We start from the raw sequence: 57168 nt of genomic DNA, 5'->3' as shown, positions 1-57168 counted from the left end.
TATTTTACACTATTTCGCCTGATGTTCAATCCTTTTGCATTAAATTATGAAAACTTTTTTATAATCCTGCGAAAAAATTATTGATGTTAAAATTTTAACAAGTTTCAGCATATTTTAACAGTTTTCTAATTTTTATTTTTTCTTATGTAACTAGGATAATAAGCTCAAATTTGTTATAATAATAGTAAGAGGTGGGGATAATGGACAATTTTTTTGACATGATAACATTACCAAGCATCATTACTTTTTTGCGGTTTGGTTTAGATTTATTTTTAGTTTGGATTTTATTCTATTATTTGATCAGCATTGTACGTAAAAATTTGCGTACGTTACAGATATTTAAAGGGATTCTTATTATTTTAATCGTTAAATTATTAACGACAGCCTTGAATTTAAAAACATTAGGTTATTTAGTCGATACGGTGTTGATGTGGGGGGCGGTAGCGTTGTTCATTATCTTCCAGCCGGAAATTCGTGCAACGTTGGAAAAAATCGGGAAAGCTAATCTTTCGGCACCGGTTCGCAGTACCATGGATACGGCTAAGAAGCATTATATCCTAGATGAGGTGACAAGAGCGCTGCAGTTCTTTTCAACTAACCGAGTTGGGGCATTGATTTCTTTTGAATTAAATCAATCTTTAGAGGATTATATTACTGCCGGAACGCAGATTCATGCCGATATCAGTTACGAGTTAATTCTTACGATCTTCTATGAAGGTACCGCACTGCATGATGGCGGAATGATTATTCAAGGAGATAAAATTGCTTGTGCCAGTGCTTTTTTTGAACCGACAACCCGAGAATTAAGTCCGATTTATGGGGCTCGTCACCGTGCCGCTTTGGGGTTAAGTGAAGTCAGTGATGCGCTAACGATTATTGTTTCTGAAGAAACTGGAAATGTATCTTTTGCAAAAAACGGAGAGCTAATTCGTATCCCATTAGTTGAACTTTGGGATCGTTTGGCTAAGGAATTAGGTTGGGAAGATACAATAAAGGAGGGAAAATAACATGGCAGATGAGAAAAAAGATAAAAAAACATCCGAAGGCTCAACTGACTTTTTCCTAAACTTTATGAAAAAACGTCGCGAACAGGAACCTAAAAAAGAAGAATCTCAAGAAAAAGAAAAACGTGCACCTTTAAAAAATACGGTGTTGGATAGTGTCTATGCGATTATTGATGCAATCAATCATGTGATTGAAGGCATTTTGATGGACGATCGAAAATCAAAGTGGCTTTCTTTAGTCATGGCAGCCATTTTGTTTATCACGGTGAATGGATCTTCGATCACCGCAACAACGGAGCGCACAGTCGAAGATGTTCCCGTAAGTATCGTAAATCTCGATGAAAATTATGCAGTCACCGGAATGCCGGATAAAGTAACGCTGAAGCTGACGGGGAATGTAGTGAATTTACAGTCGGCGGTTTATAAAGGGGATTATTCTGCATATATTGATTTTAATGGCTATAGTGAAGGAACATACACCATGGATATTAAAGTCAAGGGACTTTCAGGCGGAATTACGGCAGTGGTATCTCCGGGCAGTGCCAGTGTCACTTTATCTCCAAAAGAATCGCGTGTCTTTGCATTAAGCTATAAATATATTAATGAAGATCAAAAAGATGCGAAATATGTTTTAGAGCCGCCGGTATTATCAAAATCAGAAGTAACTGTGACAGCGGGAAGAGAAACTTTAGATGCGATTAAATATGTGCAGGCGGTCATCGATGTTAAACAGGTGAATGCGTCGTTTACTCAAAAAGCGACAGTAAAAGCATTTGATGAGTATAATAATGAATTGACCGTTGATGTAGAGCCGGCAACAGTCGATGTGAGTGTCAGTGTGACTTCTTCAAGTCAGCAGGTACCGGTGAAAGTGAATCGAGTAGGAACGATGGATGACAGTTTAGCGATTGCTTCTATTACGCCTTCCGTCACGACAGCTATGATCTACGGGGCAAAGGAAAATTTGGAAAATGTCAAAGCAATCTATGCTTCCGTCGATGTTTCACAGATTTACGAGAATAAGGAAGTCTATGGCATACCGATCGAATTGCCGTCAGGGGTGAATAGTGCTTCTATTGATACGATCAATGTCAGCATTGTCGTAGAAAATCGAATCAGCAAAACGATTAATGACGCTGAAATCAAAGTACTAAACAACACAGCGAATCGAAAAGTGGATTTCAACAGTGTGATTACGGTAAGTGTTTCCGGTGCCGCTTCAAAGATTTATGCTTTGGATAGTTCGGTAATTCAGGCTACGATTGATATTAATGGATTGGAACCGGGAGAATATGAAATTCCAGTCACGTTGAAATCAACCGATTCTCTGTTGGATATCACACTGTTAAGTGAAGAAAAAGTAAAAGTGAAAATAGAGTAGTGAAGACTACTCTATTTAATTTCACATATTTCCACACATTATTGCAATAATGTGCTTATATGTTTTTAATAAAGTATAAATGAGGTGAGAATATGAAATACCGTATCAATATTATAGATGATGAAAAACAATTAAATGATTTAGTGAGAACCTATTTGGAAAAAGAAGGGTTTTATGTCTATTCTTTTTATACTTATGATGAAGCTTTATTGCATATTGAAGATGATGTGCATTTATGGATCGTGGATATCATGTTGGATAAAGAAAGCGGATTTGAGCTGTTGAACCAAATTAAAGCAGTAAAACCGGATATGCCGATTGTCTTTATGTCGGCAAGAGATCAGGAATTAGATCGAATCATCGGTCTGGAAAAAGGGTGTGATGAATATATTACCAAACCATTTGCCCCTAAAGAAATGGTGCTGCGAGTACATAATATTTTAAAACGTGTTTATAAGAATAATCCGTTCTTAATTTCTATTGACGGCTATCTAATCGATGAGGTAAAGCGTAAGGTGCTAAAAGATGACGAGGAGATTGATCTTACGACAAAAGAATATGATTTGCTGCTGTTCTTTTTAAAGAATCGTTCATTGGCAATTTCTCGTGAGCAGATTTTATCAAAAGTATGGGAAGAATTCTATTTTGGCAGTGACCGTGTGGTAGATGATACATTGAGAAGATTAAGAAAGAAGATGCCAAACTTAAATATTAAAACTATTTACGGCTTTGGATATCGTTTAGATTAATGAGCAAACGTTTAAGCTTGCTTCAGCAGCTGGGCTTATTGGTCATGGGAATCTTACTGCTGATCATCTTTGTGGTATCACCTTTGATCAATCGCAATCTAAATAATTTAATCAGCAGTCAGATGTTTGAAACAATTCAAGCGAATCAGCTGGATTATTTAAAAGACTATTATAACCCTTATGATAAAGGGAAAGAGAAGCAAGTCTATCATATTACCCGAAGAATCGTGAATGATGCGATCCAATGGGAAGCGATTCCGCCGTTAACAGTAATGACAACGCGCGATATGGTACAGGAACTGTTTTCTAAAAATGTAGCAGAACAGAGCGAAACCATTGAAAATTACATTGCCGAATACCGGGGACAAAAGATTTATTATACGATTACAAAATTAGCAGATGATGGCAGTTATATTATTTCTTTTGTTTATAATGACTATTCGACAGAACTGCTGAACTCCATTAAAAATGAATTGGTTTATGTGCAATATATCGTCTTATTTATCGTTGCATTAATTATGACCATCTGGGTATTTACCTTTATCAAGCCGCTGCAAAAAATAAAAAATTATATTGAAACGATAAAACGCGGTGAAAAAGGAACGCTGGATATCGAAAGAAATGATGAGATTGGTCAAGTATCGATGGCTTTGGTGGATATGAAAAATGAATTGGATCAGCAAGAAAAGTTGAAAGAAGAGTTTATGCATAATATTTCGCATGATTTAAAAACACCGATTGCAGTCATTAAAAGCTATGCGGAAAGTATGAAAGATGATATTTATCCTTATGGAACTAAAGAATCCTCATTGGACGTTATTTTAGAAAACACAGAACGATTAGAAAACAAGGTGCAGTCTTTCCTTTATTTGAATCGATTAGATTATATAAATCAAGATGAACTGATCTTAGAAGATGTGAATATGAATGAGCTGATCAGTAAGATTAAATCGCAATTAGATGTCAGTGATGAAATCATTACGGTAATTGAAAACACGGAAGCGTTAATCTTTAAAGGACAAGAAGAACACTGGCGCAATGTGTTGGAGAATATTATTGAAAATGCCAAACGCTATTATCATCATCAAATTATCATTACGATTGATGAATCCGGTATTTCGATTTTTAACGACGGACCGACAATAAGCACAAAACTGCAAAAAGAAATATTTAAGCCTTATTCAAAAGGGGAAAAAGGCAACTTTGGACTGGGATTATCGATCGTAAAAAAAGTAGTGGATATGTATGGCTATACAATTCAAGTGGAAAATATGGAAAATGGAGTTACTTTTAAAATTAAAAATAGATAATGATTTGAATTATCTATTTTTTTTATGAATTTGTTTTAAAGAAATGACATCTTTGGTATAATAAGACAATGAATGGAGTGTTAATTATGTCATTGGAAAGAATAAAGGAACTAACAAAATTATTAAACCAATATGGTTATGAATACTATGTTTTAGATAATCCTACTATCAGCGATCAAGAATATGATCGATTAATGCAGGAATTAATGGCATTGGAAGAAAAATATCCGGAGTATTTATCACCGTCATCGCCAACACAGCGAGTAGGGGGCGTGGTCTTAGATGCTTTTAAAAAAATAACGCATACAAAAAGTATGTTGTCACTAGGTAATGTTTTTTCAAAAGAAGAATTGATTAATTTTGATCAACGTATTCAGGAATCTCTTCAAAAGCCGGTGGAATATGCTTGCGAACTTAAAATAGATGGACTAGCTGTTTCTTTAGTTTATAAGTTAGGTGAATTAGATTATGGAGCGACACGAGGTGATGGAACGACCGGTGAGGATATTACCCATAACGTCAAAACGGTGAAATCCATTCCTTTAACGATTCCTTATAAGGGAGACTTGGAAGTACGTGGTGAAATCTTCATGCCTAAAAAATCATTTAATGAGTTAAATGAATTACGTAAAAAAGATGGAGTAGAACTCTTTGCTAATCCTCGTAATGCTGCCGCTGGGAGCGTACGTCAGTTAGATTCTGCCATTGCCGCACAGCGCAAATTAGATGCGTTTTTATATATGGTGCCGGATGCTTTGGATTATGACTGTATCACGCATTATGATTCTTTGCAGTGGATTGCTTCATTAGGCTTCAAAACGAATCCACATACGCGCGTGTGTCAAACCATCGAGGAAGTTTGGGCATACATCGAAGAGTACAGTGCAAAACGCAGTGAACTGCCTTATGAAATTGATGGAATTGTCATCAAGGTAAATGATATCGAACTGCAAAATCAGTTAGGCTATACAGTAAAGGTTCCTAAATGGGCAACCGCTTATAAATTTCCCGCAGAAGAAGTGATAACCAAACTTAAAGATATTGTATTTACAGTAGGAAGAACAGGACAAATCACACCGAATGCGGTTTTAGAACCGGTTCGTGTAGCCGGAAGTCTTGTTCAGCGTGCTTCTTTACATAATGAGGATAACGTTGTATCAAAAGATATTCGTATCGGCGATTATGTGGTGGTCAGAAAAGCCGGAGATGTTATTCCGGAAGTGGTACGTCCGGTGATTGAACGCCGTGATGGCAGTGAAAAGAAATTTGAAATGACAAAAGTCTGCCCAAAATGTGGAGAACCTGTTTCTCGCGAAGAAGATCAGGCTGCTTATTTCTGCCACAATCCGCATTGTGATTCAAAGAAGATTGAAAAGATCATTCATTTTGTTAGTCGAGATGCAATGAATATCGATGGACTGGGTGAAAAGATTGTGGAACAGTTCTATAATCAAGGGTTTATTAAAAATATTGAAGAAATCTATTATTTAAAAAACCATGTCAATGAAATTATCGAGTTAGACGGATTCGGTCAAAAATCAATGGATAATCTTATTGAAGCCATTGAAAAAAGCAAACAAAACTCATTAGAAAAACTGCTGTTTGGTTTAGGGATTCGCGGTGTTGGTGCGAAAATGGCAGAAGTGTTAGCCGCTCGTTTTAAGACAATGGAAGCATTGATGGAAGCAAAATATGTAGAACTCATCAACATCAACGATGTCGGTGAAACGATCTGTGAGGCAATCTTAGACTATTTCAGAGAAGATGAAAATAAGGCCTTGATCCGTCAGTTGAAAGAACTGGGATTAAATATGACCTATTTAAAGGAAACAAATTTCAGAGACGATACACCATTCTCTAATAAAACGGTAGTTGTAACGGGAACGCTGGAAAAGTACAATCGAAATGAGATCAAAGAACTGCTTAAACAGTTGGGCGCTAATGTCACGAATAGTATTTCTAAAAAAACAGATTACTTAGTTTGTGGTAAAGATGCCGGGAGCAAATTAGAAAAAGCTGAAAAAATTGGAGTACAAGTGATTACAGAAGAAGAATTTGAAAGGATGGTGTCAGAATGAAGAAAAGTATAATCTGTTTATTAGTGCTTAGTTTTTGCTTAACAGGGTGTAAGAAGGTAAAAGATACCATCGATAAAGAAACATCGGCGGAAAGTGCTGTTGCCAATTCATTTGACAATACCTATTATAATACGATCAATACGAATGGCAGTGCGATTCGTGAGACGATTTATAATGACCTTTCCAGTAACCAAAATGATTATAATACGATTGGGAGAGGACTTCAGATCCTTTCCCTGGATTATTTTTCCAATAAAGATCATTATTTAAAAGAGGGAAGTCATATTTCGGCAGATGATTACAGCAATCTATTGGGACGAAGTGAATATTCCATTCAGATTCCTAAAGGAGAAACCGTCGATGGTGTCAGTGATCCGGCAATCTTTGAATCGCTTGTCCAACAAGAATACGTTAAAAAGAATGGCGATCAATATACATTATCGGGAATTTCCATTGCAATCGCGATATCCCCAGATGCTGAAGTGAACGGTGTGACAAAAGAGTTTACACAAGAAAACCTCATTCGTTACTCCAAAGAAGCAATAGCAAAGACGTACAACTACTTTGCCAGTCAATATGAAGATTTAGCGAATGTTCCTATTTTAGTCAGTGTCTATCAGTTGGCCAAAGCAACGGATGCAACGAGCGGAAAATTTATATTAAGCAGTTATTGTCAAGGCGGTGTTGGTGATATTAAAACTGTGGATATGGAAACCGTTGTATTTACCAGCGATCGCGCCAAAGAAATAGATAATGCACTGTCTAGCCAATTTGTATTATTTAAAGAAAAAATAAAAAATGCAGCGATTGATGCAACTGGAGTAGTTGGCTATGCGACTTACTTAAATGGAAAAATTATCAGTATGCGTATTGAATTCAGATTAAATACTAAGACGTTTACGGAAACAAACGCCTTGATGAACGTAGCGGCCAGTGAAATGGACAGCTGTTTTACAACGGAATTTGATATTACCGGTATTGTCTATGCGCAAAATCAATTACAGGGTTTTATCTTGAAAAAAGCCGGCGACAAAGCATACAGTCATACAATTTATTAGAGAGGATTTTAAATATGAACGAAACAGAAGAAATGTTGAAGGCATTAGGATTAAAAACAATGTTTGCAATCAGTGATGAAGAAATGCCGGCATTAGTAAAAGAATATGAAGTATTTATGAACCATGTAGAGGTACTGGATAAAATTGATACAACGGATGTCGATATCTTGGCGTTTCCTTATGAAATTGAAACTTCTTTTTTAAGAGAAGATTTGCCAAATCATGTGATCAGTATTGAGGATGCTTTGAAAAATGCACCTAGTGTGGAAGATCATCAAATCAAAATGCCAAAGGTGGTGGGATAATGTACGGACTGACAATTACACAGCTGCATGACATGCTGAAAAATAAAGAAATCGATATTAAAACTTATTATGAGCAGCTTTTTAGTGACACTAATGAGGTTCAACAGCGTTTAAATGCATTTGTTACTATAACTAAAGAAGAAGCACTGGCAAAACTGGATCACTTTCAGTTTGATGAAAACAATTGGTTAAGCGGCATTCCTTTTGTCGCTAAAGACAATTACTCAACAAAAGGAATTAAGACAACAGCATCAAGTCGTATGTTAGAACATTATGTGCCGATCTATAATGCACATGTTATTGATAAGTTAGCAAAAAAAGACTGTATCATGATTGGTAAGTCAAGCATGGATGAACTGGCAATGGGAGGGACGAACAAATCTGCCCTAACCGGACCGGTCGGTAATCCTTATGATGCAACTCGTATCGCCGGTGGATCGTCTGGTGGAAGTGCCGCAATCGTGGGAAGCGGATTAGTTCCGTTTGCTTTAGGCAGCGATACAGGAGATTCCATCCGTAAGCCGGCAGGATATTGCGGTGTCATCGGTTTCAAGCCGACATGGGGAAGAATTTCCCGCTATGGCGTTATTCCGTATGCCTCTAGTTTAGATCATGTAGGTGCATTCACACGCAGTGTAGAAGATATGGCAATTGTTATTGAAGCAATGAGTGGAAGAGATGAGCGTGACATGACTTCTTCAAATCGTCCGGTAGAAGCTTACTACGATCACTTAACGAGTGATATTCAAGATAAAAAAATTGCGGTGATTCAAAATATTTACGATCAAATATCAAATAGTGAAATTAAGGAAAATTTTGATCACATCATCGATCTTTATAAAAAAATGGGATGCACGGTTGATTTTGTAGAGTATGACGAAACGTTATTGAAAGCGATGCTGCCAACATATACAATCATCGCTAACTCAGAAGCAACAAGCAACCATGCCTGCCTGGACGGAGTAAAATATGGAACAAGAGTCGATGCGGCTACTCCGGATGAAGTGATGATTGCTTCACGCACCAATGGTTTTGGAGCACATATTAAACGTCGCTTTATTTTAGGAAATTTAGCACTGGCTACCCAAAACCAAGAAAAGATGTTTAGAAAAGCACAAAGAGTACGACGACTGATTGTTGAAGAACTAAATAAAATTTATGAAAATTACGATGTAATTTTAGGACCTACAGCAGGACATGTCGCTGCGAAGATCGAAGAGGAAGAAACGGATCGTCTGACTGATGAATATTTGATCTTAGAAAACCATTTGGTATTAGGTAACTTTGCAGGAACCCCTAGTTTGACTTTGCCATGTGGATTTGTTGACGAAATGCCGATTGGAATCAATATTATGGGTAAATTATTTGAAGAACAAACGGTGCTTAATGCTGCTTATGCACTGGAAAAAGAATTAGGATTAAAAAATAAATATGCAAAGGGGGAAGCATAATGAATTTTGAAGTCATCATTGGATTAGAAGTCCATTGCGAATTAACTACACAATCAAAGATGTTTTCTGCTTCACCTGTTACCTTCGGACAAGCACCAAATACAAAAGTAAATGAAGTGGATTTAGGAATGACCGGAACAATGCCGGTCTTAAATAAAACAGGCGTTGAATATGCAGTTCGTGTTTGTCATGCTTTGAATATGGAAATCGATGAATTGCTTCGATTTGACCGTAAAAATTATTATTATTCTGATTTACCGAAAGGATTTCAAATTACACAGGATCGTTTTCCGATCGGACGTAACGGAACAATGGAAATCGAAGTTGACGGTAAAAAGAAAACAATTGAGATCGAACGTTTACATATGGAAGAAGATACTGCAAAACAGCTGCATTTCGATGACCATACACTGATCGATTACAATCGTTCCGGGATTCCTTTGATCGAAATTGTCACAAAACCTAATATTCGCAGTGGTAAAGAAGCCGCCGCTTATTTAGAAAAACTGCGCTCTATTTTCCTTTATACAAAAGTTAGTGATGCCAAAATGGAAGAAGGTTCGATGCGTTGTGATGTCAATGTTTCTATTCGTCCGTTTGGAAGTGATAAATTCGGAACCCGTACGGAAATTAAAAACTTGAATTCAATTTCCAATGTTCAAAAAGCAATCGAATTTGAAGTCAGCCGACAAGAAAAAATCTTGCTTCAAGGCGGAAAAGTTTTGCAAGAGACACGCCGTTATGATGAAGGATTAAAAGAAACCGTCTTGATGCGTTCAAAAGGGGATGCTGTAGATTATAAGTATTATCCGGAACCTAATATTCTGCCAATTCGTTTGGATCATCAATGGGTATTGGATATTAAAGAAGCTTTACCGGAAATGCCGGAGGAACGTATCAAACGTTATGTTGAAAAATATCAACTGCCTAAAAATGACGCTAAAATCTTAGTGGCAACAAAAGAAATTTCTGATTATTATGATGAAGCGATCCGATATACTAAGGAATATAAATTAGTCTGCAACTGGCTGTTGGGAGAAACGATGGCCTATTTAAACAAATCCAATACGACAATTGAAGCGATTAAAATGATTCCTAAATGCTTAGCGGAAATGGTGAATTGTGTTGTTGATGAGACGATTTCCAGCAAACAGGCAAAGAAAGTATTTGACTTAATGATGGAAACAGGTAAAGACCCAGAGACGATCATAGAAGAAAATCACATGAAACAGATTTCTTCTGTAGATGAAATCAGAAAGATTGTTTGCGATGTACTCGATAAAAATCCACAGTCGATTGAAGACTATAAGAATGGAAAAGATCGTGCCGTAGGATTCTTAGTTGGCCAGATTATGAAAGTGACCGGCGGGCAAGCAAACCCGGGTATAACGAATAAGGTATTGATCGAAGAATTAAAGTCGAGATAATAACTTTTCTATACTTATTGATAAATTTTTGATACAATAGCGTTAAGAGGGTGAAAAAATGAGTGATAGTAATAAAAAACAACTTCGACATGCCAGATCAGAAGATTCAAAACATGTAGATGACAATACATCAGCACCAAGAAGAAGACGTGCGAAAGAAAGTAAAGGGAAACGCAAATTTAAGCCGATTTATATTATTCCTATCGTGTTTGTCGTTTGCTGTTTAGGATTTGCTTATTATATGTTTAGTTCTTTGAATACGAAAGGGCCGGTTTACGGTCAGCGCTGCTCAAGCGGTATGACATTGGATCTTTCTAAGATGACTGAAGCACAAGAGAAGATCAGTCAGACAGAGGGGATTTCTTCGGTTAAAATCAGTTCGGATTGTCTGATCATTAAAATGGAATTCAAATTTGCAGAAGACGTTGCATTGGAAGATGCTAAACAAATGGTTATTGATGCAACTCATGTCTTTGATGAAACTATGGGGTATCCTAAAAATTCAGAAGAAGATGCTTATTCTAAAATGTTATCGGTGGATGGTGACAGACGCCAGTATGATTTAGAAATCGTTTTATATGGGGGACAAGAAGGATTCCCTGCTTATGGAACGAAGCAATATCGAAATAACGAGATTACCTTTACAGATGCCAACGCTAAAGATCAAGCTTTAGCCGATAGTGTTGTAGCAGGACAAAATAACGAATAAACGAGCGTTGCTCGTTTTTTTAAAGGGAGAATAAATGAAAAAGAATGATTATTTTGAAGCCGAGTGTGTCGATTTAACACATGAGGGACAAGGTGTAGTAAAAGTAGAGGGGATTCCTTATTTTGTTAAAGGAATGCTGATCGGAGAAACCGGAAAACTTAAAGTGATTAAACAACTTAAAAATTATGGAATTGCCCGTTTGATTGAATTGAACTCTGTTTCTAAAGATCGAGTGAAGCCACGCTGTCCAGTTTATAAGCAATGTGGGGGCTGTCATCTTCAGCATCTATCGAAAGAAGCCCAGCAGCGTTTTAAACAAAAACGTGTACAAGATGTAATGCAGCGAATCGGAAAAGTAGACTGTGAGGTGGCGGAAACACTTGTTCAAGACGATCCCTGGTTTTATCGCAATAAAGTTCAAATGCCGATCGGTTTTGTCAATGGACAATTAGAAACAGGTTTTTACAAACAACATTCTAATGACATCATTCCAACGAAAGAATGTTTTATTCAAAACCATGCTTCAAACCGATTAGTCAATCGTGTAAAAGAATTAATGGTGGAATATAAAATCGAACCTTACGATAAACTAACAGGAAAAGGCATGGTACGTCATATTCTAACCAAATACGGATTTAAAACCGATCAGCTGATGCTCGTCTTGATTACTAACAAGGAACAGTTCAGATATAAACAGGTATTTATCGATGTGCTGACAAAAGAATTTCCTAATTTAAAAACGATTATTCAAAATATTAATATGCGCCGTGATAATGTTATTCTTGGTGAAAAAGAAAAGGTTTGGTTTGGCAAAGGATATATTCAAGATGTATTAAATGGATTAACCTTTAACATTTCGTCGAAATCGTTCTATCAAATCAATCCGCCGCAGGTTGAGATGCTTTATAATAAAGCGATTGAATTAGCGGATATTCAACCAACAGATACAGTGATTGATGCTTATTGTGGGATCGGAACTATTTCGCTATGCATGGCAAAAGCTACCAAAAAAGTCATCGGTGTTGAAATCGTTGAACAAGCGATTGCTGATGCAAAAAAGAATGCGGAAATCAATCATATCGATAATGTCGAGTTTTTGGTCGCCGATGCTGCTGAATACATGACAAAATTAGCGAGAGAAAATGTCCATATCGATGTTGTGATGGTTGACCCGCCAAGAAAAGGGTGTTCTACAACGTTTCTGGATGCCGTAGTTAAATTAGATCCACGTAAATTAGTCTATATTTCATGTGATCCTTCTACTCAGGCACGGGACATTGCTTATCTAAGTCAATTTGGATATCAAGTTATAGGACCTTGTCAGCCGGTAGATTTATTCGCACAAACTTATGGTATCGAAAATATTGTTCAGCTTGCAAAAAATAAAGTGAAATAAATGCTTGTATAAGAGAATGCACTTCAAAAGCTTAGTGTGAAAACTAACTTTTAAGGTGCATTTTTTGCGATTTAATTTTTAAATCAAAGCAGGTCTAAGTATTCCCAAGAGTTCAAGACCAAAGTGAATTTCTGATTTAATGAAGTCATGTAAACATTTTGAATCATTTCAATAGGTATAGTGTTGTCTTAGTTTTATGTTATCATCTCCAAGTTAGTTTATTGTCGATGTCACTCTATTAAATGATAATTCATTTCACAATATATTGACGTTTATCGATATGTATGTTATTCTTATATCGAAGAATATAGATATGAGGAGATAGATATGCAAATAGATTACGAAGAAGAAGCAAGATTGTTCAAAGCGTTTTGTGATCCTAACCGATTGCTCATTTTAGATATATTAAGGTCAGGAGAACACTGTGCATGTAAACTTCTTGAAATCATGGATTTAAGTCAATCCACTTTATCGCATCATATGAAAATACTGGCTGATGCGGGAATAGTAAATGTTAGAAAAGATGGGAAGTGGTCTCACTATTCTATTTCAAAAAAAGGGATAGAGAGGGCGGTGGACTGTTTAAAGCAATTAAATCCAACAGTAAGTAAAGAGTAATAAAACCGTCTTAAAGACGGTTAATATTATGGTAAATACATCGAAATATATCGATATAAGGAGGTACTATGAATTCGATTTGGTTATTTATTCAAGATCAAATTTTAGGAATGCACTGGCTGAATGCATGGATTGGACAGGTATTAAATGCAATCGGATTGCCGATTGAGGATAAGGCAGGCGGCATGCTGCAGTTTTTCATTTATGATACAATCAAGATTTTCATTCTTTTAGGTGTTTTGATTTTTATTATTTCTTATGTACAAAGTTATTTTCCGCCAGAACGAAGCAGAAAAATTCTCGGCAGATTTCATGGAATTGGGGCAAATCTATTAGGAGCCTTGTTAGGAACTGTCACTCCCTTTTGCAGTTGTTCATCGATTCCTTTATTTATGGGTTTTACAAGTGCCGGATTACCGTTAGGCGTTACTTTCTCATTTTTAATTTCATCACCGATGGTGGATCTTGGATCGTTGGTTTTATTGATGAGTATTTTTGGCTATAAGATAGCAGTGGCTTACGTTGTAGTAGGGCTTGTTATTGCTGTTTTAGGTGGAACATTGATTGAAAAAATGAAAATGGAAGATCAGGTCGCGGATTTTATTAAGCAAGCTAAAAATGTAGAAATAGATTCCGTGTCTCTCACAGTTAAAGAGAGATGTGAATTTGCTAAAAAGCAAGTAGTGGAAACCGTTAAGAAGGTCGCAGTTTATATTTTGGTAGGAGTGGGGATTGGTGCCGTTATTCATAATCTGATTCCGGAGCATTGGGTTCAATCATTATTAGGCGGACATAACGTCTTTGCTGTACCACTGGCAACCTTGGTAGGCACCCCAATGTATGCAGATATCTTTGGAACCATTCCGGTAGCTGAGAGTCTGCTTATAAAAGGAGCGGGATTAGGCACAATCTTAGCTTTCATGATGGCGGTGACAACTTTATCTTTACCGTCTATGATTATGTTGTCAAAAGCAGTAAAACGTAAGCTGATGGTCACTTTTATCGTAATTGTTGTGACAGGAATCGTAATTGTTGGTTATTTATTTAATATCTTTTCATTTTTATTGATATAAACAGGAGGAAGAGTAATGAAATTATTTAAGGGCAAGAAAACGAAAAATACATGTTGCAACAGAGCGCTTAATCAAGAGACGTTACAAAAAGCAACACTAAAACAGAGTACAGGATCAAGAATTAAAATTTTAGGATCGGGCTGTGCTAAATGTGTTGCTTTGGAAAAAAGAGTGATCGAGGGGTTGATGCAATTAGGGATACATGAGCGTGTTGATCACATTACAGATTTTGCTGAAATCGCAAGTTATGGTGTAATGACGACTCCGGCTCTGGTCATTGATGAAAAAATAGTTGTCTATGGCAAAGTGCCGACAAGTGATGAAATCCACGTATTACTTAAAAAAGCGGGGTATTAAGATGAAAAAGAAAATAGCGTTTGTTTGTGTTCATAATGCATGCCGCTCGCAAATCGCTGAAGCTTTAGGAAATAAATTCTTATCTGAAAAGTATGCATTTTATTCTTGTGGCACAAAAATAAAATCAGAAATCAATCCAGATGCTATCAGATTGATGAAAGAAATCTATGCTATTGATATGGAAAAGACACACTATTGTAAATTGATGGAGGAAATTCCCGATGCAGATATTATTATCTCTATGGGCTGTCAAGTTGAATGCCCCTATATAGGAAGAGAATTTGATGAGAATTGGCAGCTTGAAGACCCAACAGGGAAAGGCGATATAGTTTTCAGAGAAACGATCCGGAAAATAGAAGATAAAATAAAGTTACTACATTATTAACAGATTTGTCGAATGATAAAGAAACGTCGTTTTTAGGGCGTTCTTTTTTTGTTAGGATAATGGTATAATAAACTTGTAGAAAGAAGAAATTGCTGTAGTGTAAGAATAAAACAAAAGGAGATACGCTATGAAAATGCCTGACACAAATATTGATCCAATCTATTTTGCGCCTTGCGGCATGAACTGTTTAGTCTGTTATAAACATTGTTATCATAAGAAACCTTGTGATGGATGTTTGAAAAGCGATCAAGGAAAACCGGAACATTGCCGAAAATGCAGAATTAAAGATTGTACAAAAGCTAAGAAAATTACCTATTGCTTTGAATGTTCGGAGTTTCCGTGTATTCAAATTAAAAATCTTGAAAAAAGTTATAATAAACGTTATCATGCAAGCTTGATAAAAAACAGCTATGTCGTAAAAGAAAAAGGGCTTCGTGAATTTATGCGTTTACAAAAAAAGAAATATACGTGTCAATATTGCGGAGGGATTATTTCCCTGCATGATGCAGAATGCAGTGAGTGCCAAACTAAAACAATAATGGGTGAAGAATAAGAGGCTGTAGACATTAGCGTTAAATCATATTAAGAGTACAGCAGGATGTTAGGAAGATTTAAAATTGCGGCTTGACAATATATTGATAAACAACAACACTTCAACATAAAGACTGCCACTGCTTTTTAGTAAAAGAGAAAATATTCATTTGTATAATCCTATATTAGACATTAGGTCAACTGCTGATTATCAAACAGAAAAACAAGAGTGGAACATAAAAACTTAATCCCGGCTTAGACTAGGATTAAGTGTAATTATCAATAGATTATTAGAGTTATGTTTTTATAATTCAGCCATATAATCTGCCTGCTGATCCTGCCAATATTGACGGTCTTCCGCTGTGATTTGGCGGATAACCTTGCAAGGATTTCCGGCCGCAATGACCATGGGAGGAATACTTTTAGTCACGACCGAACCAGAACCGATAATGGTGCCCTCACCAATTGTTACACCGGGATTGATGGTCACACTGCCGGCAATCCACACATCATTTTCAATTGTAACCGGAAGTGCATATTCTAAACCGGATTTTCTGACATCTAAATCAATCGGGTGAGAGGCTGTATAAATGGATACTCTTGGACCGATCATCACATTGTGTCCTAAAGTAATTGTGTTTAAATCTAAAAAAATACAATCAAAATTAATGAAACAATTATCTCCAACTGAAATATTTGAACCGTGACTGCAATAAAAAGGAGCTTTAACATATATATGTTTACCGGCGGTACCAAATAATTCGCGAATGATCTGTTCACGTTTTTCATTTTCATCCGGCGCCGTCTGATTAAATAAATAGCTTAAACGACGCCCGTGACGTTTCATTTGGGCAATCTCTTCTCCCTCTGATTTATATAATTTTCCTGCTAATAATCGCTCTTTATTGTTTGCCATATATTTTCCTTTCTTTTGATGGATATTATAATTTTACATTATCTTTTCTTAGAATACTCATTTTGAAAGTGGTTTGTCAAGAGGAGGCAATTTTTAAGTGTTTAGATCGTGGATGCATTATGACTGTCTATTTTATTATATTAATATAGCTCGTTAACACTCCTACAATAAAAACTAAGAAAGGGTATGATTGATTCGCTAGAAAAGATTCAGTGGTAGGATTTAAAAATAGAAAAATATGAAATTACTGATACTTTTATGGGATGAAGATTTGGAAAAAGCTTAAAAAGCAGTGTGTATTACTCATTGAATAAATGCGGAAGGGAAGGTAGTGTTTTACATTATCTTTTTTTATTTATATAATGAAATAAAGGATAAAAGAGAAATGTTAAAAGGATTTGACAAGATGACTAATCGATTTGATAGTCATAAACAGATCCATATGTATATAATACAAGCAGAAAGGGGCGCTATTATGACGTTTGGGGATAAATTAATTGAATTGAGAAAAAGCAAAGGGTTATCGCAAGAAAAGGTTGCGGAGCAATTGTCAGTGACAAGACAGACGATTTCGAATTGGGAGACTAATCAGGCAATGCCGACTATTGATAAAGCAAAAGATCTTTCTAAATTGTTTCATATCAGTTTAGATGAGTTATTAGACAATGATGTTTCTTCAATCATAATGGATCGAATGAGCAATGTTGAAAAATTGGCAAGTATGCTTATAAAAATCATTAAGGGATTTGGTGTGGCATTAATCGTGTTGCTGATTATTTGTATTTTAACCATTATTTTTTCTTACACCAGTTTTAAAAATGCCAATAGTAAACTGATTCAACCTGATAAAGAAGAAATTGTTGATGTAGGAGGAATTTAATATGAAGGAAATCAAAAAATGGAGCATTTATCTTATTGGTCCGATTATCTGTTTTTATATATTGCCAATGCTCATTCGAGATACTGGATCGGCGATGTTTGTCTTATTGGGAGTTATCCCGGTTTTATGTTTCGTTAATGGTTTGTATTATGGGTTAAAAGAAAACAAAGTGCTCGTTTATTCGCTTCTTGTAGGTCTTTTGTTTTTGCCGACCATCTTTTTGTTTTATAATTCGTCAGCGACTGTCTATACTGTCATTTTCACCTTTTTATCTTTTCTAGGGGGGATGTCCGGGAAGGGAATCTTATGGCTGAAAAAATGAGTGAAAAAGAAAAGATGATCAGTGGGATGGAGTATTCACCTCTTGATCCACGGCTGATTTTTGAGAGAGATAAGACCAGCCGAATTTTAAAACGCTATAATCAAAGTACGTTTCATGAAATGAATATGCGTCACCGCTTATTGAAAAAACTGCTTCATACGAAGGGTAATTTTTGGATCAAGCCGCCATTTTACTGTGATTATGGCTATAATATTTATTTAGGCAAAGAGGTAATGCTGAATTATGGCTGTGTCTTGTTAGATGTCTGTCCTATTTCAATAGGGGATCATACATTGATTGGTCCTTATACACAAATTTATACGGCGTGTCACTCTTTAGATCCGCTCAAAAGAAAGCAGTCCATCGAATATGGAAAACCGGTTGTCATCGGACAAAATGTTTGGATCGGCGGCGGCTGTATTATTTTGCCTGGAGTGACGATCGGGGATAACAGTGTCATTGGTGCAGGAAGTGTTGTAACAAAAGATATCGAGGCAAATGTGATTGCGGTTGGTAACCCCTGTAAAGTAATAAAAAAGAACGAAGATAACTCGATTCGTTCTTATGAATAGGTTTTGCAAGTCTCAATGAAGGCTTGCATTTTTTTATCAATCGTTTTATTTTTATGGACACAGATTGAAAACTTTCTTTCTAAGATGATATTGCTGACGTTGATGATTTGCAGCATGCCTTGCTGTAATTCGTTTTCTACCAACTTCACCGGAACAAGGGCGATGCCATGATCATTTAATACTGCCTGTTTAACTGCCTCCCAACTGTGACATTGCCAAGTAGGGGTTAGGGTAAAGTTTTGATCCTTTAAACAACTTTCCAGCTGTTCGCGTGTACCGCTGCCTTCTTCACGGTCGATGAGATCTAAATTCTTTAAATCTTCCAAGGTGAAATGATTTCTTCCTTTTAATCCTTCGTAACGGGTGGAAGCAACAAAAATCAGCTGATCATTAATGACAGGTTCTACTAAAATATCAGGATGATCGATCATTCCTTCAATCAACGCAATATCTAGTTTATTATTTAAGATCATCTCTTCAATGATGTGACTGTTATCTACATAGACTTGCAGCTGTAAACCGGGATTATCCAGTTTTAATGTTTTAAGCATCGGGGCAAAAATTGTTCCGCCGATCGTCAAAGTTGCTCCGATACGCAGGGGAAATTGATTAATGTCAGAAAAAATATGATCAATTTCATCGAAAGATTCAAGAATTTGATTTGCTTTTTCAAGTAAAATGTTTCCTTCATCACTGATCAACAATGTTTTAGAATAACGTTCAAACAATTTAACCCCATAGAAGTTTTCAATTTCCTGAATTTTTTGAGAGATTGTCGGCTGCGAAATATAAAGTGCTTTTGCGGCTTTGGACATTGATTTTGTTTCGGCGACTGTCTTAAAGATAAATAAATGTCTTCGAGTTATCATAAATTCCTCCTGTGTTATTGAAAAAATCAATAGATGTTATTTGTTTTTGCTATTACTATAATAACACAGATAGTGATATAATTGTAAATGTAAATATGAATTTATGCTAGGAGGAAAAATAATGGGATATAAAGTCGTTTTTGAACAAGCGAATGCTATCTTGGCTGAGTTATCAAAAGAGTATGACATCTATGCGCCTAAGAGATTTAGTAAACAAGGAAGATATTCAGATACGGATATTATTCGTTATGACTTAATTAACAAAGTAGAGGATATCGTATTCGATGAAAAGTCGGATTACCCTGCCAAAGAAGTGATTACCCCAATCACTCAGTCACTATTCTATTTCACTGAAGATGAATATCGTGAAAGCAAAACCAAGAATAAACCAATTCTAATTTTTATGCGTCCTTGTGATATCAATGCGATGGAACATCAAAATCAGATTTATTTAAAAAACGGGGGCTTTGAAGATTTTTACTACAAACGTGTTCAAGACAGAGTGAAAATCGTTTTAATGGAATGTACTAGCGGTTGGGATACATGCTTTTGTGTCAGCATGAATGCCAATAAAAGTGAACATTACAGCTTAGCTGTACGTCATCAAGAAGGAGAATTGATGATTGAAGTGAAAGATGAAGCGTTTGCACCTTATTTTGCTGATGCACAAGAAGAACCATTTCATGTGGAATTCATTGAAAAGAATCAAATTGAAGTGACTATTCCAAAAATCAAGGATAAAGCTACATTAAATGCATTAAAAAAACATCCGATGTGGCAGGAATTCAATAAACGCTGTATTTCTTGTGGAGCATGTACGATTGCCTGTTCAACATGTACTTGCTTTACAACAACAGATATCATTTATAATGAAAATGCGAATGTAGGAGAAAGAAAAAGAACTTCTGCATCATGCCAAATCGAGGGATTTAGTGATATGGCTGGAGGACATTCTTTCCGTCCGACAACCGGAGATCGTATGCGTTATAAGATCTTACATAAATTCCATGATTATAAAGCACGTTTTAAAGATTATCATATGTGTGTAGGCTGCGGACGTTGTACATCAAGATGTCCGGAATGCATTTCTGTGACTGCAACAGTTAAAAAGATGGCAGATGCCATTGAAGAAATTGAAGCAAAAGGAGAGGAATAATGAATAATCCAGTTAAACCAGTACCTTGTAAAATTATTGATGTAAAAAAAGAAAGTGCTTTAGAATATACATTCAGAGTTGAAAGTGACATTAAACCGGATCATGGACAATTCTTACAATTATCTATTCCAAAAATCGGAGAAGCGCCTATTTCGGTGTCTGCTCATGGAGACGGATGGATGGACTTTACAATTCGTTCTGTTGGAAAAGTGACAGATGAAATTTTCAACAAGGGAGCAGGAGATACTTTATTCTTGCGTGGCCCTTACGGGAAAGGGTGGCCTTTAGAAAAAGAATTTAAAGGAAAACATCTAGTTGTGATTACCGGAGGAACCGGTTTGGCACCTGTCAGAAGTATGCTGAATACATGCTTTGAAAATGATGGATATGTCAAAAGTTTAAGCCTTATTTCAGGATTTAAAAATGAAGAAGGAATCATCTTTAAAGAAGAACTTAAAAAATGGAAAGAAAAATTTACAACTTATTATACATTAGATAAAGATCAAATAGATGGATGGAATGTCGGATTTGTAACAGATTTAGTAAAAGAAATTCCTTTTGATAGTTTTGATGGCAATTATGCAGTGGTTATCGTAGGACCGCCAATGATGATGAAATTCACTGCAGAAAAAGCAATGAGCTTAGGCGTGCCAACAGAAAAAATCTGGGTATCTTTCGAAAGAAAAATGTCTTGTGCGATTGGAAAATGCGGACATTGCCGTATCGATGAAACATATGTTTGTTTAGACGGACCGGTATTTAATTACACGACAGCGAAAGACTTATTGGATTAGGAGGACGAACGATGAATCACGATATTGATATAAAAAAATTAAGAATCAATTGTTTCAGACAATCAAAAGTACCCGGTGAATTCATGCTGCAAATGCGTGTTCCCGGATCAATGATCGAAGCAAAATATCTTCAGGTTGTTCAAGATATCGCCAGTAAATGGGGAAATGGGACTTTCCATATCGGGATGCGCCAGACTTTGAATATGCCGGGAATCAAATATGAAAATATTGAAGAAGTAAATAAATACATTCGTGGATATATCCATGATATTGAAATTGAAATGTGTGATGTAGATATGGAAGATACAGATGCCGGATATCCAACGATCGGGGCACGTAATATTATGAGCTGTATTGGAAATTCGCATTGTATCAAAGCAAATGCCAACACATATAAATTGGCAAGAAAAATTGAAAAAATCGTTTTCCCAAGCCATTATCATATTAAAGTGGCTGTCTCAGGATGTCCGAATGACTGTGGTAAAGGACACTTCAATGACTTTGGAATTATGGGTGTGGCAAAAATGGAATATCATCCAGAAAGATGCATCGGCTGCGGCGCGTGTGTCAAAGCCTGTGAACATCATGCAACACGTGTGTTGTCTTTAAATAAAGATGGTAAAGTGGATAAAGATACTTGCTGTTGTGTTGGATGTGGTGAGTGTACAATCGCTTGTCCGACAAGTGCATGGACACGTAAAGAAACAAAATTCTACCGTGTGACTTTAGGTGGACGTACCGGTAAACAATTCCCACGTATGGGGAAACTGTTTTTAAACTGGATCACAGAAGATGCTTTATTGCAGGTATTTGGGAACTGGCATAAGTTCTCCGCTTGGGTAATGGATAATAAGCCTGAATATATTCATGGCGGACATTTAATTGATATCTCAGGATATGCCAAATTCAAAGAAATCATCTTAGATGGTGTAGAATTAAATCCAGAATGTTTAGTAGCTGAAGAATTATATTGGACAGAAAGTGAACAGCGCGCAAATATTCACTTGAAACCAATCGAACAACATAAAAAAGCAGGACCACAAAATTAAAACCACGATCTTCGTGGTTTTTTATCGGTTATGCAATTAGCGGTCATTGGTGTAAGTCATAAACAACTCTCTTTAGAAGAACGAGGGGTGTTTAGCTTTACAGATACTAAACAATTAGAATTTTCAGGCTTACTGCTTAATGAAGGGATTGAACAGTGTGTTATTTTATCTACTTGCAATCGCAGCGAAGTCTATGTCATGTACGAACAAAATATTGATTTTTTAAAGTCACTTTATCTTACTTATTTTAATCAGCCACAATCACCCTGTTATTTTAAAAAGGGAGAAGATGCTTTGCGACATCTTTTAAAAGTAACGTGTGGTTTAGAATCGATGTTAGTGAGAGAGGATCAAATCTTAGGTCAGGTGAAGCGAGCCTTAGAATTTTCCAAAAGCATGCAGTTAGGCGGAAAAGAAATTTATTTTCTTTTTCAGGAAACGATAAATTTCGTTAAGAAAATAAAGACAAAATATGTTCAGCCCTCTTTGTCACTGACTCATTTAGCAATAACGGAATTGAGTGAACGCATAGAACTCAAGGATAAAAAGATTTTGATCTGTGGGGCAGGAGAAATTTCCCGATCTTTCGTTCCATATTTATATAAGGAGAATACGCTTATTTTTGCCAATCGTACAAAAGCAAACTTAAATGATCTTTTAGAAACGTTTCCCAATATCCAAATCATTCCTTTTGAAAATCGAAAAGAAATTTTATCAAACATTGATATTTTGATCAGTGCAACATCAAGTCCCCATATTATTTTTGAAGCAAAGGATTTAGATTCCTTTCCTATCTGCGCTGTGGATTTAGCTTTGCCTAAAGATATTGATAAAAAGACTGTCGTACCTTGTATTGATTTAGAAAGCCTCGAAGAACGAATTCATATAAACAATCAATTACGTACTCAAGATGAACAAAAAATATTAGATGCGATTGAAGATATGATCACCCATTTAAGCGATAAACTGGATAGTATTAAAAATGATTATATGATACAATCTTTACAGAAAAAAAGTTTGGAAGTAGCAGATCAAACCTATCAGCTTTTAGCTCGAAAGTTATCGCTCTCAAAGAAGGATGAATATGTTTTAGAAAAAACCTTGCGAGCGGCTTTTATGCAGGTGATGAAAGAACCGATTCATTTTATAAAAAACGGACAGATTGATGATATCGCTATTATCCATAAATTATTCGATATAAAAGAGGATATTAAATGAAAATAACAATTGGAAGCCGAGGGTCGGCATTGGCATTAAAACAGACGGAATTAGTGATCGAACAGTTAAAAACTGCTTATCCGGAATATGACTATGAAATTAAAGTCATTCATACAAAAGGCGATAAAATCTTGGATGTTGCATTGGATAAAATGAATGATAAAGGAATCTTTGTGAAAGAGATCGAAAAAGAATTGTTAGAGGGGACGATTGATCTGGCGGTACATAGCTTAAAAGATATGCCTAGTTCACAGCCCGATGGGTTAACCTATACGAAAACTTTGGCGGCAAGCGATCATCGCGACTGTTTGGTTTTAAAAACAGCGAATTCATTAGATGATTTAGCACATGGAGCAGTCATTGCAACGGGCAGTAAACGCCGACGTTATCAATTGAAACAACTGCGTCCGGATTTAAAATTTGTTGATATTCGCGGAAACATCAATACACGTCTGAAAAAACTTCAAGAACAGGAGATTGATGGGTTAGTACTGGCAAGTGCAGGACTATTGCGTTTGCAATTAGAAGATAAGATCAGTCAATATTTAGATGAAGCGATGATGGTACCTGCCTGTGGTCAGGGAATTCTGGCTATTCAGGTAAAAGAAAACAGTCCTTTGATTAAGATGATTAATGCGATTAGTGATGAAGCGGCAAACCAACGATTGAAGTGGGAACGTTTGTTTTTAAGTGAAGTCGATGGAAGCTGTCATATTCCTGTCGGGGGTTACGCTAACGTAGTGGGGGAAGACCTTCATTTTCTTGCTTTATTGGGAAATGAAGAAGGAACCGTTTTATTAAAAGAAGAGATTGTTTGCAAAGAGGCAGAAGCGGAAAGTAAAATTCGCGCTTTAGCAAAGCAAATGAAGGAGAAAATCTAATGGCAGGTAAAGTTTATTTGGTAGGGGGAGGACCGGGTGCCCTCGATCTCTACACAATCAAGGCAATGACATGCATTCAGGAAGCTGACTGCTTGATATATGACCGTTTGATTGATCCGCAGATTTTAACTTATACAAAAAAAGAATGTGAGTGTATCTATGTGGGAAAAGCGGCCAATCAACACACTTTACCCCAGGACCAAATTAATCAGCTTTTAGTTGAAAAAGCACAGCAATATCAAACTGTGGTCCGTTTAAAAGGTGGAGATGTCTATGTATTTGGTCGCGGCGGAGAAGAAGCCCTTGTTTTACATGAGAATGGGATTGGTTTTGAGGTTGTCCCCGGGCTTTCTTCTTCGATTGCCGGGTTATGCTATGCGGGGATTCCGATTACGCACCGGGGGCTTGCATCAGGTTTTGAAGTCGTCACAGCTCACCATAAAAACGATACTGAATATGAATGGAATTATAATGAATTTTTGAACGATCATAAAACCTATGTGTTTATGATGGGATTATCTGAATTAGAGCGAATTACAGAGGGGTTAATGCATGCCGGAAAAGCACCGACAACACCAATGGCTTTGATTTCCAATGCCACCTTGCCAAATCAAAAAGCTTGCTATGGTCAGTTAGATACAATCGTTGATTTATTTAAGCAAAGTGATCTGACTTCACCGATGCTGATCGTGATGGGAAAAACTATAGAACTTCATGACCGTTTGGATTTCTTTCATCAAGGCGTGCTGTCAAAAAAACGCGTTCTGGTGACAACGTTTTCTAAAGAAACGCAACAGTTATCCCAATATTTTAAATCAGAAGGGGCAGAAGTGACCCAAGTACAGGTCGGAGAGATTCGATTATTGGATTTTGATATTAATTTTAGCTGGGAGCATAAACTGATTGTATTTACCAGCCGTAATGGGATTCGGGGATTCTTTGGCGGACTGTATCAAAAAGGCATGGATTTACGTCAGTTGGCTTTAGTTAGGTTTGCTTGCATTGGACAAAAATGCGCTCAGGAACTTGCTACATATGGATTTATAAGTGATATCCTATGTGATCAGGCTAACAGCGAAGATTTTAATCCGCTATTAAAAGCAAAAATTAAAGAAGAAGAAACCATGTTAGTTGTCTGTGGCAAAGGAAGCTGTGCCATCGAAACGATTCATGAAGAGGATCAATATCTGATTGTTTATGAAAATAAAGAAACTGATTTAGAAATTTCAAATGAAATGTATGATATTGCTTGTTTCAGCAGTGCATCGGCAGTACAACGAACAGCTAAATTCAACATTCAGTTTAAAACTGCGGTATCAATAGGAAAAATGACAACGAAAGCTATACGCACATTGTATCCAATGGCACAAGTGATTGAAGCAGAGGCAGCGAGTTATGAAGGCATGATTGAAGCAGTAAAGGAGAATAAACATGTTTTATAGAGGAAGAAGACTAAGAGAAAATAAAACATCGAGAGCGCTGATGAGAGAGCATCATTTGCGCCTTGATCAATTGATTTACCCGATCTTTGTTGTTTCGGGTGAAAATATTAAAGAAGAAATTTCATCTTTGGAAGGGGTGTATCGCTACTCCGTGGATCGTTTACCTGAGATCGTTGAAGAAATGCAAAGCAATGGTCTTAATTCCTGTATCTTATTTGGGATACCGGAACATAAAGATGTTTTAGCGAGTGATGCGTATGATGATCAAGGAATTATCCAACAGGCGGTTCGTCAAATAAAACGCATTGCTCCCGATATGTTTGTAATTGGCGATGTATGTATGTGTGAATATACAGACCATGGACATTGTGGTATTTTAAATGAAGCAGGACAAGTCTTGAATGATGAAACATTGGCCTATTTAGCTAAAATCAGTGTCAGCTACGCAAAAAACGGTATGGATATGGTGGCTCCCAGTGCAATGATGGATGGGCAGATTCTCGCTATTCGCAATGCTTTGGACGAACATGGTTTCAAACATATTCCGATCATGGGATATAGTGCAAAATACGCTTCAAATTACTATGGACCGTTCAGAGAAGCGGCAAACAGTGCACCTTCTTTTGGCAATCGTGCCGGTTATCAGATGGACGTTGCCAATTCAAAAGAAGCAATGCGGGAAATTGCGGCTGATATTGAAGAAGGTGCGGATATTATTATGGTAAAGCCGGCACTTGCGTTTTTAGATGTTGTTAAAGAAGCACAGTTAACCTATGATATGCCTATTTGCGCTTATAATGTCAGCGGTGAATATGCAATGCTGAAATCCGCTGTTAAGCTAGGGCTGATGAAAGAAGACGTTATTGAAGAATCCTTGTTAGCGATCAAAAGAGCAGGAGCAGATATGATTATCACATATTTTGCTTTAGAATTAGCTAAAAAATGGAAGGGTGAACCACATGTCTAATCGTGAATTGTTTAACGAAGCCTGTCGGTATATTCCGGGAGGGGTCAATTCTCCTGTTCGTGCATTCAAATCTGTTGACGGTATTCCTGTTTTTGCCAAAAAGGGGAACGGCAGTCATTTGATTGATGAAGAAGAAAAAGAATATATTGATTATATTTGTTCATGGGGACCTTTGATCTTGGGACACGGGCATCCCATCATAAAAAAAGCAATCATAGAAGCTAGTGAATATGGCACAAGCTTTGGATTACCTACGCATTTAGAGGTGGAAATGGCTAAATTAGTTGTAGAAAGCTATCCGGGAATTGATCAGGTAAGAATGGTGAACTCCGGTACTGAAGCTACAATGAGTGCCTTACGTGTCGCTCGTGGATACACAAATCGAAATAAAATTATCAAATTTGAAGGAAATTATCATGGACATAGCGACGGTTTATTGGTTAAGGCAGGGTCGGGAGCATTAACCTTCAATATGCCGACGAGTCCGGGAATTCCCGAAGAAATCATTTCCCAGACGCTTGTTTGTACGTATAACGATCTTGCATCGGTGGAACAATGTATTGCTGAATATCCTCAAGACATTGCCGCGATTATCCTTGAACCCATTGCGGCTAATATGGGAATCGTACCGGCAAACGCAGAGTTTCTAAAAGGATTAAGAGAATTATGCAATCAACATCAGATTGTTTTAATTTTCGATGAAGTGATTACCGGGTTCAGAGTCTCTTATCATAGCTGTCCTGAATATTTAGGAATCATTCCGGATATGGTTTGTTTTGGAAAAATTATTGGCGGTGGATTGCCGGTAGGGGCTTATGGCGGAAGAAAAGAAATTATGGAAATGGTCTCACCAAGCGGCCCTGTTTATCAGGCGGGAACGTTATCAGGGAATCCGCTGGCAATGCGTGTCGGTCTTGCGCAATTAACGTATTTAAAAGATCATCCGGAAGTATATGAACATCTTGAAAATTCTGCCCGATATTTAGAAAATGGGATTCAAAAAATTCTAAACAAACTGAATTTACCTTATCAGCTGCATCGACAAAAAAGTCTGCTGACCTTATTTTTTACCTCTCAGCCGATTCAAGGATATGCCGATGTTCAAACATGTGATACTAAGATGTATGCCCTGTTTTTTAAAGAAATGTTATCTCAAGGAATTTTAATTGCACCTAGTCAATTCGAGGCATGGTTTTTGAGTGATGCCCATACTCAACAAGATTTAGATAAGACTTTAGATGCTGTTTACTCTGCTCTGGTAAAATGTCATGATTCCTTATCTGATTGATTTTAAAGATAAACAGATTGTTGTTGTTGGAGGAGGAGAGGTGGCATATCGTAAAATTCGAGATTTTTCAACTGAAAAAGCGAACATTAAAGTGATTGCTCCTAATATCATAGAAAAAATCTGGAGTTTGCCATGCGTTTGCCATGTTCGTAAATATCAGTCAAAGGATTTAAAAGGGGCATTTCTTGTCTATGCGGCAACCGATGATCGAGAGTTAAATGAACAGATCATGAAAGAGGCGAATGCCAGACAAATACTTTGTGCCAGTGCGACGTTGAGTCATGCTAGTCTGAGAAGTATGAAAAAAGCAGAAACAGAAGAACTGGTCTTAGGGGTTTCAACGAAACACACCTATCCTGCCTTTGTCGAATGGGTCACAGATAAAATAAAAATATTTGATGAGCCATTAGCTTTTCTTTGTCGAATAAGAAAATATATTTTAGAAAATAACTTAGTTTGTAAAGAACTGCGTGCTTCCTTTTTTAAAAATTTACTCTTGTTTAATAAGAGTGAATTAGAAAATATTGATCTGTTACTCAGACTGCCAAATAGTCGTTTGCTTATTTTTACGGGCGTTTTAGAAAAAGAAAGTATAGAATTTGCTAAAGCCTGTCAGGCGATGGCTTTATCTTATCGTGATGAGCAATATGCCACAAAAATTAAAACATTATTAATGTTGAAACGAGAGTGGCAGATTCAGCCCATGGTACTATCCTATGGCAGAATTTATGAAAGAATCAGTGAAAGTGTTCTGCCGCATCCAATCGCCGATCCTTTGTTTACGGACGATCATCTTCTTTCTTTGATTTACAAGGAATATAAAAAATCGCGCTTGTTCATCATTCATCCTAGGGGTAATTCCGATTTAAAGAAACGCCTCAGTACATTTGGTGAGGTCATTGAATTTCAGGTGTCTATTGACTTATCTGCTTATGATGAAATTATTCCGTTTATTTTATCAGAGGGGTATCATTATAAACATGATATTGAAGGATTGCACGCAGATCAGCAATATGTATCGCCGGTTTTACTTAAACAAGCTGTCATACAGACGTTACTGGCTAAAGAAATTCAACAGCGTTTTTTATAATAGGGGCACTATCGAAGTGCTCTTTTTCTATACATTTTCAACTATTTTGTTTATACTTAGAGAAGAAAGTGAGGGGATTTGTTTGAAAAACAAGATTGAAACTTATTTTCAGGCATGGGTAAATAATGAAATCAGCTGCATGGATCAGCTTTTTAATGATGAAACCTATTATAGTGAATGCTATGGTCCAAAATATCATGGCATTAATGAATTAAAAAGGTGGTTCAAAGACTGGCATCAGCATGGAGATGTTTTGGAATGGAAGATTAAAGATATGTGGCAGTTAGGACATAAATGGATGGTTGAATGGCATTTCAAGTGTATTTATGATGAGAAAGCAGATGAATTTGATGGGGTTAGTTTAATCTGTTTTGATGAGAATAATAAAATTATCTCTTTAAAAGAATTTGAATCTAAATCTCAGCATTATTCTCCATATTGTAAAAAATGAAAGTAAAAACTGGATTATATAAACATCCTATAGATTCTCATTTGATGAAGCCTTTAACTATTGACTGCCAAAATTGTAGCGGCATATGCTGTGTGGCATTATATTTTTCTAAAATAGATGGATTTCCTCAAGATAAAAAAGCAGGTGTGCCCTGCATTCACTTATGTCCAAATGGACTCTGTGCGATCCATTCTGATCTGGCAAAAAGAAATTTAACCGGCTGTACGCATTATGATTGTTTTGGTGCCGGACAAATTATCACCCAGTCGCTTTATGCGGGTACATTATGGTGGGAGCACCCTGATTTAAAAGAACAGTTGTTCTCTGATTTTATGAAAGTATTTCAACTTCAGCAAATGCGTTGGTATTTACTGCAATGTACTTGTTTAAATCAGGTTGAGGATTTATTGCCGGATATTGTGCAAATACTTTCTGAAATCGAATCCGCTTATATGGATTTAGATCATTTGAAGCATTGTTCGCAGGCAAATCTGCATGAACGCACTAATATTATTTTGAAAGAGGTAAGCCGACGTTTTGGTTCTCAGTGGTCAGACCGGCCTAAGAAACCGATGTTTTCTAAAAAGTTTGATCATCGGTTGTTTGATAAAACAGATTTCAGTATGGCTCTGTTGATTGGCAGTGATTTTAGGAAAAGCCAGTTGATACGGGTTAACTTCTTAGGAGCAGATCTTCGTCAGGTTAACTTTAGCGGAGCGGATCTTTACGAATGTCTCTTTTTAACGCAAGGACAGATCAATGCCGCTATCGGTGATGCTCAAACCCGTTTGCCGCCTTATTTAAAAAAACCGGCTTCTTGGAAATAAAAAAACGGTGTACATAGAAATGTACACCATTTTTTTAACTGTTTCCACCTATAACGGTAACATTGAATTTTATGGTTGCCGTTCCTGCTGCGGCAATGGTCGGAATCGTATAAGAGATGACCTGACCGGCGACTGTAGGAGTCGCTTTTGTCCCGTTGACACTAAAAGAATCTGCGACATAAGTTGCACCGGCAGCGATGGTATCGCTAAAAACAATGCTGGAAATATCACTTAATGAAACATTAGTAATCGTAATCGTATATGCCAGAGTATCTCCGATTTTTGCAGTTAATTTATCAACGGCTTTTAAGATGGTGGGAGGTAATAAAAGCAGAGTGCTGACAGCATTACTGTTAATTGTTTGTCCTCCGTACACTATATTTGCTGTATTTTGTATTGAATTGATGATTGCCATGCGTAACCTCCTTTCTACATTCTATCTTATGAAAACTAGTGAACACTGTTTATAGCGTTTATCTTGAATTCTAAAAGAATTGAATTTGTACTTACAATCGTGCTAAGATGAATTAAGACAGGAGGCCGTTATGAGTCCGATTCAACAGTACATCGCAGAATTTGAGCAAGATCAGCAGGAAATAATGAAGGAAATTTATAAGATCATCAAAGAAAACGTTCCGGCAGATACGGTAGAAAAAATAAGCTGGGGGATGCCAACCTTTTATTTGCATGGAAATCTTGTTCATTTTGCAATGAATAAGCATCATCTGGGTTTTTATCCGGGAGAGAGTGGCGTCATCTATTATTTAAAACAGTTTGATCATTCTTTTAAGCACTCAAAAGGGGCAATTCAATTTCCTTTGGATAAACCCTTGCCTAAAGATTTAATTGTGCAAATCGTAAAATATCGTGTAAAAGAAAACTTACATAGTTAAAAGTGCCCTCATTTCAACGGGTGCTTTTTTTGCAGATAGAACTTTATTCCTTCATACCAGAACACACAGAATGCACCGATGAATAAAGAAAGAAGCAGCTGTGACAAAGATAATGGCACTAATTTAAAAAACAGATGGAGCGGTGTATAAAGGATAATCCCAAGCATCAAGAGGGTGAGACAAAGAGATAGGCAGATAATACGATCTTGAAATAAACTTTTGATCGAATGGATGACTAAACTCTGATTGGAACTGTTCACTAAAACAAGAAAGATATTCGCAAAAATAATAATGGTCATCCCCATTGTACGCGCTAAAAAAGGATCTCCTTTGTCAATATAATAAAGATAATAGGTACCAAATGAAGCAATAAACATCATCAGTCCCTGTAAGATACTTTTTAATAGGAGTGCATGGCTTAAAAGCGGCGTATTTGCTTTTCGGGGAGCACGTTTCATAATCGTCTCTTCTTTAGGAAGCCGTTCTAATACAATCGAACAAGTGGGATCGATGATCAATTCCATTAATACAATATGGATTGGAAGTAAAAGCAAGGCATCCGGCGATATTTTTAATAAGGGTCCAAGCAATGAAGATAAGGCAATAGGAATATGAATAGTAAAAATATAATTAACGGCTTTTTTAATATTGTCATAGATACGACGGCCGTCTTCTACCGTATCTAATATTGTGGCAAAATTGTCATCCAGCAAAATGAGGTCGGCGGCTTCGCGAGAAACTTCACTTCCGCGTTTTCCCATTGCGATACCGATATCCGCACTTTTCAAAGCAGGAGCATCGTTGACTCCATCTCCGGTCATGGCAACGATTTCTCCATTTGCTTTAAGGGCTTGAACAATTCGCATTTTATGATTGGGGATAACGCGTGAGAATATATTAACATTGGCGACGGCTTTTTGCAGTTCTTCATCCAAGAGCTGATCAATCTGTTCACCGGTGATGATTCTGCTATTTTGATCCATGCCAATTTGATCGGCGATTCCTCTTGCGGTAATCCCATTATCTCCCGTAATCATGATCATTTGAATTCCCGCTTGATATCAACGCTGAATTTCTTTTGAAATCAATGGGCGCGGAGGATCAATGAAAGCAATCAATCCTAAAAAATTGAGCTTACAGTCTTCAATCTGTTTGGGTATTTGCGATACGCTTTCTAGTTGCTGCTGTCCTACGGCTAACACACGCAAACCACGCGAAGACAAGGCTTCAATTTTTTGATAAATTTCCTTTTTTTGCAATGAATCCAAACAAGAGATCGATAAAATGCTTTCGGGAGACCCTTTGGCGGCAATGAACAGTCTGTTTTCTCTTTGCCAAATATGCCCCATCATTTTTGTTTCGTTAGTAAAGGGGTATTCATCAATTAATTCCCCTTTAAACAGGGCATCTTTAGTAAGCCCATGAAGCTGACAATAATCCAAAACCGCAATTTCCATTGGATCATAGGTCATTTTTTCACAAGCGGCTCCAAGTGTCTCTAAAAACTCTTGAGTTAAGTTATAAAAAGGACAGATTTCTTCTACTGCCATTTGATTTTGTGTCAGTGTCCCGGTTTTATCGACACATAAAACAGACACTGCTCCTAATGTTTCTACAGAAGGCAAACGTTTGACTAACGAATGCTTTTTAGCTAAACGCCATGCCCCCATGGATAAAAAAACAGTCAGGACAACCGGAAACTCTTCCGGGATCAACGCCATGGCTAAGGTAATGCCTGAAAGAAAACTTTTAATTAAACGATCCATGAAGGCGTATTCCGATACATTCAGCCATGTCAGCAGACATACAAGTAAAAACGAACCTAAAGCGATCCAAGTACAGCTTTTGATCAGCTGTTTTGTTTGTTTTTGCAATGGGGTAGGGTCAACAGCGGTCTCTAAGATTGTTTTACCTATCTTTCCATATTCGGTTAGGCTGCCAATCTTTTCAACTTGAACGTAGCCACTGCCTTGTGTAACCATTGTTCCAGCATAGCAGTAATCTTTACGCCAATAAGTGTCGTCTTTTTGGTTTTTGTCAACGGTTTTCCAGACAGGTTCTGCTTCACCTGTCAGAGTAGATTCATTGATACATAAATCATGACCGCTTAAAAGGATGCCATCGGCGGGAATTAATGTCCCTTCATAAAGAATCATGACATCTCCGGGAACTAAATCAACACTTTCAATAGAATATTCCTGATTGTCACGAATGACTTGAATGTGCGGACTGGATAAGTCTTTCAGAGCTTTCAAAGTCTGATCGGTTTTCCATTCTTGTAAAAGATCGATGCTGATCATTGCTAAAACAAAAACCAACATGACACTTCCGTCACGAGGTTCTCCTAAGATAAAATAAATCGTAGCTGTCACCAGCAATAATAAAAACATGGGTTCACAAAGAACACCTGCAAGTTTTTTTAAAAAGCTTGGGTTAGAGGCGGATATCAATTCATTTTTACCAAATAATTGTTGAAGCTCTTTTGCCTCTTTTGAAGTTAATCCTAATTTTCCTGTACTTTTTGTCATATAAGTTACCTCCCATGTACAAGATAGCTCTATATGGCACTCACATTCTTTTGATCATTCCGCTAAATAAAAAGCATTTGCGGAACATACGTCTGTCCCGCAAATGCTCATAAGAGATTTGCTGCTATCTTCGATAGCCCGGCTACCGTTAAACGGCGCTTGATCAGTTTGTACTGTAGGGATGATGCAGTGCAAATAGATAATACTTAATATAATCTATGCTATCTTATTAAATTGGTGACCGGGATATGTCAGGAAATACAAATATTATAAAGGGTTGTCATCATCGTAAACAACAATACCAGATTAAAAGCAGCTTTCACCATCTGGCTAGAAAGCCGATGATTGAGTTTAGAGCCAAGCAAACCTCCGATAATTCCACCGGGGATCATGTATAACAGCATGCTTAAATCATAGCTGAGTAAATCGTGATTTAAAAAGACATTAAATATCTTGGAAGCCTGCGAAAATAAAATAAGTATTAGAGAATTGATGGACGCATCTTTGGCCGGCAATGCAAAAAACAAAGTCAGTGCCATGATATTGATAGGACCACCGCCGATTCCTAGGAGTGTGGATATAAAGCCTAAACTTAATCCGATGAAAAGAATAAAACCACGATGTTTCATATGAAATTGAAATTTTTTATTAAAATAATTAATATAAAGAAGAACGATGCTAAGCAAAATCAATAATAAAATGTTTTGCAGCTGTTTGACTTGCTGAGGGTAATGGGCATACTCAATGGTTTTTGTCAACAATGAATCGCCAAGCATAGCCCCAACGATCGATCCGATAATTAAGAGCGGGGTCATACTTTGGTCAAAAACTGTTTTTGCTTGATAATGCCGCATGGTAGAAGCCACAGCCATTGATAAAACGGTAAAAGAGGAAAGAAGATTAATGGTTGTAATATCATAGTGTCCGATGGCATCTAAGATCGGTTTAATAATGACGCCGCCCCCTAAACCGGATATTGCACCGATGATTGAAGCCGTTAAAGCAATGAATAAATAAAGCACTCTGACCATCTCCTTATTAATATAAGTGTTTACGAAGTTGAGTGATTTATGCGTAGGAGAAGACAAATTGATATAAAACAATTTTAATGAAAAGGAATTTATTGTATGATGAAACAGACAGAATGACCTGTTAATATGAATTAAGGAGAAAGACATGACAGAAAAAGAAAAAGCAAAATTAGGAATGTTGTATGATGCGAACTATGATGAAGAACTCATTAGAGAATCTATTGTATGCCGAGATCTTTGCCATGAATATAACCAGTTAAAACCCTCTATGTTTGAAGAAAGAGAGGCGTTGATTCGCAGAATACTTAAGCAAGCAGGAGAGAACCTTGTGATTCATTCTCCCTTTAAATGTGATTATGGCTATAATATTACAGTAGGAAAAAACTTCTATGCTAACTATTACTGTACGATTTTAGATGGGGCAGAAGTTACTTTTGGTGATAATGTATTTATTGCTCCATTTTGTGGCTTTTATACAGCCGGACATCCGTTTAATATTGAAGAACGCAATAAAGGCTTAGAATATGCTTATCCGATTAAGGTTGGAAATAATGTTTGGATTGGAGCTAACGTGACTGTACTGCCGGGAGTGACGATTGGTGATGATGTTGTGATTGGCGCTGGCAGTGTAGTAAATAAAGATATTCCCAGCGGTGTATTGGCAGCAGGAAATCCTTGTAAAGTTATTCGTTCTATAACAGAAGAAGATCGCAACAAATATAAATAGAGACAGATAACTATCATCTGTTTCTTTTTTTATTAGGAGACATTACCCTCTTTCAACCCAAACAAATTTCCATTATTTTTGTTGAAACGTTGGGGGAATACGGTAGATTTTATAACGATGAACAGACTTATATGCTATAATAAAACTATAGAAAAGATAAGAAAGGGAGGGATCGTTATGCTGTGTCCGTATTGTCAGCAGCCGCTTTTAAAAGGGCATATACAAACACGCGGCGAAGCAATTAAATGGCTGAGAGAAGAAAAAGAAAAGCCAATCATAGAGAGCCGTTGGAAAATAGGAGAAGGGGAAATTGCTTTAGGTCACTACCGTTTTATCGGAGGCGATGATGTGGAAGCTTATTGCTGTCCCGCTTGTCATAAAATAATCATTGATTATAAGTGAAAAGGAGGTTAGCCATGTTACAGAGTTGCTACGAATTTGATTTACCTAAAGGATATGTGGATCAAGATGAAACCCTTCATTGTCATGGAAAGATGCGCTTAGCGACAGCGAAAGATGAAATAGATGCCATGAATCATCCAAAAGTGAGAGCAAATCCAAGCTATATGCCGATTATAGTTCTTTCAAAAGTAATAATCCAATTAGGAACATTGGATCATATTTCACCGGAAATTATTGAAAAATTATTTGTTTCTGATTTAAACTTTTTACAACATCTCTATACTACGATTAATGATAACGAAAATCCGGTCATTCATGTGACTTGCCCGCATTGCGGGCAAGCATTTACAGAGACGATCGTTTTTACAAAAGACGCTTAAACAGAGGAATCATCTCTGTTTTTATTTTAAGAGAGACGCTAATCCATCTCGCTCTAGGATAACTACTTTTTTATAAGAGAGTAAAACCCAACCGTTTTCTTGAAACTCATTTAAAATTTTAGTGACGGTTACTCGATTTAGTCCAACGCACTCGGCAATTTCTTCATGACTGTAACACAATTCATTTTGTCGAATGGCTTTATCTTTGTTGGCAAAACGGGTTTGTTCTAAAAGGAAGATGGCGACTTTTTGGTAGCGATCATAAAAATAAGAACGATCCAACAATGAGGAAAGATGCTGACAGGTTTCAGACAGAAGCTGAAATAGCCGTCTGGTTAATTCGGGGGACAAAGCAAGATATGGAAGCATGGCATCAAGTGAACAGGAAATCAATTCGACATCACTGACAGCACTTACGGAAACTGGACGAGTGGCTTCTTGGATGAAAGATGAATCACCAAAGATACGTCCTTTTTCGATGATTTCAATCGTCATTTCCCGTCCGTCTTTAAACAGCGAATAGACTCGGACACGACCATTTGTAATCAAATAAAGATCAGTCGCTTGATCTTCCTGCATATAGATAATGGAATTTTTACGGTAATAACGTTTTTGTCCTGCCTGTTCAAAATAAGTAAATAATGTCTCGGGGATTTTAATTTTTTTCATATTTCTCCTCTTTTCTCCCCACATTGTAGCATAGGCTACATTCTTAGAAAAGAAAGTATGCTATTTTTTTCTTCGAGGTGAGATAATGAAAGAAAAAATGACAGCATTTGGAATGATTATTTTAGGGAATTTACTGTTAGCTTTTGCACTAAGTACATTGGTTATTGAAAATAATATTATTGCCGGTGGGGTGACAGGTATCGGAATCGTATTTAATCATTTTACAGCTATTGATATAGCCGTTGTCGTCGCTATTATGAATGTTATTTTATTTGCGATTGGTTTTTTGTTTGTGGGAAAAGCTTTTGTTATGAAAACCCTTATTTCAAGCATCGTTTTCCCAATCTTTTTAAACTTTTTTGAAAATACCGCAATATTGCATCATTATTGTAAGGATACATTATTAGCGAGTGTGCTAGGGGGAAGTATCATGGGGATTGGAGTCGGTTTAGTTCTAAAAGCTGGGGCTTCAACCGGGGGATTAGACGTGATTTCAGTAATTTTAAACAATAAATTTAAGATTCCGGTTTTTATTACTTTAAATCTGTTTGATCTGATGGTCTTGTCTTCTCAAATCAGTTTTTCCGATACTATGAAGATTCTCTATGGTATTGTCGTTATCATTATGACAACGTATATGGTAGACAAAACATTGACAAGTGGAAAAAACATGGTCCAAGTTTCTATAATCAGCGAGCGTTATGAAGAAATCAAACAAGCCATTTTAACTCAAATAGATGCGGGAGTTACTTTGCTGCATAGTGAAAACGGTTATTTGAGTTCTCAGACAAAAATGGTTGTCAGTGTTATTTCTACAAAGAAATTAGAAAAGCTAAAGTCTGTAGTTTTACAATTAGATCAAAAAGCATTTATTACCGTTTCATCTGTTCATGAAGTATCCGGAAGAGGGTTTACACAGGCGCGATTCGATTAAAACTGCAAGGTTGTCGTGTTTTTCCATTAGATACATTTCCTTTTTTTATTATTTGAGGTATAATAGTATCATTCGTATGGGTAAATAATAATACCATTACAATCTGGGGGTGGAAAGATGGCGAAAATAAAAAGACAGGACTGGTATTCGATACCGAACTTACTTAGTTATCTTCGTATTATTCTGGTTCCCCTTTTTGTTTGGGTCTATTATCAAGCAGAAACAATCAATGATTATTATTATGCTGCGGGAATTATCGTTGTATCAGGGCTGACCGATTTCTTTGATGGGAAAATTGCCCGCCGTTTTAATATGATTACCGAATTAGGGAAATTCATTGATCCGGTTGCCGATAAACTGACACAATGCGCTTTGGTTTTTTGTTTTGCGACGCGCTACTCTTTAATGTGGGTCTTAGTGGCTATCTTTATGGTCAAAGAAAGTTTTATGGCAATTGCCGGAATGCTGATGCTGCGCCAGCATAAAAAGCTGGATGGTGCTATGTGGTATGGCAAAGTTTCAACTTTTGTTTTTTATGTTGTGATGATTATTTTATTGCTTTGGCCTATGATTCCTATCTCTTATGCTAATATACTTATTGTTGTCTGCAGTGTATTTTTAACATATTCATTCATAATGTACGCTGTTTTATACTATAAAATGTGGAAAGGAACAGTATAATGAAATTAACAGATATTCAATGGATCGATTCCTATTGTATGGGAAAACGCGGAACAACCAAGGCATTCAAAGAAGAATGGGGCTGGATGCGCTATTTTGTAGAAGGGAAACCTTTTGCCATCATTGGCTTTAACGATAATCAGGAAATTTTGTTGACCGTAAGAACAGACACAGCTTATAGTGAGATGCTCCAACAGGAATATCAAGCTATCGTGCCGGGATATTACTGCAATAAATTGATTTATACGACAGTATGGTTTGATGTTGATGAAATCCCGGAAAAGGATCGACATCAAAGTGGGGAGGACATATATCCGAACCGTCAGCTAATGCAGGAAATGATTGACAAATCTTATCTGATACAAGTCAGCAAGCTCTCTAAAAAGAAACAGCAGATGCTGCTTGAACAATAAAAAGGATTTTTTCAAATCCTTTTTTAGTTTATCTCAAAATAGTGGGATAAATAAACATAAAGTGATAACAGCAAGACAATACTTCCGGCTCCGATCAAGAGCCATTGGATCGCTATATAATCAGCAACAGGACCAAAAATTACCATTCCTAGCGGTAATGCACAGGAAGTGGAAATCTGCATCAAACTAAAGATGCGTCCATGCATAGAGGCATCGACCTTTTCTTGAATAGTCACAGTGATTGGCGCATTATAGCATGGGGAGGTAATCCCAATGGTCATGTTTAAAAGCAGATAAAGCAGAAAGTAGGGAGCTAAGCCTAATCCGATCATAATCATTCCGTACAATCCGCCGGCTAAAAGTGTTGTATTCATTTTCTTTTTAAATCCGCCCCATGTCGTGAACAATAAACCGCCAATGACCATTCCTAAACTGTATGTCATTTCACTGGCTGTCAAACGCCATACCTGAGGACCGAAAGTACGATTAACCATGAGCGGCGTTAAGAAAGCAGAAGGACTGATTAAAAATAAAATCAAAATCTGAAACATCAGCAAACGTTTGATAAAGCGATTTTCTTTTAAATAAGTAAATCCTTCCTTTATTTCCTTGAGATAAGAATTATCAATCTTGTCTTTTCTTTGATAACTCTGAAGCTTGATTGTTAAAGTAATTCCGATACCCACGATAGCGGTGATAATATCAATAAATAAAGTAGCTTCCAAAGAAAGAATCGATAAAACAGCGCCACTCACCGCCGGTGATACAAACATCATCAATGAAGAAAGGGTACTGTTGATTCCGTTTATTCGCATCAACTGTTCATTCGGAACAATTTGCGGAATAATCGCATTGACTGCGGGAGTTTGAATACCGGTGCCAAAGGAACGGACAATCAGTACAATAAACAACAGCCAGAGATTTTTATAACCGCTTAGAAAAGACACAGCTAAGATTAATGTCATGATCGCAATCATTAAATCCGAGAGGATAATCATTTTTTTACGATCATAACGATCAATCCAGACTCCTGCAAAAAGAGAAATGATGACTTGTGGAAGAAAACCACAAACAGTAGCAATCGTCAGCATACTTCCAGAGGAAGTAGAAATTGTAATATACCAGATGATACTATATTGAACAATGGAAGAACCCAGTAAGGAAATTGTTTGGGCAGTAAGAAAACGTATAATATTCTTTTTCCAATTTTTTAAATGATTCATTTTATAACCTCGTTTCTATTCTATATAAAAAGCAGAAAAGAATCTCCTTTCTGCAAATTTGATCAGGGAATAGAAATATATGGGCTAAAAGAATATTTATATACATCATGAAAAGAGTGTAGATTCTACACTTTTTTTATTTCTGATGATGAAAAGCAGATAAATATCTTTTAAGCTCTGTACAATGTTTCATCTTCCCCTTTGTACAGAGCCATACGTCTTCTCATTTTATCTGTTAATATAAAACTCATATATATCACTCCTATAGATATAGGAATCTTAGCATCATCTTTTCATCTTGTCAATTTATTAAACCGTTTTGCCAATAATTTTAGCGATATCACGCACTTGTTTGATAACCGCTTCAAATTTCTCCGGCTTTAATGATTGTGGTCCGTCACATAAGGCTTTCTCCGGATTGTTGTGAACCTCTATCATTAATCCATCGGCTCCCGCTGCCACTGCCGCTCTTGCCATCGGTTCGACTAACCACCATTTTCCTCCGGCATGACTTGGATCGATAATGATTGGTAAATGAGTCAATTTCTTTACGACCGGTATCGCTTGTAAGTCTAACGTATTTCTTGTATACGATTCAAAGGTTCGGATTCCTCGTTCACATAAAATGACATTCGGATTCCCTGCTGCCATAATATATTCTGCGGACATGATCCATTCTTCAAATGTTGCCGATAACCCTCTCTTTAATAAGATCGGTCTTTTGGTCTTTCCTAACTGCTTCAATAAATCAAAGTTCTGCATGTTTCTTGCTCCGATTTGGATCAAGTCTACTTTTTCATCGAATTCCTCTAAATGATCAGCGGACATTAATTCCGATACAATCGGCATGCCGACTTCTTTTCCGGCTTTATATAAGATATCCAATCCGCTGGATCCCATCCCTTGGAACGCATAAGGGCTGGTACGAGGTTTAAAAGCACCGCCACGAAGCATATTGGCACCGGCGGCTTTGGCGGCTCTGGCAATTTCAATCACTTGTTCCTCAGATTCAATTGAACAAGGACCGGCAATAACCGCTAAATGGTCCCCTCCGACTTTGACACCTGAGACATCAATGATAGAATCATCTGGATGGAATGCACGGTTTGCTTTCTTATAAGGTTCAGAGACTTTCATGACTCTTTCTACAGCTTCATCCACTTCTAAGCTTCTTGGATCAATTTGTGTCGTGTCACCCACCAGACCGATGATTGTGGTTTCTACTCCTTGTGATAAGTAGGGATCTAATCCTTTAGAACGAACTAAACTTTGAATCCTTTCGATATCCTCTTGTTTTGTTTTTTGTTTTAATACAATAATCATATATTTTCTCCTTTCGTTTTCACATATATAAAAAAACTCTCATCCTGTAAAAGGACGAGAGCGATGCTTCGTGTTACCACCTTTATTTATAAATACCTCACGATATTTACCTTATCAAGTACGCTAAATCACTTAGTTCATACTCTAACACGATAACGGGTGTACCCGGCTGCGCCTACTTGTTTCAGCGTTCTACTCCAAGATGTATTCAATAGTTCTTTTGCCTTCTTTTACACCACCCAAGAAGTCTCTATGCCTAAAAGAAATATTTACTCTTTCTCTTCACTGTATTTATATATGTCTATGTGTATAATATAATGTTGAGCAGGGAAAATGTCAATGATTTACAAAAAACTTTTTGAATTCTTTACTAACTACCTTAATTGCGTTAATATATAGGTTATATGATGATCGGTAAGGAGGAATCGGCATGTTTAACACTGTAGAAGAAGTGTATACGTTCATTGATAGTCAAAAAGATCGTGTTTATGCGTTAGATAACTTTAAGCAATATATGGAAAAAATAGGGAATCCTCAACTTCAGATTCCTTGTATTCATATTGGCGGAACAAACGGAAAAGGAAGTACTACGAACTATATTCGCAGTGTCCTTCAGGAACAAGGCTATACTGTTGGGACGTTTACGTCTCCTTTCTTAGAGAAACCGCAGGATCAGATCCGCATCAATGATCGATTTATTGAAGATCATTTCATCGTCACTTTAGCGAATCGCTATATGGATGACTGGATGAAGGCGGAAATCTCTAAATTTGAGATCGAAGTGTTTATTGCGATAACTTATTTTATCGAAAATCATATTGATTATGCGATTTATGAAGTGGGATTAGGTGGAGAACTGGATGCGACAAATATTGTAACCCCGCTCGTTGCCGTCAACACAAATATCGGTTTAGATCATATTGCCTTTTTAGGTAATACTTATGAAGAGATTGCCCGTACTAAAGCGGGGATTGTCAAACCGGGAATCGATTATATAACCGGCGAACAAAAAGAAGAGTGTCTAAATATTTTTAAATCGATTTGTCAAAAGAATCATTCTCAGTTGATTCAGGTAAGAAATGTCAAATCAATCAAGCAAGATCCTTTTGTTTCATTTAAGTTTGATCGTCTTTCTATTCAGTTAAGTACACTGGCTTCTTATCAAGTTAAAAACGCGGCTTTAGCCTTAGAGGTATTGTTTTATTTAAGGACGCGCAAAGGAGTGCGAATCAGTGATGAGGCGATGGTCAGAGGAATGAAAAAAGCAGCATGGAAGGGACGATTTGAAGTCATGCGTGAGAATCCATTAGTTATTATTGATGGAGCACATAACAATGATGGGATTCAGGCTTTCGTTGATGCTGCGAAACAATTCAAAGACATCAAAGTTATTTTTACTGCTTTAAAAGATAAATCGACTCATGAAATGATGACGCTTCTTTTAACTTTGACTGATGATATCGTGGTTACTGAATTTGAGTTTTATCGCAGTCAGACCGCAAAGAAGCTGGCAGAAGATTTTCCTGTTCAAGTGGATGAAGATTGGCAGCATGCCGTTGATGAAGGCTTAAACCATCAAGGCACTTTGCTCATTACCGGATCTTTATATTTCATTACTCGCGTAAGAAAATATTTATTAGAGAAAGGGGAGTCTACTGGTTCATAAGAACCTAGATTGAAAAGAATGTACGGTATGCAAATATCGGAATTAACGCCTGTGGAGTAGCAACACGTTGAAGCAGGAATCGACACATTTTTTCAAAGTAGCAAAAAATGTATGTTTGTACAAATTATTGTGTTTATTATTTTATTGATTATTGGATTTTTTGTATTTAAAACCGATCCGTTTAAAGCGGATACTAAAAAAATCAGCTTAGCAGCCATCTTCGTTGTATTGGCTGTTGTGTTGAAGCGTTTTTCACTGATGATTCCATTGTTTGGTTTCCCAAGTCTGCAAATTGGCTTTGAAACTCTGCCTTTGGTGATTGGCGGTATGCTTTTAGGCCCCAGTTATGCTTTTTTAATCGGACTGGCAGTTGATGTGATTGGTCTGGTCATTGCTCCAAACGGTTTTCCGTTTTTAGGCTTTACACTAAATTCTGTTTTAAGACCATTGATTCCGGCAATTTGGATGAAGCATCAGCGTTATTTTAGTGAAAAGCAAATTGTCTATGGACTATACATCGGAATGCTGTTATTATCGGTCGGAGCCTCTGTTTATGTTTGTACGCTCAACAGTATTACCGTATCAAAAGAGATCATAACAATAACTTCATCGATCAAAATCGGAACCGTACTCCTTTGTGTGGGCGTCAGTTTCCTGATGATATTAATATGTCAATATCTTCGAAAAAAACTAGATGTATCGTCACAGCTCGACTTATTGAACTGGATGGTCATCGTTGTGATTTTAGAAGTTTTTATAAATTTTCTGTTAACACCGTTTTGGCTGCAAACGATGTATGGCATTCCTTGGATCGCTTCCTTGCTGATTCGTATATTAAAAGCCTGCATCATGGTGCCGCTTAGCATCTTTATTGGCTATAGCTGTTTTGAGTTGATCAAACGGATCGTGAAATAGATTCTTTCAGAGATATAAAAATATCTCTGATTTTTTTATACTTTATGATATGATGTTAGAAGTAAAGGGGAATGAACGATGAAAAAATATGGAATCCTAATCATAATTATTTGGGGAATCTTATTGGTCGGCTGTGAAAAAAAGCCAACGCTTATTTTGAAACAGGAGGTCTTCACTTATGAATTGGGAGAGCAGATTTCAAAAGATTTAGACACTTTCTTAGAATTGGATAAAGTGGGGGATAAGGAAAAAGAGGAAATCGTCTTAACACTTTCGATTCCGGAAGAGCGTTTCATCACTAAAGGGGATAAAACGTATGCAATGACTGGAAGTTATGAAGGAACGATTACTTATTTAAAAGAAACCGTCAATTTTACCATAGAAGTTAAGGATACAACTGCCCCTGAGTTAAGCGGGTTAAGCAGTATTGAAATTCCGTTAGGAACTTCACTGGATTATGGCCTTTATTTTAATGTTCAAGATTTAAATGAATTAGAACCTGTAATTTTTGATGACAGTCAAGTCGATTATCAGACAGAAGGGACTTACATGCTTAGCGTGATAAGCAAAGACATAGCACAAAATGAAACGGTATTAGAGGTTCCGGTAACCTGTATTTTAGTTAATGAAAATCAGGAAGCTAGCAGTGAAATTGTCAATAACGAAGATGGTTCACAACACTTTGTCACGCATCTGACGGAAAAGAAACGCTCAGTATTAATGGACGTTCCTTATTATAATCAGTTTGCTTTAGGAGCACCGGTTGGATGTGAATCGGTATCTTTATATATGGCCCTTCGCTATAAAGGATATGTCACGGATATGGATTGTGTTTCATTTATTTCCACGACACCTCAATCACCCGATAATAACCCTCACCATGGATTTGTAGGGACTGTATTTGACCAACATCGCTATGATATTTTACCGGCTATTTTCCCAAGTGCCTTTACACCTTGGGCAAACCAATATGGCAAAGCACTGGATATCAGCGGCACGGGAACTGCCGGAGTTATTGATCAATTGTTGGCAGGAAATCCCGTAGTCGTTTGGGCAACTGCTTATTTTAAGCCGATTGTATGGCAGGAGTTTGATTGGGGTAATGGTTTTAGAAATACACATACAGTCTGTTTGACCGGGGTAGATGAAGATTTAGGTATCATTTACTATAATGATCCGGTAACAAAGAAAAATGAAACTGTTGATATTGCCACATTCGGTGCAATCTATGAAGTACAGAATTTTGGTGTTGCGATCTTATAAGAGTTGACAAAAACCAAGAAGTTCTATAGAATAATTAAAAACGATGAGAAAGAATAGTAGAAACAAACTGACAGAGAATTAGCCTTGGCTGAAAGCTAATATTTGTTTTGAACCTGCTTTTGAGTTGCTTTATGCCGGAGGAAACTCCGTTATCAATGAAGTGATAAAATTAGGTGGTACCGCGATCATTCGCCCTATGAGGGGCGAATTTTTTTATTAGAATGGAGGAAAGAAAAAATGAAAATGTCGAACATGTTAATGCCTACCCTTAGAGAAGTTAGTGGCGATGTTGAGATTGAAAGTCATCGTTTGATGCTGAAAGCCGGATTAATCAGAAAGATGGCATCAGGAGTTTATAATTATCTGCCTTTAGGGTTAAAAGCCTTACGTCAAATTGAGCACATCATTCGCACAGAAATGAACGATGCCGGTGCTCAGGAAATCTTAGCCTCTGCTTTGATACCCAGTGAACTTTGGGAGGAATCAGGACGTTATCAGGCATATGGACCCGAACTAATGCGTTTGAAAGACAGAAATAATCATGAATTTTGTTTAGGACCTACACATGAGGAAGTATTCACTGCCATAGCCAGACAAGAAATCAAATCTTATAAACAGCTGCCAATCAATTTATATCAGATTCAAACGAAGTATCGTGATGAAATCAGACCTCGCTATGGGATGATGCGTTCACGTGAATTTCTAATGAAAGATGCTTACAGCTTTGATAAAGATCAAGCAGGATTAGACCTTTCTTTTAATATTATGAAAGAGACCTATCAGCGTATTTTTAGCCGTTGTGGTCTTAAAGCAATCGGCGTTGAGGCAGATTCAGGAAGTATTGGCGGAAGCAATTCAATGGAATTCATGGTCCCTTCTGTCGTTGGAGAAGATGATATCGTTCATTGTCCTTGCTGTCATTATACGGCTAATATTGAAAAAGCAACTTCTTATCTGGAAACCAGAACAAATACGGATTGGTTAGAGCTGACGGAGGTATTTACACCTAAGGTGCATACGATTGAAGAGGTTGCCGCATTTTTTAACGTTGATGCGAAACAAACCGCTAAAACATTAATCTATACAGCCGATCAGCAAACTATAGCTGTGATGGTGAGAGGGGATAGAGAAGTCAATGACGTTAAAGTCAAAAATTTCTTGAATCTGACTGAAGATATTGTTTTGGCAGATGAAATGACATTAGAAGCTTGTACACACGCTAAAATAGGATTTGCCGGACCTATTGGTCTTAATGTGGATCATTTATTGGTTGATGAAGAAGCAGCTGGGCTTGCCAATATGATCGTGGGTGCCAATCAGAATGATAAGCATTATAAAAATGTGAATTATAGTCGTGATTTTAGCGGTGAAATTGGTGATTTTCGCTTAGTTCAAGCCAAGGACCTCTGTCCGCATTGTCAAGCACCTTTAGAAATTTCGAGGGGAACAGAAGTCGGACATATATTTAAACTGGGAACAAAATACTCAAAAGCAATGAATGCATCGTTCTTAGATGAAAATGGAAAAGCTCAGCCATTCGTAATGGGATGTTATGGCATTGGGGTCAGCCGAGTACTGGCTTCGATTATTGAACAGCACCATGATGATAAAGGGATTATCTGGCCTAAAAACGTTGCCCCTTATCAAGTGATGATTTTGATTATGAATATGAAAGATAAACAACAAATAAAGATTGCGGAAGACCTATATACTCAGTTGAAAAAAGCAAATATAGAAGTTTTATTGGATGACCGTAATGAACGTGCCGGAGTGAAGTTTAATGATGCGGATTTGCTAGGAATTCCATTGAGAATCACAGTAGGAAAAAGCATTACGGAACATCAAGTTGAAATAAAAGCACGTCATGAACAAGATTTACATTATATTGATATTGATGAAGTGGTTTGTTATTGTGAAAATGACAGGTCAGCTAGTGATCTGCTGGAGGGTTAGTTTTAAAAAGTGTTCGCAGATAATAAAACAAGATTTGGGTGGTGAGAGAATGGAAAGATTTAAAACACCTTCGGCAAGTATGTTAATTCTTGGCAGATGGAATGAAGGAAAATTAGAAATACTGTTGCAGAAAAGACGAAATACCGGCTATATGGATGGCTATTATGATTTTGCCGCCAGTGGTCACATCGAAAAAGACGAGTCCGCTAAAGCAGCGATGATTCGCGAAGCCAAAGAAGAACTGGGAATCGATATTGCAAAAGAAGATTTACAGTTTAGTTCGGTCGTTCACAAAAATTTAGTGAAGGATGAAACGAGTTATTTTAATTTTTATTTCTATACAGAAAAATATCTCGGCGTTCCTCATGTCAATGAACCGGAAAAATGTTCGGAAATAAAATGGTTTCCTATTGACGCATTACCGGATAATTTCATTGATGATCGCCGTCAGGCAATTAAGAATCATCTCGATAACGTTTATTATAATGAATATGGATTTACCAAGGAGAAGTAAGATGGAAGAAAGAATTCATTTAAGAAAAATAACAGCCGATGATTTGGATCATCTTTATGCATTGTATCATGATGAGAAGATAGCTAAATACATGCGTCATGGCAAACATGAGTCAATCGAGGAAACAAAGAAATTGTTAGCTTTGTATTTAAAGAATGAAAATTATGCCTATGCGATGATGCATAAAGAGAATGGGGAATTTATCGGTTATATCAGTTTAACTCTCGTTGATGCACAAAAATGCAGTTACACATTAACGATAATGAGCTATGAAAAGTACTGGAACGGAGGCTACAGCAGTGAAGCATTAAAAATGCTGATAGAAACAGCCGCAGCACTCCCGGTAAAAGAAATTGTTTCTTATATTTATAAGGAAAATATAGGTTCATGCAAAGTGATGGAGAAGTGTGGGTTTACTCTTCATTTTATGATCGATGAAGAAAGTGATCAGCCGGTTTGTGTTTATCATTATCTGTTTTAAGCATCTGAGGATGCTTTTTATTTATCCGATAATCAAATAGATAGAGTACATCATAAAATTATGTTATAATTTTAAGGAGGTGTTAAAATGGAAAATAGTCGAATTATCTTTATGGGAACCGCCACCTTTTCACAGGCGGTTTTAGAAAAACTAATTGAAAAGAAGTATAATATAGTGCTTGTTGTTACACAGCCGGATCGAAAAGTAGGAAGAAAAAAAGAAGTGAAAATGCCTGAAGTAAAAGAGGTCGCATTGGCACATGGAATTCCTGTTTTTCAGCCTAATCGTATTAAGGAAGATTATCAGCGAATCATTGATGCAAACGCAGATTTAATTATAACGGCAGCTTATGGGCAGCTTATACCGCAGGCAGTTTTAGATGCCCCAAGATTAGGGTGTGTGAATGTGCATGCGTCATTGCTGCCAAAATATCGTGGCGGGGCACCTGTACATCAAGCAATTATAGATGGCAATGACCATACAGGGGTCACTATTATGTATATGGTAAAAAAGATGGATGCCGGAGATATGATTGCATCTATCCAAGAGCCAATTTATGCAGAGGATACAGTGGGAAGCTTATATGATCGTTTAAGCCATGTTGGGGCAAATTTACTGATAGAAGTACTGCCTTCGATTTTAGCGGGAACTAATCCGCGCATTGTCCAAGATGACTCACAAGTCACTTATGCACCGATTATTCAGCATGAACAAGAACATGTTGATTTTATGACTACCGCTTTTTTAGTGGACTGCAAGATTCGCGGGTTAAATCCATGGCCGGGAGCATATACCACGTATCAAGGCAAAACAGTGAAACTTTGGGCTGGAAAAACACATGTTTGTGAAAATGCTATGAAACATCATGGACACGAGAAAAACGGAACAATCGTTAAACTGTTTAAAGATGCAATAGGTGTTAAAGTAGAAGACGGTGTTTATCTTCTTACAGAAATACAATTAGAAGGAAAAAGAAGAATGCCGGTTAAAGATTTAATGAATGGACATCATCCTTTTGTAGTGGGTGAATGTTTTGAATAATAAAGAAGGGGGAATCGAAGATGCGAATGGTCGATTTAATCAATAAAAAAAGATTAGGTGAAAAGCTAACCAAAGCAGAAATCGATTTTATTATAAAAGGCTATTGTGATGAATCCATACCTGATTATCAGATGAGTGCCTTTTTGATGGCGGTATGCTTTCAAGGTTTAGATGAGGAAGAACTGTATTATCTGACAGAAGCAATGATTCACAGCGGAGAAATCATTGATCTAAGCAGCATCCGTGGTATAAAGGTAGATAAACATTCGACCGGCGGCGTAGGAGATAAAACTTCCCTTGTTTTAGGACCCTTAGTTGCCAGTTGTAATGCCAAGGTTGCTAAAATGTCCGGACGTGGGTTAGGTCATACAGGTGGAACGCTTGATAAATTAGAATCGATACCCGGCTTTACAATAGAAGTCAGCATTGAAGATTTCCATCGTCAAGTAGAAGAAATCGGGCTTGCCATCGTTGGTCAGAATCAAGATTTGGTTGTGGCGGATAAAAAAATGTATGCATTGCGTGATGTAACAGGAACTGTTGAATCAATTGGACTGATTGCCTCTTCCATCATGTCTAAAAAATTGGCCAGTGGTGCCGATACTATTTTATTAGATGTTAAATATGGGAAAGGGGCGTTTATGAAAAATGTCAGTGATGCAGAAAAATTAGCACGCTGTATGATAAAGATTGGGCAATCCTTTAATAAAAATACAAAAGCAATGATTTCCAATATGAACGAACCTTTAGGAAATGCGATTGGAAACAGCTTAGAAGTGATCGAAGCAATCCAGTGTTTAAAGGGGCAAGGACCAAAAGATTTACTTGAATTATGTCTGAATGCGGGTAGTCATATGCTTGTTCAAGCGAAGCTTGCCACAACGATCGAAGAAGGAAAAGAAACATTATTAAAACAGATTGAAAACGGACAAGCACTTAATAAATTAAAAGAAATGGTGGCTTATCAGCATGGGGATACAAGCTATATCGATGATCCTCAAAAATTCCCGTTAGCACCATATAAAATTGCTGTACTTAGTCCTAAAAGCGGGTTTGTGCAGGATATGGATTCACTCGTTTTAGGAGAAGTCTGCATGATGCTTGGCGGCGGAAGACAAACAAAAGCAGATACGATTGATCATGGAGTCGGATTAGTATTAAACAAAAAAATCGGCGATGCCGTTGAGCTTGGGGAGCCGCTGCTTTATATTTATTCAAATCATAAAGATATTTTAGAGTTAGAAAATATGGTGATAAAGAGTTATGTGATCTCTTTGAAAAAAACAAAAAGACCTATATTGATTGAGCAGGTGATTTAATTGACACTTTATGATGTAATTGATTTATTTTTATATGCTGCGATGATTTTTGACTTAGGCTGGAAAACGTTTAAGATGAATCGCATTAAAAAGAAAATGCCAAGATGGAAACGTTATTACTCCTTTTCCAACACTAAAAAAATTCTTTATATTGCTATTGTGACAGCAAATATTGTCTATGTTGCTTATCGTCTTTATTGTATTTTGGCTTTAGATCTTTATACATTTAATGCGATTGCAGTGATTTTGCCGGTTGCCCTTTATTACGTTATTTTGGATTATACGATCGGGGGAATCTATTTTAACCAAAAATCGGTGTATTATAAACAAAATCTCATTCATTTTGGGGAGATCATTCGCTCATTCAGAGATCATGAAGATGGATATTACGAATATACCATCACTTTTAAAGAAAAAGACAGTGGTAAAAGAGAATTGAGTATCCGTATTAAAGATGAGGAAGCCGCTTATCCTTTATTAATGAGCATTCCATTTGAAGAGTTAGATCGTTAAACAGTCACAGGACTGTTTTTCTTTTATGTAAAATCATAAACTTTATAAAAAGTTATGCTATAATGTCATCAGACAAGGGAGGTCATAAGATGAATGTGTTAGATCATAATCAACCTATATTAAAATATTTTGAGGAAATCAGCCGAATTCCTCATGGTTCTTATCATGAACAGCAGTTAAGCAATTATTTAGTTCAGTTTGCCTTAAAACATCAGCTTGAATATAAGCAGGATGATATGGGGAATGTCATCATGTATAAACAAGGGACACAGGGCTATGAAGATCATCCGGCAGTGATGCTGCAAGGACATATCGATATGGTATGCGAAAAAAACAATGACTGTGACCATGATTTCGATCATGATCCTTTAGCGTTATACGTAGAAGACGGGTGGCTGAAAGCAAAAGGCACCACTTTAGGTGCTGATGATGGTTATGCAGTCAGTTATATGTTAGCGGTGTTAGAAAGTGAGACGATAGCTCATCCGCCTTTAGTTTGCGTATTTACCGTTCAAGAAGAAGTGGGGCTATTTGGAGCCAGTCATTTAAAAGCAGAAGATTTACCAGTAAAACGCATGATTGGAATGGATACCGGCGGAGAAGTGGTTACTTGTGTATCCTCATCAGGCGGACGTCGTACAATCGTAACGAAACCATTGAATAAAGTTAAAAACACCAACCCTACATTTGAATTAGCGATTGGCGGACTTTTAGGTGGACATTCTGGTGGGAATATTAATAAGGAACGCGGAAATGCCAACAAATTAGCGTTTAGAATGCTTCAGAATTTAAGTGAGCAGTTTTCTGTTGGCTTAGTTGATGTCGTTGGTGGGTTAAAAGAAAATGCAATTCCTCGTGAGTGTGTGGTGACATTCACGTGTGACACCTCTATTAAGATGATGGATAAAATGTTAAAAGAAACAGAAAAACAGATTAAAACAGAATTGGAATTTAGTGATCCCGAATTTCATTTTACTTTAAAACAACTTTCTGCAACAGCGGACTATTGCTATGATGAAAAAAGTTCAAAAGAAGCAATTGCTTTAGTCTATCTGCTTCCTAATGGATTTAAAGCCAAAAGCATGGTAATCGAAGGTCTGACAACAGTTTCTTTGAATCTCGGTGTGTTAGCTATCGAAGAAGATGCGTTGAAGTGTTATTTTTCAATTCGCAGTCCAATCAAGAGTGCAAAAGAAGAATTATCTCATGAAATTGAAGTGCTATCAACGTTGTTAGGTGCAAGCGTTGAAAATATGGCAGATTATCCGGGATGGAACTATGAAGAAAAATCAGAAATGCGTGCCATCTTTAAAGAAGTTGTCAAAGAAGAATTAAATGCGGAAATGGTCACTTTAGCCAGCCACGGAGGTTTAGAAACCGGTATTTTAAAAGGATTGATTCCTGAACTTGATATCGTGACAATGGGACCTCACTGCGAAGGGGCTCACACCCCAGATGAAAAAATGAATCTGGCATCATTTGAAAAAATGTTTGAAGTCTTGAAAGCGTTATTGAAAAAATTATAGGAGGAACGTATGTATTATCAAAAATTGAGTATACCTGTGGACCAACATCACGTTGAGGTATTATATTATAAAGCCAAAAATCCCAATCGCCCGGTTATCTTTGAAATGCATGGGGGAGGTTTCATGTTTGGGAGTGCTACCAGTGATGCCATTATGTGCCATCGTTTGCGTAATGAATTAGATGTCAATGTGGCATCTATTGAGTACACATTAACAACAGAGGCCCCTTATCCGACACAATTAAATGAAGTTTATGAAACAATGCTTTACTTTTACCAACACGCCGATGAATACCAAGTGAATCCGAATAAATTTATTACGTTCGGACATAGTGCCGGTGCTAATTTAGCGACAGCGGTCTGTTTGAAAGTGAATGAAACCCAAGCTTTCAAAGTGTGTCTGCAAATTATGGATTACCCATATTTAGATTTAGTAAGCAACTCTTATGAAAAAGAACAGTTATCGGGATCAATCGGTCCTAAATTCATGGAAATGTTTAAAGAAAGATATGCCGGAGATCAAGATCCTGCTTGTCCGCTCATTTCCCCGCTTAAAGCAAGCGACGAACAATTACAGCAAATGCCACCGGCCGTGATCGTATTAGCGGAATATGACGGATTAAAACACGAAGGATTGGCATACGCTAACCAGTTGATTAAAAACTGTGTAGAAACACATGTGAAAACAGTGAAAAAGGCACCGCATGCCTTTATGGAAAAATATTTTAGTGCTTCTCGTGTCATTATGACTAAATATAAAGAAGAACAAGCGTTTGTCTGGATTAAAGGACATCTGCAGTATTATATTAACCGACCATTTTAAAAGGGCATGATGCCCTTTTTAATGTTGAAAATGACGGTTGTAAAACTGATATAAGATGTACATTACATAAATAAAAGCGATTACATTTAATAAAGTAGGATGGAAAATACTTAAACATTGGGTGATAAAAGGATCGATAATATTGACTAACAGGATTCCTAAGACACCCCAAATTAATGAATAAAACATACAGATACGATTTGAAAAACGCTGTTTAAAGACCGTATAATCCCATATCTGAATCTGAGTATCGTATTGTAAAAAGAAGTGAGTTAAATACTCGATAAATGTGCATGCAATCATGGAATAAAAGAAGATATCAAAATTATTATGAGCAAAAGGAGCAATCCCTAAGATGATGGTCGCACCAAAGCCATAAAGCGGTATAAAGGGTCCTTTCAATAAGCCGGAAAAGTAGATTTCTTTTTTATAAATGGATACATAGATAGATTCCATCCAAAAACCAAGAAATGTATAAATAGCAAATTTTACCATAATGACCTCCTATAGTTATTTTTATGAAATTTCCTGTTTTTTATGCGTAAAATAATGCTATAATGAGAGCGGAGGTATATATATTATGGGACTATTAGGAATTTCAATTTATCCTGAACATTCTACTTTGGAAAAGGATAAGGCGTATTTAGACTTAGCAGCAAAATACGGGTTTAAACGTGTTTTTACTTGCTTGCTGTCTGTCGATAAGCCAAAAGAAGAAGTGAAAAACGAATTTAAAGAATTGATTGGACATGCAAACGATTTGGGAATGGAAGTGATCGTCGATGTTGCCCCTAGCGTATTTGATAAACTAGGAATTACTTATGATGATTTATCTTTCTTTAAAGAAATCGGTGCTGCCGGATTCCGTTTAGATGAAGGGTTTAACGGAGCGGTGGAAGCACGTATGACGTATAATCCGGAAGGGCTGAAAATTGAACTGAATGCCGGAGATACGACTTACTATATTGATCAGATTATGGCAAACTTGCCAGATGTTTCTAAATTGATCTCTTGTCATAATTTCTATCCACAAAGATATACGGGAGTGGGAGAAGCACGTTTAAGAGAATCAAGCATGAAAATGAAAAAATACGGAATTAAAGTGGCGGCTTTTGTTTCTAGCCAAGCAGAAAACACATATGGACCTTGGGATGTTTATGAAGGTTTATGTACATTAGAAGCACATCGTGATTTACCGATTGATGCTCAGGCAAGACATTTATTTGCAACTGGATACATTGATGATGTGATTATTGCCAATGCTTATGCAACAGAAGAAGAGTTAAGATCATTAAGTGAAATCGATCAAAAGAAATTAACTTTAGGGATTGTATTGAACGAAGGGTTATGTGAAACTGAAAAAACAATTATTTTTGATTATCCTAACAATGTCAGAGGAGATATGTCGGAATACATGGCACGTTCGACGATGCCGCGTGTTGTTTATAAAGATGAGTCCATCAAACCTCATCATAACACAACGGATTTAAAACGTGGCGATGTTGTTATATTAAATGATTTGTATGGACATTATAAAGGAGAATTACACATCATCTTACAAGATATGCCAGCAGATGAAAGAAAAAATATCGTGGGACATATTCCGGAATATGAAATGTGCATGATGCAGTTTGTTTTGCCAAGAGTTAAATTCAAATTTAAAGAAGTAAAAGAATAGAGATTACCGCTGTAAATGATAAAAGCAGGAACACTTCAAAAGACTAGGAAGTTTTTAAAGTGAATCTGCTTTTTATTATAATTAGATGAGCCTCATTTTTAATTATTATTTTAATAACCTTTAAATGAGCTGTTAATCATTTTTTATAAGCTAATAATAGAAATTAGGCAAGGGCAGGGGACTAGCACTTTTTAAATAACTGCACAAGAAAAACGCTGTTTTATCAAAATCATAGTAGTTAACTTCATGAAATGTGAGGTTGGATTTAGTTTTGGGTTAGACCGCAGATAAATATCCTCCGTTTGAAAGTCAATATAATAACTAGGTAAACTGGTTCTTTATGCTGAGTAAAAAATCCTAAACCGATATTTTGTTTATTATTGCTGTTGATGAAGGCGGATTCTCTCAGATATATTATTTCTTTCATTGATTGTTTCCTCCTTGACCTTTTTATCAAAATTATATTCTAAAATATTGCAATATTATTATTAATATTATTTAAAATATTTTTATATTGTGTTATAATAATTATAGAAAGATAAATAAAGGTCTTTAAAAATAGGAGGGGTCATTATGATAAACTATGTAGTGGGTTATTGGCAGTGGATTTTGCTTATTGGCATTGTGTTAACTGTAGTGCTCTGTATCGTTAATGAACGTCGTATTCAGCGATCATATCCTAATCTGCAAGAAGAACTAAAAAACAGCACGTATCAGCTGATGAATGTGCGTTTAACGGATCATTATTTGGTTGTTGGAGATCTGCGAAAAAAAGTAATTCCTTATGAGGATATTGAATCTTGTGAAGAAGTGGTTGGAGATTTGTTCTTTAGCAGTGCTGGGAAAGCAATCTTGCTTCATTTGAAAAATGGTAAAACGATTCAGATTGCTAAAATCACCAGACATTATTATAAACAAGAGTACCCGGAACTTCAAAATAGAATTAGACGTCATATACACATTCCGGTAAATGGCTGACCTTATATTTATCGAATCAAAAACGACTTGGCAATGAAACCAAGTCGTTTTTATTTGAACAGAAGACTGCCGATACGAATGATTGTGCTGCCTTCTTCTAAGGCAATCGGATAATCATTAGACATTCCCATCGATAATTCGGTTATCTCTGGAAAGTTTTTGTGAAGAGTTTCCTGAAGTTTTTTTAATGAGCGAAAAACAGGGCGTGTTGTTTCAGGGGCTAAATGGGGTGCCATCGTCATTAACCCGATAGGATGGACATAAGGAAGCTTAGTTTTAATGTAGGACATAACGTCTTCCATCTCATAAGTGTTAAAGCCATGCTTTGTCTCTTCTTGCGAAATGTTGACCTGTAAGAGAATATCCATGGTCTTATTGAACTTTCCTGCCTGTTTGTTTATTTCATCTAATAAGCGAATCGTATCTACAGAATGAATGAGTTCCACTTTATCAATAATGTATTTTACTTTATTTGGCTGTAAAGTGCCGATAAAATGCCAATGAATAGGTAAATCTTGCAAAGCTTCCTGTTTCCTTAAAAAGTCTTGCACCTTGTTTTCGCCAAAACAATGGACATTTGTGGCATATAATTCACGCAAGTCCAAAATATCTGCATATTTAGTGGCAGCAACGAATGTTTGTTGATCTAGCTGAGATGAAATCTGTTTAATTGCGTCAGTATTAACTGTCATATAATCCTCCTATGAATATTGAGCCTGATATAATGAAGCATAGAATTGA

General features: G+C 36.7%; 63 protein-coding genes, 1 riboswitch and 2 other annotated features (1 of these 66 cut by a window edge). Of the genes, 50 read left to right on the top strand and 13 right to left on the bottom strand.

Annotation, left to right across the window (positions count from 1 at the left end):
- Positions 1-200 precede the first annotated feature (200 nt).
- The 16 genes from cdaA to BN1225_RS08350 all read left to right on the top strand — a co-directional run bounded on the left by cdaA (position 201) and on the right by BN1225_RS08350 (position 15854).
- A complete protein-coding gene (cdaA, locus tag BN1225_RS08425) occupies positions 201-1007 on the top strand; it encodes a diadenylate cyclase CdaA (RefSeq protein WP_041139362.1) in 807 nt (268 codons plus the stop codon).
- 1 nt (position 1008) lies between these two features.
- Entirely contained in the window at positions 1009-2385 is a 1377-nt protein-coding gene (locus BN1225_RS08420; RefSeq protein WP_041139361.1) for a CdaR family protein, read from the top strand.
- Positions 2386-2477: 92 nt separating this feature from the next.
- Entirely contained in the window at positions 2478-3134 is a 657-nt protein-coding gene (locus BN1225_RS08415; RefSeq protein WP_041139360.1) for a response regulator transcription factor, read from the top strand.
- Complete coding sequence (locus BN1225_RS08410) at positions 3134-4444, top strand: sensor histidine kinase (protein WP_041139359.1); 1311 nt, start codon at positions 3134-3136, stop codon at positions 4442-4444. The genes BN1225_RS08415 and BN1225_RS08410 overlap by 1 nt, the downstream gene beginning before the upstream one ends.
- Before the next feature lie 86 nt (positions 4445-4530).
- On the top strand, positions 4531-6522 hold the full coding sequence (gene ligA / locus BN1225_RS08405) for an NAD-dependent DNA ligase LigA (protein WP_041139358.1): 1992 nt from the start codon (positions 4531-4533) through the stop codon (positions 6520-6522).
- Complete coding sequence (locus BN1225_RS08400) at positions 6519-7580, top strand: CamS family sex pheromone protein (protein ID WP_041139357.1); 1062 nt, start codon at positions 6519-6521, stop codon at positions 7578-7580. Before ligA ends, BN1225_RS08400 begins: the two co-directional genes overlap by 4 nt.
- A gap of 14 nt (positions 7581-7594) precedes the next feature.
- Positions 7595-7885 carry an Asp-tRNA(Asn)/Glu-tRNA(Gln) amidotransferase subunit GatC gene (gene gatC, locus BN1225_RS08395; protein WP_041139356.1) on the top strand — a complete coding sequence of 97 codons (291 nt, stop codon included), beginning with the start codon at positions 7595-7597 and terminating at the stop codon, positions 7883-7885.
- Complete coding sequence (gatA, locus tag BN1225_RS08390; RefSeq protein ID WP_041139355.1) at positions 7885-9336, top strand: Asp-tRNA(Asn)/Glu-tRNA(Gln) amidotransferase subunit GatA; 1452 nt, start codon at positions 7885-7887, stop codon at positions 9334-9336. Before gatC ends, gatA begins: the two co-directional genes overlap by 1 nt.
- Positions 9336-10763, top strand: a complete 1428-nt coding sequence (gene gatB, locus BN1225_RS08385) for an Asp-tRNA(Asn)/Glu-tRNA(Gln) amidotransferase subunit GatB (protein ID WP_041139354.1) — start codon at positions 9336-9338, stop codon at positions 10761-10763. The genes gatA and gatB overlap by 1 nt, the downstream gene beginning before the upstream one ends.
- Before the next feature lie 58 nt (positions 10764-10821).
- The gene (locus BN1225_RS08380) at positions 10822-11472 is read left to right on the top strand and encodes a hypothetical protein (RefSeq protein WP_041139353.1); all 651 of its coding nucleotides are present in this window, start codon (positions 10822-10824) and stop codon (positions 11470-11472) included.
- A 34-nt stretch (positions 11473-11506) separates the two neighbouring features.
- Positions 11507-12868: a 23S rRNA (uracil(1939)-C(5))-methyltransferase RlmD gene (gene rlmD, locus BN1225_RS08375; protein ID WP_041139352.1), complete on the top strand. Its 1362-nt coding sequence runs from the start codon at positions 11507-11509 to the stop codon at positions 12866-12868.
- 327 nt (positions 12869-13195) lie between these two features.
- On the top strand, positions 13196-13486 hold the full coding sequence (locus tag BN1225_RS08370) for an ArsR/SmtB family transcription factor (protein ID WP_041139351.1): 291 nt from the start codon (positions 13196-13198) through the stop codon (positions 13484-13486).
- A 68-nt stretch (positions 13487-13554) separates the two neighbouring features.
- On the top strand, positions 13555-14559 hold the full coding sequence (locus BN1225_RS08365; RefSeq protein ID WP_041139350.1) for a permease: 1005 nt from the start codon (positions 13555-13557) through the stop codon (positions 14557-14559).
- 15 nt (positions 14560-14574) lie between these two features.
- Positions 14575-14916, top strand: a complete 342-nt coding sequence (locus tag BN1225_RS08360) for a thioredoxin family protein (RefSeq protein ID WP_041139349.1) — start codon at positions 14575-14577, stop codon at positions 14914-14916.
- Position 14917: 1 nt separating this feature from the next.
- Positions 14918-15301 carry an arsenate reductase/protein-tyrosine-phosphatase family protein gene (locus BN1225_RS08355; RefSeq protein ID WP_041139348.1) on the top strand — a complete coding sequence of 128 codons (384 nt, stop codon included), beginning with the start codon at positions 14918-14920 and terminating at the stop codon, positions 15299-15301.
- A 127-nt stretch (positions 15302-15428) separates the two neighbouring features.
- Positions 15429-15854: a DUF3795 domain-containing protein gene (locus BN1225_RS08350; protein ID WP_041139347.1), complete on the top strand. Its 426-nt coding sequence runs from the start codon at positions 15429-15431 to the stop codon at positions 15852-15854.
- 282 nt (positions 15855-16136) lie between these two features.
- Here the strand turns inward: BN1225_RS08350 and BN1225_RS08345 are convergent, their stop codons facing one another.
- A complete protein-coding gene (locus tag BN1225_RS08345; protein ID WP_041139346.1) occupies positions 16137-16748 on the bottom strand; it encodes a sugar O-acetyltransferase in 612 nt (203 codons plus the stop codon).
- 442 nt (positions 16749-17190) lie between these two features.
- Here BN1225_RS08345 and BN1225_RS14115 point away from each other — a divergent pair, with 442 nt between their 5' ends.
- From BN1225_RS14115 to BN1225_RS08330, 3 genes are read left to right on the top strand one after another with little or no spacing between them, the layout of a single operon-like run.
- Positions 17191-17628 (top strand): helix-turn-helix transcriptional regulator, encoded by a 438-nt coding sequence (locus BN1225_RS14115; protein WP_242857705.1) that lies wholly within the window; start codon positions 17191-17193, stop codon positions 17626-17628.
- Between the two features lies 1 nt (position 17629).
- Positions 17630-17950: a hypothetical protein gene (locus BN1225_RS08335; protein WP_041139345.1), complete on the top strand. Its 321-nt coding sequence runs from the start codon at positions 17630-17632 to the stop codon at positions 17948-17950.
- Positions 17935-18522 (top strand): sugar O-acetyltransferase, encoded by a 588-nt coding sequence (locus BN1225_RS08330; RefSeq protein ID WP_242857704.1) that lies wholly within the window; start codon positions 17935-17937, stop codon positions 18520-18522. The genes BN1225_RS08335 and BN1225_RS08330 overlap by 16 nt, the downstream gene beginning before the upstream one ends.
- On the opposite strand, the gene BN1225_RS08325 is transcribed toward BN1225_RS08330, so the two are convergent.
- Entirely contained in the window at positions 18513-19391 is an 879-nt protein-coding gene (locus tag BN1225_RS08325) for a LysR family transcriptional regulator (protein ID WP_041139344.1), read from the bottom strand. The genes BN1225_RS08330 and BN1225_RS08325 overlap by 10 nt on opposite strands.
- A gap of 121 nt (positions 19392-19512) precedes the next feature.
- Between BN1225_RS08325 and asrA the strand changes: the two genes are divergently transcribed.
- From asrA to BN1225_RS08270, 11 genes are all read left to right on the top strand, one after another.
- Positions 19513-20547, top strand: a complete 1035-nt coding sequence (gene asrA, locus BN1225_RS08320) for an anaerobic sulfite reductase subunit AsrA (RefSeq protein ID WP_041139343.1) — start codon at positions 19513-19515, stop codon at positions 20545-20547.
- Positions 20547-21341: an anaerobic sulfite reductase subunit AsrB gene (gene asrB, locus BN1225_RS08315; protein ID WP_041139342.1), complete on the top strand. Its 795-nt coding sequence runs from the start codon at positions 20547-20549 to the stop codon at positions 21339-21341. The genes asrA and asrB overlap by 1 nt, the downstream gene beginning before the upstream one ends.
- An 11-nt stretch (positions 21342-21352) precedes the next feature.
- A complete protein-coding gene (gene asrC / locus BN1225_RS08310; RefSeq protein ID WP_041139341.1) occupies positions 21353-22390 on the top strand; it encodes a sulfite reductase subunit C in 1038 nt (345 codons plus the stop codon).
- 30 nt (positions 22391-22420) lie between these two features.
- Positions 22421-23608 carry a glutamyl-tRNA reductase gene (locus tag BN1225_RS08305; RefSeq protein ID WP_041139340.1) on the top strand — a complete coding sequence of 396 codons (1188 nt, stop codon included), beginning with the start codon at positions 22421-22423 and terminating at the stop codon, positions 23606-23608.
- The gene (gene hemC / locus BN1225_RS08300; protein ID WP_041139339.1) at positions 23605-24489 is read left to right on the top strand and encodes a hydroxymethylbilane synthase; all 885 of its coding nucleotides are present in this window, start codon (positions 23605-23607) and stop codon (positions 24487-24489) included. The genes BN1225_RS08305 and hemC overlap by 4 nt, the downstream gene beginning before the upstream one ends.
- Positions 24489-25931, top strand: a complete 1443-nt coding sequence (cobA, locus tag BN1225_RS08295) for a uroporphyrinogen-III C-methyltransferase (RefSeq protein ID WP_041139338.1) — start codon at positions 24489-24491, stop codon at positions 25929-25931. Before hemC ends, cobA begins: the two co-directional genes overlap by 1 nt.
- A complete protein-coding gene (gene hemB, locus BN1225_RS08290; protein WP_041139337.1) occupies positions 25921-26898 on the top strand; it encodes a porphobilinogen synthase in 978 nt (325 codons plus the stop codon). The genes cobA and hemB overlap by 11 nt, the downstream gene beginning before the upstream one ends.
- Positions 26891-28186, top strand: a complete 1296-nt coding sequence (hemL, locus tag BN1225_RS08285) for a glutamate-1-semialdehyde 2,1-aminomutase (protein ID WP_082029319.1) — start codon at positions 26891-26893, stop codon at positions 28184-28186. The genes hemB and hemL overlap by 8 nt, the downstream gene beginning before the upstream one ends.
- Before the next feature lie 40 nt (positions 28187-28226).
- The gene (locus BN1225_RS08280) at positions 28227-29276 is read left to right on the top strand and encodes an NAD(P)-dependent oxidoreductase (RefSeq protein WP_242857703.1); all 1050 of its coding nucleotides are present in this window, start codon (positions 28227-28229) and stop codon (positions 29274-29276) included.
- A gap of 82 nt (positions 29277-29358) precedes the next feature.
- On the top strand, positions 29359-29727 hold the full coding sequence (locus BN1225_RS08275) for a nuclear transport factor 2 family protein (RefSeq protein ID WP_041139334.1): 369 nt from the start codon (positions 29359-29361) through the stop codon (positions 29725-29727).
- Entirely contained in the window at positions 29724-30554 is an 831-nt protein-coding gene (locus tag BN1225_RS08270) for a pentapeptide repeat-containing protein (RefSeq protein ID WP_052466495.1), read from the top strand. Before BN1225_RS08275 ends, BN1225_RS08270 begins: the two co-directional genes overlap by 4 nt.
- Positions 30555-30588: 34 nt before the next feature.
- Here BN1225_RS08270 and BN1225_RS08265 read toward each other — a convergent pair whose 3' ends face one another.
- Positions 30589-30969: a DUF11 domain-containing protein gene (locus BN1225_RS08265; RefSeq protein ID WP_041139333.1), complete on the bottom strand. Its 381-nt coding sequence runs from the start codon at positions 30967-30969 to the stop codon at positions 30589-30591.
- A 130-nt stretch (positions 30970-31099) separates the two neighbouring features.
- Between BN1225_RS08265 and BN1225_RS08260 the strand changes: the two genes are divergently transcribed.
- Entirely contained in the window at positions 31100-31447 is a 348-nt protein-coding gene (locus BN1225_RS08260; RefSeq protein WP_041139332.1) for an iron chaperone, read from the top strand.
- An 8-nt stretch (positions 31448-31455) separates the two neighbouring features.
- Here BN1225_RS08260 and BN1225_RS15110 read toward each other — a convergent pair whose 3' ends face one another.
- The 3 genes from BN1225_RS15110 to BN1225_RS08250 all read right to left on the bottom strand — a co-directional run bounded on the left by BN1225_RS15110 (position 31456) and on the right by BN1225_RS08250 (position 34997).
- Positions 31456-32496 carry an HAD-IC family P-type ATPase gene (locus BN1225_RS15110; protein ID WP_317621635.1) on the bottom strand — a complete coding sequence of 347 codons (1041 nt, stop codon included), beginning with the start codon at positions 32494-32496 and terminating at the stop codon, positions 31456-31458.
- A 12-nt stretch (positions 32497-32508) separates the two neighbouring features.
- Positions 32509-33975 (bottom strand): HAD-IC family P-type ATPase, encoded by a 1467-nt coding sequence (locus tag BN1225_RS15105; RefSeq protein ID WP_317621631.1) that lies wholly within the window; start codon positions 33973-33975, stop codon positions 32509-32511.
- Between the two features lie 90 nt (positions 33976-34065).
- Positions 34066-34152: riboswitch (NiCo riboswitch) on the bottom strand.
- 74 nt (positions 34153-34226) lie between these two features.
- Complete coding sequence (locus tag BN1225_RS08250) at positions 34227-34997, bottom strand: sulfite exporter TauE/SafE family protein (RefSeq protein ID WP_052466493.1); 771 nt, start codon at positions 34995-34997, stop codon at positions 34227-34229.
- A gap of 154 nt (positions 34998-35151) precedes the next feature.
- Between BN1225_RS08250 and BN1225_RS08245 the strand changes: the two genes are divergently transcribed.
- From BN1225_RS08245 to BN1225_RS08235, 3 genes are all read left to right on the top strand, one after another.
- A complete protein-coding gene (locus BN1225_RS08245) occupies positions 35152-35733 on the top strand; it encodes a sugar O-acetyltransferase (RefSeq protein WP_041139330.1) in 582 nt (193 codons plus the stop codon).
- 177 nt (positions 35734-35910) lie between these two features.
- The gene (locus BN1225_RS08240) at positions 35911-36135 is read left to right on the top strand and encodes a PF20097 family protein (RefSeq protein WP_041139329.1); all 225 of its coding nucleotides are present in this window, start codon (positions 35911-35913) and stop codon (positions 36133-36135) included.
- A gap of 14 nt (positions 36136-36149) precedes the next feature.
- Positions 36150-36515, top strand: a complete 366-nt coding sequence (locus BN1225_RS08235) for a hypothetical protein (protein ID WP_041139328.1) — start codon at positions 36150-36152, stop codon at positions 36513-36515.
- A gap of 21 nt (positions 36516-36536) precedes the next feature.
- Here the strand turns inward: BN1225_RS08235 and BN1225_RS08230 are convergent, their stop codons facing one another.
- Positions 36537-37184: a Crp/Fnr family transcriptional regulator gene (locus tag BN1225_RS08230; RefSeq protein WP_041139327.1), complete on the bottom strand. Its 648-nt coding sequence runs from the start codon at positions 37182-37184 to the stop codon at positions 36537-36539.
- Positions 37185-37269: 85 nt separating this feature from the next.
- On the opposite strand from BN1225_RS08230, the gene BN1225_RS08225 reads away from it, so the two are divergent.
- From BN1225_RS08225 to BN1225_RS08215, 3 genes are all read left to right on the top strand, one after another.
- Complete coding sequence (locus BN1225_RS08225; protein ID WP_041139326.1) at positions 37270-38118, top strand: YitT family protein; 849 nt, start codon at positions 37270-37272, stop codon at positions 38116-38118.
- Positions 38119-38235: 117 nt separating this feature from the next.
- Positions 38236-38799 (top strand): CDP-alcohol phosphatidyltransferase family protein, encoded by a 564-nt coding sequence (locus tag BN1225_RS08220; RefSeq protein ID WP_041139325.1) that lies wholly within the window; start codon positions 38236-38238, stop codon positions 38797-38799.
- The gene (locus tag BN1225_RS08215; protein WP_041139324.1) at positions 38799-39212 is read left to right on the top strand and encodes an MmcQ/YjbR family DNA-binding protein; all 414 of its coding nucleotides are present in this window, start codon (positions 38799-38801) and stop codon (positions 39210-39212) included. Before BN1225_RS08220 ends, BN1225_RS08215 begins: the two co-directional genes overlap by 1 nt.
- 23 nt (positions 39213-39235) lie before the next feature.
- Here BN1225_RS08215 and BN1225_RS08210 read toward each other — a convergent pair whose 3' ends face one another.
- Both BN1225_RS08210 and aroF read right to left on the bottom strand, forming a co-directional pair.
- Positions 39236-40435: an MFS transporter gene (locus BN1225_RS08210; protein ID WP_041139323.1), complete on the bottom strand. Its 1200-nt coding sequence runs from the start codon at positions 40433-40435 to the stop codon at positions 39236-39238.
- 309 nt (positions 40436-40744) lie between these two features.
- Complete coding sequence (gene aroF / locus BN1225_RS08205) at positions 40745-41758, bottom strand: 3-deoxy-7-phosphoheptulonate synthase (RefSeq protein WP_041139322.1); 1014 nt, start codon at positions 41756-41758, stop codon at positions 40745-40747.
- A gap of 47 nt (positions 41759-41805) precedes the next feature.
- Positions 41806-42053: a binding site (T-box leader), on the bottom strand.
- A 135-nt stretch (positions 42054-42188) separates the two neighbouring features.
- Here aroF and BN1225_RS08200 point away from each other — a divergent pair.
- The 11 genes from BN1225_RS08200 to BN1225_RS08150 all read left to right on the top strand — a co-directional run bounded on the left by BN1225_RS08200 (position 42189) and on the right by BN1225_RS08150 (position 53771).
- On the top strand, positions 42189-43424 hold the full coding sequence (locus tag BN1225_RS08200) for a bifunctional folylpolyglutamate synthase/dihydrofolate synthase (RefSeq protein ID WP_041139321.1): 1236 nt from the start codon (positions 42189-42191) through the stop codon (positions 43422-43424).
- A 111-nt stretch (positions 43425-43535) separates the two neighbouring features.
- Entirely contained in the window at positions 43536-44339 is an 804-nt protein-coding gene (locus BN1225_RS08195) for a folate family ECF transporter S component (protein ID WP_041139320.1), read from the top strand.
- A gap of 78 nt (positions 44340-44417) precedes the next feature.
- Positions 44418-45602 carry a C39 family peptidase gene (locus BN1225_RS14110; RefSeq protein WP_052466492.1) on the top strand — a complete coding sequence of 395 codons (1185 nt, stop codon included), beginning with the start codon at positions 44418-44420 and terminating at the stop codon, positions 45600-45602.
- Positions 45603-45636: 34 nt separating this feature from the next.
- Positions 45637-45802 (top strand) — a binding site (T-box leader).
- Positions 45803-45839: 37 nt separating this feature from the next.
- Positions 45840-47555, top strand: coding sequence for a proline--tRNA ligase (locus BN1225_RS08185; RefSeq protein WP_041139319.1), 1716 nt, complete (start codon positions 45840-45842; stop codon positions 47553-47555).
- A gap of 49 nt (positions 47556-47604) precedes the next feature.
- Positions 47605-48069, top strand: a complete 465-nt coding sequence (locus BN1225_RS08180) for an NUDIX hydrolase (protein WP_041139318.1) — start codon at positions 47605-47607, stop codon at positions 48067-48069.
- Between the two features lies 1 nt (position 48070).
- Positions 48071-48550, top strand: a complete 480-nt coding sequence (locus BN1225_RS08175; RefSeq protein WP_041139317.1) for a GNAT family N-acetyltransferase — start codon at positions 48071-48073, stop codon at positions 48548-48550.
- A gap of 87 nt (positions 48551-48637) precedes the next feature.
- The gene (gene fmt, locus BN1225_RS08170; RefSeq protein WP_041139316.1) at positions 48638-49591 is read left to right on the top strand and encodes a methionyl-tRNA formyltransferase; all 954 of its coding nucleotides are present in this window, start codon (positions 48638-48640) and stop codon (positions 49589-49591) included.
- A 20-nt stretch (positions 49592-49611) separates the two neighbouring features.
- On the top strand, positions 49612-50910 hold the full coding sequence (locus tag BN1225_RS08165) for a pyrimidine-nucleoside phosphorylase (protein WP_041139315.1): 1299 nt from the start codon (positions 49612-49614) through the stop codon (positions 50908-50910).
- Complete coding sequence (locus tag BN1225_RS08160) at positions 50911-51423, top strand: hypothetical protein (protein WP_041139314.1); 513 nt, start codon at positions 50911-50913, stop codon at positions 51421-51423.
- A gap of 89 nt (positions 51424-51512) precedes the next feature.
- Positions 51513-52949: a beta-Ala-His dipeptidase gene (gene pepD, locus BN1225_RS08155; protein ID WP_041139313.1), complete on the top strand. Its 1437-nt coding sequence runs from the start codon at positions 51513-51515 to the stop codon at positions 52947-52949.
- Between the two features lie 9 nt (positions 52950-52958).
- A complete protein-coding gene (locus BN1225_RS08150) occupies positions 52959-53771 on the top strand; it encodes an alpha/beta hydrolase (RefSeq protein WP_052466490.1) in 813 nt (270 codons plus the stop codon).
- A gap of 18 nt (positions 53772-53789) precedes the next feature.
- Here BN1225_RS08150 and BN1225_RS08145 read toward each other — a convergent pair whose 3' ends face one another.
- Positions 53790-54266 (bottom strand): putative ABC transporter permease, encoded by a 477-nt coding sequence (locus BN1225_RS08145; RefSeq protein ID WP_041139312.1) that lies wholly within the window; start codon positions 54264-54266, stop codon positions 53790-53792.
- 85 nt (positions 54267-54351) lie between these two features.
- Here BN1225_RS08145 and BN1225_RS08140 point away from each other — a divergent pair, with 85 nt between their 5' ends.
- The gene (locus BN1225_RS08140) at positions 54352-55449 is read left to right on the top strand and encodes a DUF871 domain-containing protein (protein WP_041139311.1); all 1098 of its coding nucleotides are present in this window, start codon (positions 54352-54354) and stop codon (positions 55447-55449) included.
- A 265-nt stretch (positions 55450-55714) separates the two neighbouring features.
- Here BN1225_RS08140 and BN1225_RS14770 read toward each other — a convergent pair whose 3' ends face one another.
- Positions 55715-55876, bottom strand: coding sequence for a hypothetical protein (locus BN1225_RS14770; protein ID WP_156133051.1), 162 nt, complete (start codon positions 55874-55876; stop codon positions 55715-55717).
- Between the two features lie 146 nt (positions 55877-56022).
- On the opposite strand from BN1225_RS14770, the gene BN1225_RS08135 reads away from it, so the two are divergent.
- Positions 56023-56427 (top strand): hypothetical protein, encoded by a 405-nt coding sequence (locus BN1225_RS08135; RefSeq protein ID WP_041139310.1) that lies wholly within the window; start codon positions 56023-56025, stop codon positions 56425-56427.
- A gap of 50 nt (positions 56428-56477) precedes the next feature.
- On the opposite strand, the gene BN1225_RS08130 is transcribed toward BN1225_RS08135, so the two are convergent.
- Both BN1225_RS08130 and BN1225_RS08125 read right to left on the bottom strand, forming a co-directional pair.
- Positions 56478-57119: a YggS family pyridoxal phosphate-dependent enzyme gene (locus BN1225_RS08130; RefSeq protein WP_041139309.1), complete on the bottom strand. Its 642-nt coding sequence runs from the start codon at positions 57117-57119 to the stop codon at positions 56478-56480.
- Between the two features lie 9 nt (positions 57120-57128).
- Positions 57129-57168 carry the 3' end of an ABC transporter ATP-binding protein gene (locus BN1225_RS08125; protein ID WP_041139308.1) on the bottom strand. The gene runs 1748 nt beyond the window's last position, so 40 of the gene's 1788 nt are visible here — the last part of the coding sequence; the start codon falls outside the window, past its right edge — the gene reads right to left on this strand; it ends in the stop codon at positions 57129-57131.

Origin of the sequence: Beduini massiliensis, assembly GCF_000829905.1 — a bacterium.
Taxonomy (GTDB): Bacteria; Bacillota_I; Bacilli_A; order Erysipelotrichales; family Coprobacillaceae; genus Beduini; species Beduini massiliensis.
Note: the sequence above shows the minus strand (reverse complement) of the source record. Positions and strands in the feature narration are given on the sequence as shown.

Bases quoted from the DNA above. Each gene is read 5' to 3' on its own strand.
- BN1225_RS08185 (WP_041139319.1), top strand. From the start codon at position 45,840: ATGAAAATGTCGAACATGTTAATGCCTACCCTTAGAGAAGTTAGTGGC.
- asrA (WP_041139343.1), top strand. From the start codon at position 19,513: ATGGGATATAAAGTCGTTTTTGAACAAGCGAATGCTATCTTGGCTGAG.
- BN1225_RS08220 (WP_041139325.1), top strand. From the start codon at position 38,236: ATGGCGAAAATAAAAAGACAGGACTGGTATTCGATACCGAACTTACTT.
- BN1225_RS08325 (WP_041139344.1), bottom strand. From the start codon at position 19,391: ATGATAACTCGAAGACATTTATTTATCTTTAAGACAGTCGCCGAAACA.
- BN1225_RS08130 (WP_041139309.1), bottom strand. From the start codon at position 57,119: ATGACAGTTAATACTGACGCAATTAAACAGATTTCATCTCAGCTAGAT.
- BN1225_RS08165 (WP_041139315.1), top strand. From the start codon at position 49,612: ATGCGAATGGTCGATTTAATCAATAAAAAAAGATTAGGTGAAAAGCTA.
- BN1225_RS08135 (WP_041139310.1), top strand. From the start codon at position 56,023: ATGATAAACTATGTAGTGGGTTATTGGCAGTGGATTTTGCTTATTGGC.
- BN1225_RS08330 (WP_242857704.1), top strand. From the start codon at position 17,935: ATGGCTGAAAAAATGAGTGAAAAAGAAAAGATGATCAGTGGGATGGAG.
- BN1225_RS08345 (WP_041139346.1), bottom strand. From the start codon at position 16,748: ATGGCAAACAATAAAGAGCGATTATTAGCAGGAAAATTATATAAATCA.
- BN1225_RS08215 (WP_041139324.1), top strand. From the start codon at position 38,799: ATGAAATTAACAGATATTCAATGGATCGATTCCTATTGTATGGGAAAA.
- BN1225_RS08230 (WP_041139327.1), bottom strand. From the start codon at position 37,184: ATGAAAAAAATTAAAATCCCCGAGACATTATTTACTTATTTTGAACAG.
- BN1225_RS08265 (WP_041139333.1), bottom strand. From the start codon at position 30,969: ATGGCAATCATCAATTCAATACAAAATACAGCAAATATAGTGTACGGA.
- gatC (WP_041139356.1), top strand. From the start codon at position 7,595: ATGAACGAAACAGAAGAAATGTTGAAGGCATTAGGATTAAAAACAATG.
- BN1225_RS08410 (WP_041139359.1), top strand. From the start codon at position 3,134: ATGAGCAAACGTTTAAGCTTGCTTCAGCAGCTGGGCTTATTGGTCATG.
- cdaA (WP_041139362.1), top strand. From the start codon at position 201: ATGGACAATTTTTTTGACATGATAACATTACCAAGCATCATTACTTTT.
- hemC (WP_041139339.1), top strand. From the start codon at position 23,605: ATGAAAATAACAATTGGAAGCCGAGGGTCGGCATTGGCATTAAAACAG.
- BN1225_RS08245 (WP_041139330.1), top strand. From the start codon at position 35,152: ATGACAGAAAAAGAAAAAGCAAAATTAGGAATGTTGTATGATGCGAAC.
- BN1225_RS08355 (WP_041139348.1), top strand. From the start codon at position 14,918: ATGAAAAAGAAAATAGCGTTTGTTTGTGTTCATAATGCATGCCGCTCG.
- BN1225_RS08235 (WP_041139328.1), top strand. From the start codon at position 36,150: ATGTTACAGAGTTGCTACGAATTTGATTTACCTAAAGGATATGTGGAT.
- cobA (WP_041139338.1), top strand. From the start codon at position 24,489: ATGGCAGGTAAAGTTTATTTGGTAGGGGGAGGACCGGGTGCCCTCGAT.
- gatB (WP_041139354.1), top strand. From the start codon at position 9,336: ATGAATTTTGAAGTCATCATTGGATTAGAAGTCCATTGCGAATTAACT.
- BN1225_RS08415 (WP_041139360.1), top strand. From the start codon at position 2,478: ATGAAATACCGTATCAATATTATAGATGATGAAAAACAATTAAATGAT.
- BN1225_RS08365 (WP_041139350.1), top strand. From the start codon at position 13,555: ATGAATTCGATTTGGTTATTTATTCAAGATCAAATTTTAGGAATGCAC.
- BN1225_RS08420 (WP_041139361.1), top strand. From the start codon at position 1,009: ATGGCAGATGAGAAAAAAGATAAAAAAACATCCGAAGGCTCAACTGAC.
- BN1225_RS08260 (WP_041139332.1), top strand. From the start codon at position 31,100: ATGAGTCCGATTCAACAGTACATCGCAGAATTTGAGCAAGATCAGCAG.
- BN1225_RS08400 (WP_041139357.1), top strand. From the start codon at position 6,519: ATGAAGAAAAGTATAATCTGTTTATTAGTGCTTAGTTTTTGCTTAACA.
- BN1225_RS08335 (WP_041139345.1), top strand. From the start codon at position 17,630: ATGAAGGAAATCAAAAAATGGAGCATTTATCTTATTGGTCCGATTATC.
- fmt (WP_041139316.1), top strand. From the start codon at position 48,638: ATGGAAAATAGTCGAATTATCTTTATGGGAACCGCCACCTTTTCACAG.
- BN1225_RS08350 (WP_041139347.1), top strand. From the start codon at position 15,429: ATGAAAATGCCTGACACAAATATTGATCCAATCTATTTTGCGCCTTGC.
- asrB (WP_041139342.1), top strand. From the start codon at position 20,547: ATGAATAATCCAGTTAAACCAGTACCTTGTAAAATTATTGATGTAAAA.
- BN1225_RS08270 (WP_052466495.1), top strand. From the start codon at position 29,724: ATGAAAGTAAAAACTGGATTATATAAACATCCTATAGATTCTCATTTG.
- BN1225_RS14115 (WP_242857705.1), top strand. From the start codon at position 17,191: ATGTATATAATACAAGCAGAAAGGGGCGCTATTATGACGTTTGGGGAT.
- asrC (WP_041139341.1), top strand. From the start codon at position 21,353: ATGAATCACGATATTGATATAAAAAAATTAAGAATCAATTGTTTCAGA.
- hemB (WP_041139337.1), top strand. From the start codon at position 25,921: ATGTTTTATAGAGGAAGAAGACTAAGAGAAAATAAAACATCGAGAGCG.
- BN1225_RS08380 (WP_041139353.1), top strand. From the start codon at position 10,822: ATGAGTGATAGTAATAAAAAACAACTTCGACATGCCAGATCAGAAGAT.
- BN1225_RS08150 (WP_052466490.1), top strand. From the start codon at position 52,959: ATGTATTATCAAAAATTGAGTATACCTGTGGACCAACATCACGTTGAG.
- BN1225_RS08225 (WP_041139326.1), top strand. From the start codon at position 37,270: ATGAAAGAAAAAATGACAGCATTTGGAATGATTATTTTAGGGAATTTA.
- aroF (WP_041139322.1), bottom strand. From the start codon at position 41,758: ATGATTATTGTATTAAAACAAAAAACAAAACAAGAGGATATCGAAAGG.
- BN1225_RS08180 (WP_041139318.1), top strand. From the start codon at position 47,605: ATGGAAAGATTTAAAACACCTTCGGCAAGTATGTTAATTCTTGGCAGA.
- hemL (WP_082029319.1), top strand. From the start codon at position 26,891: ATGTCTAATCGTGAATTGTTTAACGAAGCCTGTCGGTATATTCCGGGA.
- BN1225_RS08195 (WP_041139320.1), top strand. From the start codon at position 43,536: ATGTTTGTACAAATTATTGTGTTTATTATTTTATTGATTATTGGATTT.
- BN1225_RS15105 (WP_317621631.1), bottom strand. From the start codon at position 33,975: ATGACAAAAAGTACAGGAAAATTAGGATTAACTTCAAAAGAGGCAAAA.
- pepD (WP_041139313.1), top strand. From the start codon at position 51,513: ATGAATGTGTTAGATCATAATCAACCTATATTAAAATATTTTGAGGAA.
- BN1225_RS08175 (WP_041139317.1), top strand. From the start codon at position 48,071: ATGGAAGAAAGAATTCATTTAAGAAAAATAACAGCCGATGATTTGGAT.
- BN1225_RS08305 (WP_041139340.1), top strand. From the start codon at position 22,421: ATGCAATTAGCGGTCATTGGTGTAAGTCATAAACAACTCTCTTTAGAA.
- BN1225_RS08145 (WP_041139312.1), bottom strand. From the start codon at position 54,266: ATGGTAAAATTTGCTATTTATACATTTCTTGGTTTTTGGATGGAATCT.
- BN1225_RS08140 (WP_041139311.1), top strand. From the start codon at position 54,352: ATGGGACTATTAGGAATTTCAATTTATCCTGAACATTCTACTTTGGAA.
- BN1225_RS08210 (WP_041139323.1), bottom strand. From the start codon at position 40,435: ATGAATCATTTAAAAAATTGGAAAAAGAATATTATACGTTTTCTTACT.
- rlmD (WP_041139352.1), top strand. From the start codon at position 11,507: ATGAAAAAGAATGATTATTTTGAAGCCGAGTGTGTCGATTTAACACAT.
- BN1225_RS14110 (WP_052466492.1), top strand. From the start codon at position 44,418: ATGAAAAAATATGGAATCCTAATCATAATTATTTGGGGAATCTTATTG.
- ligA (WP_041139358.1), top strand. From the start codon at position 4,531: ATGTCATTGGAAAGAATAAAGGAACTAACAAAATTATTAAACCAATAT.
- gatA (WP_041139355.1), top strand. From the start codon at position 7,885: ATGTACGGACTGACAATTACACAGCTGCATGACATGCTGAAAAATAAA.
- BN1225_RS14770 (WP_156133051.1), bottom strand. From the start codon at position 55,876: ATGAAAGAAATAATATATCTGAGAGAATCCGCCTTCATCAACAGCAAT.
- BN1225_RS08200 (WP_041139321.1), top strand. From the start codon at position 42,189: ATGTTTAACACTGTAGAAGAAGTGTATACGTTCATTGATAGTCAAAAA.
- BN1225_RS08240 (WP_041139329.1), top strand. From the start codon at position 35,911: ATGCTGTGTCCGTATTGTCAGCAGCCGCTTTTAAAAGGGCATATACAA.
- BN1225_RS08360 (WP_041139349.1), top strand. From the start codon at position 14,575: ATGAAATTATTTAAGGGCAAGAAAACGAAAAATACATGTTGCAACAGA.
- BN1225_RS08370 (WP_041139351.1), top strand. From the start codon at position 13,196: ATGCAAATAGATTACGAAGAAGAAGCAAGATTGTTCAAAGCGTTTTGT.